This is a genomic window from Bacillus sp. FSL P2-0099, assembly GCF_038007445.1.
Taxonomy (GTDB): domain Bacteria; phylum Bacillota; class Bacilli; order Bacillales; family Bacillaceae_G; genus Bacillus_A; species Bacillus_A mycoides.
In genome coordinates this window covers 483,015-540,685 of sequence record NZ_JBBOXE010000001.1, presented here as the reverse complement: position 1 = coordinate 540,685, position 57,671 = coordinate 483,015, and the positions used below count along the sequence as shown (strand labels likewise).

The following is a 57,671-nucleotide window of genomic DNA, read 5'->3' as shown; positions in this document are numbered from 1 at the left end:
TCCTTTAACTCTTCATATCGATACCCAAAAATTTCATAAGTCGCTGGATTTGCATATGTAATTCTTCCAATAGAATCTACAGATATAATGGAATCATTATTATATTCTAGTAATGACTTAAATAACATTTGTTTTTCTTCTATTTCCACTTTTTTCTTAACCTGTGCTGTAATATCTCTAGTAATACAAATAATAAACTGACATGTTCCATTTACATCGCATACTGGATTAAGTGAAGATTCATAATGTATATCACCAGTTGGCAAACTAATTACATCACAAAATGTAATTGCTCTCGCTTCTCTCATTACTTTTGCATAGTGTCCTTGCAATAACCTTGCCGTATCTTCTGGTAATACTTCTGCAAAAGTTTTCCCATAACATTCTTTCCCTAGCCTGGCGTGATTCATTCCTATTTTATTCACATAAATATATTTAAAAGTTTCATCATCAATAACTTTCACAATAAACACTAAATCTTGAATAGCATGTAACAATCCCTGTCTTACTAAATCCATATCTATCATACTTAAAAAGGTATTTTGATTATTATATTGTTCCTTCATATTTATCTCAACCCGTCTTATCTATTTTTATTCATATATCTCATTCTATATGAATATGTACCTTTTTTAAAATGTATGATTACATATTTTTTTAAAAAATAAAAAAGCCGCCAAATGGCGACTTTTAATACACGATTTCTAAATCTAATCCTGGATAATTTTGTTGACGGAACGCTTCATAAATTAAAATTGCTGCTGTATTAGATAAATTTAATGAACGTACTTTATCCGTCATTGGAATACGTAAACAATGATCGAAGTTTTCTTCAATTACATTAGCTGGTAATCCATTTGTTTCTCTTCCAAATACGAAATAGTAATCCTTCTCACGTTTGCTATAATCAAATGCTGTATGAGCTTTCTCGCCATACTTTGTTAAATAAAAGAATTCACCATCTTTATTTTTCTCATAGAATTCTTCGATTGAATCATAATACGTAACTTTTACGTGCTGCCAATAATCTAATCCTGCACGCTTTAACATTTTGTCATCCGTTGAAAATCCAAGCGGTCTAATCAAATGTAATTCTGTTCCAGTTGCTGCACAAGTACGTGCAATATTTCCTGTATTTGCTGGAATTTCTGGTTGATATAAAACAACATGTACTCCCACGCGATATTCACCTCTATTTTTTATCTACTACGTATTATACCACTTGAACGAAAAATCTCTACCCATTAATAATATGAAAGAATTTATATTTCATTTGTGGTGTATATTTACTAGAATCTTCATAGTTCCAATAACGCCTGCGGCTATTCGCTGAATGTGCATTTACAAGCGGCATACCATCTGCGTCTTTTGCTACTACAATTGTCGTATGATTCCACCTACCATCATCCTCAAAATCATACGCAATTACATCGCCAAGAATAAGGTCTTCTGGCCTTTCTACTGCTTCTGCTCGAAGCCCTGTTGTAGCACCTGACAAATACCAATAAAAAGAGTGCGCTACAGCCCAGCTCCAACTCCACTGGTTTCCCCTTTGCCACCACCCTTTACGAATGTTAGGATGTCCATTCATTGGTACTTCTCCAGTATGCAGACATTGTGAAATGAAATTTGTACAATTATCCGGAAAATTACGGTATGCAGAATTGCGATCATCCCACCAACGCTCTGCATATTTCACTGCCTCTAAACGATTATATTGATATGAACCGTATTTTTCTTTCGTGACTTCCCGTTCTAACGTTTCACCTATTCCTATTTCTTCTGACACTTCGAGAGCATAATCATCTATTATACAACTATTTTTTAAACAAACTCGTCGTTTTAATTGTTCCTCTTCGATATAAAATAATTCTTTATGCTTAATTAAATATTTCAAGTGTATTTGATAATCAATTTCTTGATGCTCATTACTATTTAATTGTCTAACGAAAGAAATATCTGCAGTTGCTTTCACTATATGTGCACTACGCTTTTGAAACAATTGTTTCTTTCTCTGTACCATTTGTAACAAATCTACTGCAATACCATCTACATCTGTTCGTTTCTCTGTTATATATGCTAAAAACTGTTGCACTTGCTTTTCAATATTCGCTTTTACAACCATTTCGTCTCCCTCCCATATTACAATATGAAAAAGGGAGATATTATCTACTCTTTTTTCTGTGCTAACAATTCAAGTCCACGATTCATTTCATGAAGAACCTCTTCATCTTTCTCACGTTCCATCTCTTTTTCAATCGCTTCTCCTACTCCATCTCCACCAATTTTCCCAAGTGCCCATGCTGCTGTTCCTCGAAGTACTGGTCTTGGATCATCTTTCATAACACCGATTAAATCAGGAATTGCTGCTGTTTCTTTAAAATGTGCAAGTGCTAAAATAGCATTTCGTTGCAATGGTTTTTTACCTCTCCATGAACCAGACATAATTCCATACTTCTCTTTAAAATCACGATTACTAATTGTTAAAAGTGGTGTTAATAACGGTTTAACTAACTCAGGGTCAGGCTCCATTTCAGGATGGTTATGAAAATCCATTCCTTTATTTTTCGGACAAACAGTCTGACACGTATCACATCCATATATACGGTTTCCTATTTTATCGCGATATTCTTCAGGCAGAAACCCTTTTGTCTGTGTTAAAAATGCAATACATTTCTTCGAGTCCAACTGCCCGCCTTGTACTAAAGCACCTGTAGGACAAATATCAATACATTTCGTACAACTTCCACATTGATCTTCTATTGGCCGATCAGGGGGGAATGGAACATTCGTAATCATTTCTCCTAAGTATACATACGAACCAAATTCCGGTGTAATAATAGCGCAGTTCTTACCACTCCATCCAATACCGGCACGCTCTGAAACAGCTCGATCACTTAGCTCCCCTGTATCAACCATTGATTTCACTTCTATATCCGGCAGCTTTTCGATTAAATACGCCTCTAACTTTTGCAAACGATCTCGTAGAACAAGGTGATAATCTTGGCCCCAAGAAGCACGGCAAAAAATCCCACGTCGTTCCCCTCGTTTACTTAATGGTGCATTTTTTAATTTTGAAGGGTATGCTAAAGCAATCGCAATAATTGATTTCGCACCAGGTAACAATAGCTGTGGATTCGTTCTCTTCTCTATATCAGGCTCTTCGAATCCAGACTGATAATTCAATTGTTGTTGCTGGATTAGACGCTGCTTTAATTCCTCAAATGGTGAAGCACTGGCAAAACCTATTTTATCTATACCAATCGTTTTACTATACGCAATTACATCTTGCTTTAATTGTTCAAAGTCCATTTTCAATCGCCTCCACCGATGAATCCATCCCTTATGTAACGACTATACTGGTTATCAATTCACTTTTGGATAATATTCTTCACTTCTATTTTCGCATACAATTATGATTTTCAAACATTAAAAAACGCAATGCTTCGTTTATCTTAGAAACGAAACACTGCGTTGATCACAATTTATTAGAAAAACATTAAATAAAATTTGGAGCGGGTGAAGAGAATCGAACTCTCGACCAGAGCTTGGAAGGCTCTTGTTTTACCACTAAACTACACCCGCAAATATGAAAAAAATATAAGATATTGAAATAACTTATGTAAAGTAGTATAGCATGTAAAAAAAATCGAAGCAAGAAATTTATCGAAAAAAGTCGAAAAAGTGATGAGATACCTCATCACTTTTTCAATTCTTTATCAATCGCCTTCTTCATACTATCGAAATCAGGGTTTGCAAGATTCCCATTTATATATACTGAAGGAGCACCTTGAACTTTTAATTTTTGAGCACGATCTGAATCTTTACGTACTTTGTCTTTCATTTCTTTACTGTGTAAATCTTTTTTAAACTGTTCTACATTAATTTTCGGAAGCTTTTCTTTCACAATATTAAGAAGTAATTCTTCTGTAATCCATTCTTCCGTATCTTTCTTTTGATTTTGATAAATCTCATCATAGAAAATCCAGAATGAATCTTGATCTTGTTTATAAATTGCTTCACCGGCAGCTGCACCTAAATCAGAGTCTTTTCCGATAAACGGGAAGTTAATAAAATATAACTGCACTTTACCTTTATCAATATACTCTTCTTTTAATCGTGGTAATACTGTTACATCCCAAGTACGACAAGCTGGACATTTAAAGTCTCCAAATTCAACTACCTTAACTGGAGCATCATCTTTCCCTAAAGATTGTTGCGTAGAATAAGCAAACATCTCATTCCCTTTATCTTTCTTGTCATTTATGATGCTATACACAATCGTCCCGATTACAATCAATACTGCGATAGAAAAAACTATACCAAGAGCCATGAGTTTGTTTGATGATTTCATATACATTCCTCTTTAATTTCATATTCTGTATACATCATTGTACACAATACACATAATATCAATACTTACATAGGTCACGCAATGAACACGCTCACATAAATTACAAAAATACAACGTTTGTGACAATATTGTGTCGCCTTTTGTCACAAATTATTAAAAAAAGAAGCTCCTATGTAGGAACTTCTTTTAACTTACTGCTTTTTCACGGGCATTTTTTAACATGGATTGCTCTGTTTTTATATCATGGCGAATTACTAATTTCTCACTAACTGCTTGCACATATTCATCATGATTTATATACCCTTCTTTCTCCATTAGCCTTAAAACTACATTCCGTCTCTCAACTGCTTTATCATAATTTTGTGCAGGTGAGTAATAAGCCGGTGCTTTTACTATAGCAGCCATCATTGCACTTTCAGCCAGTGTTAATTGATCCACTTTTTTACCGAAGTAAAGGTTTGCTGCTTTTTCAATCCCCCATGCGCCTTCTCCGTAGTAAATATTACTTACATACAATTTTAATATCTCATCCTTTGTGAATGTACGTTCAATCTTTTTCGTATAAAAAATTTCTTTCCACTTACGGGAAAATGTACGTTCATTAGATAAGAAAGCATTTTTAGATAACTGCTGTGTAATCGTGCTTCCTCCTTGCACAACACCACCAGCTTTTATATTCTCAATAGACGCCCTGATAATCGCTATATAGTCTAAACCGTTATGATGATAAAATCTTTTATCTTCCGTCGCAATAAATGCGTGTGTTAATGATTCTGGCACCTCTAAATTAGCAGGTACATGCAATTTACTAATATCACTTCGCTCAATCATTACATTTCCAACGAATAATAATGCAAAACTTAACAATAATAATAATATAATGGCTTTATAAAGAAATTTAGTTAATGGATTTAATGCAACTTTTTGATGATAGTTCACTCTAGATAATACTCGTTCTTTCATCTCGAACACCTCTTTTCCACACAGCATATAACTCTTAATTTAAGAATACCTTGTTATAAAAGAATATCCCATCGATTTCTCTTACACCTACCTTACAACATTGTAAGGTGTAAAAATGTATTGTATCACAGTCCCTTTTTATCTACTATTCATATGAAATATTGAATATACATTTATTTATCACACTATTTATAGGAAGTAGGACTCTCCTTAATTTCACTTTATTCTTTTATTATATCAGTTTATACATTTATACTTTTAAACATCTAGCAATCTAATTATATACGATATATCACCATTATACAGAACGAACGTTCTATAAATCAATACTAGCTTTCGGATTATCTCGCTATTTGTGTGCAGTAAGAATTCTCCCTCAAAACTTGGCTAAAGCTAGGAAATTAGGTGGTAGTCCTGCTTCCTCCACCAATTATTAGCCTACACTTTATTATTGTGACCTTTTTCTGAAACAGTATACATAAAGAAAAGGTTAGCAATTTGAGCTGTCCTCAAATAACTAACCTTTTCTTTACAACCTTCCTATAAGATTATATGGCTGAACTTCCCATGTTTCGTATGGAATAAAATGCATTGCTTTCATCGCATCAAGTGTCCTTGATTTCATATGAGGACGCGTTATATACTCATCAATGTTCTCTTCGTTTAAAGCAACAAATTTAGCCTCTTGTATTTCTTCAGATTGAATTTTTATTTCACCACTAACATATGCTACTTTAAAAACAACAGCTACAACATGCATAGAAGCATTATAATAAATCCCTGTAACTCCGATAGGCTTCACAGTTAATCCTGTTTCCTCCATTATTTCTCTGCAAACAGCTTGATCGAGCGCTTCCCCTTCTTCTACCTGTCCTCCAGGCATTTCCCACGTATCTGCTCGCCAGTGCACTTTCGTTAAAAGCACCTCATTCTTTTCATTTGTTAAATAACCTGCTACGGCAACAATATGCTTTGGTGTTTTATGCTCCACAGAAATACCTCCTAGAAATATGATTATTTAAAATACAAACCTATAACCATATTCCCTAGCAGCTACAAAATACCTTTAATACTTTACCACCTTAATTAACTCCATAAAAAAAGACCCTATCCGTTAAAGGAAAGGGTCTTCTGTCTTATATTATTCCCCTAAGTCTACGTTGTGGTAAACTTGCTGTACATCTTCTAAATCTTCTAATGCATCAACCATTTTTTCAAATTGTACTTGAGCATCTTCAGGAAGTTCCACATCACTTTGTGCAAGCATTGTTAATTCTGCAACTGTAAATTCTTCAACACCAGCACCTTTAAGTGCAGATTGTACTGAATGGAACTGATCAGGTTCAGCATAAACGATAACAGAATCTTCTTCTTCTAGAATGTCACGTGCATCTACATCTGCTTCCATTAAGATTTCAAGAACTTCATCTGATGTTTTACCTTCAAGACCGATAACAGCTGTCGCATCAAACATGTAAGCGACAGAACCGTTTACACCCATGTTACCACTGTTTTTGCTAAATGCAGCTCGTACATCTGCTGCAGTACGGTTTACGTTATTTGTCAGTGTATCTACAATTACCATAGATCCGTTTGGTCCAAAGCCTTCATAACGAAGCTCGTCATAGTTTTCTTCTGAACCGCCTTTTGCCTTTTCAATCGCACGGTCAATAATTGTTCTTGGCACGTTGTATGTTTTCGCACGTTCTAATACAACTCTTAACGTTTGGTTTGATTCTGGATCTGGCTCGCCTTGTTTTGCTGCCACATAAATTTCACGTCCAAATTTCGCGTATATACGGCTTGTATTTGCATCTTTTGATGCTTTTTTTTCTTTAATATTGTTCCATTTACGGCCCATACTTTCCACTCTCTTTCCCATTTTAAATCTACATAAAAATATTAATATGAAATATAATGTGTATTCAACACATTTTTAAAAGAAATATAAAAAGTTCATTTTTGATTCATATTACAGACATAATATAAATCACTATCATTTTGTTCTTTCGACAAGTTATATTATACATGAATTCCTAAGTTTATTACGAATTTTAGAATCACATAGCATAATTTAACAAAAAAAAAACTAACATTTCTGTTAGGGTCTTTTTAGGTGACATTTATATAGAGTGCTACCCTTAAAATCCTTTATTTTAAAGCATTTTAAAAATTTTGAGCTTCTTTAAACATGATAAATTAAAATGAAACGGAGCCAAAATGGAATCATATTAAATAACTGACACCTTTTATTTTCATTTCTCTCCCTTGATTAAATTTATCATATTTCATTTATTACTGTGATGATTTATTTTATTATTTCTCGCTAAACAATAAGAAACAGGGCAAAGCTGCCATTTCCTTTTAAAGATTTGTTATGTAGTATGTTATGAACTATTCATTATCAAACTAAAGCTATTCCTTTTCATTCCTCTATTAATTCCATAATATTACCATAATTACTTTCTATTGCTGTATAATTAAAATAGGAAAAAATTTGAAGAAAAGATAGGGGAGAGTAATTATGACACATTCAAGTGAGAAAAAAGCACATGGTTTTAAAGGAATAGGAGAGAAGTTAAACCCAACTATCTATCAAGTGAGATTCATGAAATTGGATGGTCCAATTCACTTTGATTCGTTCCCTAAATTAAAGGAATTAGGGGACTGGTTGAGTACTTCAACGCAAATATGGTCGTGTCACTCAACTATGTACAAGTACAACAGAGAAGAGTTTGAAAAGAAGTTTTTCGAAATTACGAAATTACCAGCTGATAATGTGGTAATTTCAACTGGTGGTATCGAATTTAACTTCATGTCACCAGGGTGGAGAGATTCTCTCTAGGGTGCTCGAAAAAATTCTTGTATATGTAATATTCTACTGAAATTTTATCCTTTTAATACTTCATAGTTTCTTCCAACTGTATCTAAAGTTCGTCACTTACTCACCGCACACTACCCCAACGCACTATTAGTGCTTATTTTGTAGTGTGAAGAAAACAAAAAAAAACTCTACACAATTAGTGTAGAGCCTTGATGTTACGCCGTTCATGATACCGATGGTCGGGGTCGAACCGACACTCCCGAAGGAACACGATTTTGAGTCGTGCGCGTCTGCCAATTCCGCCACATCGGCATAAAAGAAAGGCGGCAACCGGATTTGAACCGGTGGTAAAGGTTTTGCAGACCTCTGCCTTACCACTTGGCTATGCCGCCATATGAAGTTAAAATGGAGCGGAAGACGGGATTCGAACCCGCGACCCCAACCTTGGCAAGGTTGTATTCTACCACTGAACTACTTCCGCAAAAATGGCTGGGCTAGCTGGATTCGAACCAGCGCATGACGGAGTCAAAGTCCGTTGCCTTACCGCTTGGCTATAGCCCACCGAAGTTTTACTTAATTATATGTAAGTATCCATTAATTTATTTGTAATTTTTTAAAAAATAAAAATGGGGCGACTGATGGGAATTGAACCCACGAATGCCGGAGCCACAATCCGGTGCGTTAACCACTTCGCCACAACCGCCATGTTGTGTTTATATATTTGGCAGGGGCAGTAGGAATTGAACCCACACTGGAGGTTTTGGAGACCTCAGTTCTACCTTTAAACTATGCCCCTATGTAAAATGGTGGAGGGGGGCAGATTCGAACTGCCGAACCCGAAGGAGCGGATTTACAGTCCGCCGCGTTTAGCCACTTCGCTACCCCTCCGAAACTTACATGGTGCCGGCTAGAGGACTTGAACCCCCAACCTACTGATTACAAGTCAGTTGCTCTACCAATTGAGCTAAGCCGGCATATTTTATTAAAATGGTGGCTCGGGACGGAATCGAACCGCCGACACGAGGATTTTCAGTCCTCTGCTCTACCGACTGAGCTACCGAGCCTTATTAAAATGGCGGTCCCGACCGGGGTCGAACCGGCGATCTCCTGCGTGACAGGCAGGCATGTTAACCACTACACCACGGGACCATTTGGTTGCGGGGACAGGATTTGAACCTGCGACCTTCGGGTTATGAGCCCGACGAGCTACCGTACTGCTCCACCCCGCGACAATATTATTTATATAGTTATATGATAAGTGTTAGCAACCACATTACGAGAATGTTTGGTTGCGGGGACAGGATTTGAACCTGCGACCTTCGGGTTATGAGCCCGACGAGCTACCGTACTGCTCCACCCCGCGACAATATTATTCATATAATTTATATGGTGGAGGATGACGGGATCGAACCGCCGACCCCCTGCTTGTAAGGCAGGTGCTCTCCCAGCTGAGCTAATCCTCCAAAAGTGGTGACCCGTACGGGATTCGAACCCGTGTTACCGCCGTGAAAGGGCGGTGTCTTAACCACTTGACCAACGGGCCAAATATTATAAATTCCTTATGGCGGAGAGCAAGGGATTCGAACCCTTGATACGCTTGTGACGTATACACGATTTCCAATCGTGCTCCTTCGGCCAACTCGGACAGCTCTCCAATGGCTCCGCAGGTAGGAATCGAACCTACGACCGATCGGTTAACAGCCGATAGCTCTACCGCTGAGCTACTGCGGAATAATATTGCCTGGCAACGTCCTACTCTCACAGGGACAAGGTCCCAACTACCATCGGCGCTAGAGAGCTTAACTTCCGTGTTCGGTATGGGAACGGGTGTGACCTCTCTGCCATCATTACCAGACATTATTCTTTTGAGACAATCATTATTATAACTTATTCACTCTAAAAGTCAATAAGTTTTTTATATTCTCTCAAAACTAGATAACATTGCTTCATATTATATGGTTAAGTCCTCGATCTATTAGTATTCGTCAGCTCCACATGTCACCATGCTTCCACCTCGAACCTATCAACCTGATCATCTTTCAGGGATCTTACTAGCTTACGCTATGGGAAATCTCATCTTGAGGGGGGCTTCATGCTTAGATGCTTTCAGCACTTATCCCTTCCGCACATAGCTACCCAGCTATGCCCTTGGCAGAACAACTGGTACACCAGCGGTGCGTCCATCCCGGTCCTCTCGTACTAAGGACAGCTCCTCTCAAATTTCCTGCGCCCACGACGGATAGGGACCGAACTGTCTCACGACGTTCTGAACCCAGCTCGCGTACCGCTTTAATGGGCGAACAGCCCAACCCTTGGGACCGACTACAGCCCCAGGATGCGATGAGCCGACATCGAGGTGCCAAACCTCCCCGTCGATGTGGACTCTTGGGGGAGATAAGCCTGTTATCCCCGGGGTAGCTTTTATCCGTTGAGCGATGGCCCTTCCATGCGGAACCACCGGATCACTAAGCCCGACTTTCGTCCCTGCTCGACTTGTAGGTCTCGCAGTCAAGCTCCCTTATGCCTTTGCACTCTACGAATGATTTCCAACCATTCTGAGGGAACCTTTGGGCGCCTCCGTTACACTTTAGGAGGCGACCGCCCCAGTCAAACTGCCCACCTGACACTGTCTCCCGGGTCGATAAGACCCGTAGGTTAGAATTTCAATACAGTCAGGGCGGTATCCCACCAGCGCCTCCACCGAAGCTAGCGCTCCGGTTTCAATGGCTCCCGCCTATCCTGTACAAACTGTACCAAAATTCAATATCAGGCTACAGTAAAGCTCCACGGGGTCTTTCCGTCCTGTCGCGGGTAACCTGCATCTTCACAGGTACTATAATTTCACCGAGTCTCTGGTTGAGACAGTGCCCAAATCGTTACACCTTTCGTGCGGGTCGGAACTTACCCGACAAGGAATTTCGCTACCTTAGGACCGTTATAGTTACGGCCGCCGTTTACTGGGGCTTCAGTTCAGAGCTTCGCTTACGCTAACCCCTCTCCTTAACCTTCCAGCACCGGGCAGGTGTCAGCCCCTATACTTCGCCTTACGGCTTCGCAGAGACCTGTGTTTTTGCTAAACAGTCGCTTGGGCCTATTCACTGCGGCTTTCCGTTAAGAAAGCACCCCTTCTCCCGAAGTTACGGGGTCATTTTGCCGAGTTCCTTAACCAGAGTTCTCTCGCACACCTTAGGATTCTCTCCTCGCCTACCTGTGTCGGTTTGCGGTACAGGCACCTTTTATCTCGCTAGAAGCTTTTCTTGGCAGCGGGGAATCAAAGACTTCGCTCCATAAGGAGCTTCCCCATCACAGCTCAGCCTTCACGATAAGCGGATTTGCCTACTTATCAGCCTAACTGCTTGGACGTGCACAACCAATCGCACGCTTCTTCTATCCTTCTGCGTCCCTCCATTGCTCAAACGATAAAGAGGTGGTACAGGAATATCAACCTGTTGTCCATCGCCTACGCCTGTCGGCCTCGGCTTAGGTCCTGACTAACCCTGAGCGGACGAGCCTTCCTCAGGAAACCTTAGGCATTCGGTGGACGGGATTCTCACCCGTCTTTCGCTACTCATACCGGCATTCTCACTTCTAAGCGCTCCACCAGTCCTTCCGGTCTGACTTCACTGCACTTAGAACGCTCCCCTACCACTGATACCATTGGTATCAATTCGCAGCTTCGGTGGTGTATTTAGCCCCGGTACATTTTCGGCGCAGAGTCACTCGACTAGTGAGCTATTACGCACTCTTTAAATGGTGGCTGCTTCTGAGCCAACATCCTAGTTGTCTAAGCAACTCCACATCCTTTTCCACTTAATACACACTTTGGGACCTTAGCTGGCGATCTGGGCTGTTTCCCTCTTGACTACGGATCTTATCACTCGCAGTCTGACTCCTAAGGATAAGTCATTGGCATTCGGAGTTTGACTGAATTCGGTAATCCGATGAGGACCCCTAGTTCAATCAGTGCTCTACCTCCAAGACTCTTACACTTAAGGCTAGCCCTAAAGCTATTTCGGGGAGAACCAGCTATCTCCAGGTTCGATTGGAATTTCTCCGCTACCCACACCTCATCCCCGCACTTTTCAACGTGCGTGGGTTCGGGCCTCCATTCAGTGTTACCTGAACTTCACCCTGGACATGGGTAGATCACCTGGTTTCGGGTCTACGACCACGTACTAAACGCCCTATTCAGACTCGCTTTCGCTGCGGCTCCGCCTCTTCAGCTTAACCTCGCACGGGATCGTAACTCGCCGGTTCATTCTACAAAAGGCACGCCATCACCCATTAACGGGCTCTGACTATTTGTAGGCACACGGTTTCAGGATCTCTTTCACTCCCCTTCCGGGGTGCTTTTCACCTTTCCCTCACGGTACTGGTTCACTATCGATCACTAGGGAGTATTTAGCCTTGGGAGATGGTCCTCCCAGATTCCGACGGAATTTCACGTGTTCCGCCGTACTCAGGATACATTCAAGAGAGAACGAAGTTTCGACTACGGGGTTATTACCCTCTGTGACGGACCTTTCCAGGTCGCTTCGTCTACCTCGTTCCTTTGTAACTCCGTATAGAATGTCCTACAACCCCAAGAGGCAAGCCTCTTGGTTTGGGCTAGATTCCGTTTCGCTCGCCGCTACTCAGGAAATCGCATTTGCTTTCTCTTCCTCCAGGTACTTAGATGTTTCAGTTCCCTGGGTCTGTCTTCCATACCCTATGTATTCAGGTAAGGATACCATACCATTACGTATAGTGGGTTTCCCCATTCGGAAATCTTCGGATCAAAGCTTACTTACAGCTCCCCGAAGCATATCGGCGTTAGTCCCGTCCTTCATCGACTCCTAGTGTCAAGGCATCCACCGTGCGCCCTTTCTAACTTAACCAAACTAAAATTAAAAAAATATGAGCTACACTGTTATCTAGTTTTCAAAGAACATACATTTAAACTTGAGAGATAGTTCTCTCAAAACTGAACGAAACAAAACAAGTCAACGTTTATTGATGAACTGCGTTCATCAATTCTCCATAGAAAGGAGGTGATCCAGCCGCACCTTCCGATACGGCTACCTTGTTACGACTTCACCCCAATCATCTGTCCCACCTTAGGCGGCTGGCTCCATAAAGGTTACCCCACCGACTTCGGGTGTTACAAACTCTCGTGGTGTGACGGGCGGTGTGTACAAGGCCCGGGAACGTATTCACCGCGGCATGCTGATCCGCGATTACTAGCGATTCCAGCTTCATGTAGGCGAGTTGCAGCCTACAATCCGAACTGAGAACGGTTTTATGAGATTAGCTCCACCTCGCGGTCTTGCAGCTCTTTGTACCGTCCATTGTAGCACGTGTGTAGCCCAGGTCATAAGGGGCATGATGATTTGACGTCATCCCCACCTTCCTCCGGTTTGTCACCGGCAGTCACCTTAGAGTGCCCAACTTAATGATGGCAACTAAGATCAAGGGTTGCGCTCGTTGCGGGACTTAACCCAACATCTCACGACACGAGCTGACGACAACCATGCACCACCTGTCACTCTGCTCCCGAAGGAGAAGCTCTATCTCTAGAGTTTTCAGAGGATGTCAAGACCTGGTAAGGTTCTTCGCGTTGCTTCGAATTAAACCACATGCTCCACCGCTTGTGCGGGCCCCCGTCAATTCCTTTGAGTTTCAGCCTTGCGGCCGTACTCCCCAGGCGGAGTGCTTAATGCGTTAACTTCAGCACTAAAGGGCGGAAACCCTCTAACACTTAGCACTCATCGTTTACGGCGTGGACTACCAGGGTATCTAATCCTGTTTGCTCCCCACGCTTTCGCGCCTCAGTGTCAGTTACAGACCAGAAAGTCGCCTTCGCCACTGGTGTTCCTCCATATCTCTACGCATTTCACCGCTACACATGGAATTCCACTTTCCTCTTCTGCACTCAAGTCTCCCAGTTTCCAATGACCCTCCACGGTTGAGCCGTGGGCTTTCACATCAGACTTAAGAAACCACCTGCGCGCGCTTTACGCCCAATAATTCCGGATAACGCTTGCCACCTACGTATTACCGCGGCTGCTGGCACGTAGTTAGCCGTGGCTTTCTGGTTAGGTACCGTCAAGGTGCCAGCTTATTCAACTAGCACTTGTTCTTCCCTAACAACAGAGTTTTACGACCCGAAAGCCTTCATCACTCACGCGGCGTTGCTCCGTCAGACTTTCGTCCATTGCGGAAGATTCCCTACTGCTGCCTCCCGTAGGAGTCTGGGCCGTGTCTCAGTCCCAGTGTGGCCGATCACCCTCTCAGGTCGGCTACGCATCGTCGCCTTGGTGAGCCGTTACCTCACCAACTAGCTAATGCGACGCGGGTCCATCCATAAGTGACAGCCGAAGCCGCCTTTCAATTTCGAACTATGCAGTTCAAAATATTATCCGGTATTAGCCCCGGTTTCCCGGAGTTATCCCAGTCTTATGGGTAGGTTACCCACGTGTTACTCACCCGTCCGCCGCTAACTTCATAAGAGCAAGCTCTTAATCCATTCGCTCGACTTGCATGTATTAGGCACGCCGCCAGCGTTCATCCTGAGCCAGGATCAAACTCTCCAATAAAGTTAGTTTGTCTAGCATCTAAAAATAAAAATTGACGTTCACGTTGTTTGTTTCGTTCAGTTTTCAAAGAACTACTTCGCCGCTCAATTGCGACTTCCTTATGTTAACATCTTCGTTTTTCGATGTCAACTAAGTTTTTCAAATTTCTTTCTTGTCGTTTACTGCGTTTCCGCATCAGCGACGTTTATTAATATATCACGCAGTATATATAGGGTCAATACTTTTTCTGAAAAAATTTCACATCCCGTTAAAAAACTAAATTAACTATAGAAAAAAATTACTACTCCTCTTTTATAGACATGCTCCTTCAACCTAATCTCTTTCTGTATTGCATCTTAAAAGAAAACACTACTGTTCTTTAATAAGTGATAAATTTAATCATCACCTTCGTTTTCGTAAAATATTCTAAATTGTGTGTTATATTATTCCTATAGGAGTGTGGTTGGAATGGGTATTAAATATTCGAACAAAATTAATAAAATCCGAACCTTTGCATTGAGTTTAGTATTTATCGGCCTCTTCATTGCATACTTAGGTGTCTTTTTTCGCGAAAACATCATTATTATGACAACCTTTATGATGGTTGGTTTTTTAGCTGTCATCGCTAGCACTGTTGTTTACTTTTGGATTGGTATGTTATCTACAAAAACGATACAAATTATTTGTCCAAGCTGCGATAAACCAACAAAAATGCTCGGTCGTGTCGACGCATGTATGCATTGCAATCAACCTTTAACACTTGATCGAAATCTAGAAGGAAAAGAATTTGATGAGAAATATAATAAGAAGAGTTATAAATCATAGGTATATGGAGCTTACAAAACTAAAGAAGTTTCATCTCATTAAAAAGGTGATTTCTTAACTAAGAAATCACCTCTTGTATTTGTTCTTATTAAATTTGATTCTTCACTTAACATTTTAAATCCTCATGAGTCTAACACGATTCCCATATATAATAAAGAAAGAGGTCGACGTATAGCCGTCAGCCTCTTTCTTTTTATTATATATTACGCCTTATGACACTCTGGACAAACGCCATAAATTTCTAAGCGATGACTATTAATAACGAAGCCTGTCGTTTTTGCAGCTTCCTCTTCAAGCTGTTCCAATCCTCCATAAGGAAAATCAACAATCTTACCACATTTTTCGCAAATCACATGATAATGTTGACTTGTAACATAATCAAATCTACTTGAAGCATCCCCATAAGTTAATTCCTTTACAAGTCCAACTTCTTTAAACACACGTAAGTTATTATAGACAGTTGCAACACTCATATTTGGAAACTTACCTTCTAATGCTTTATAAATGTCATCCGCTGTTGGGTGCGTCATAGATTCCACAAGGTACTCTAAAATAGCATGACGCTGTGGAGTAATGCGTACACCCGTATTTTTCAGCATTTCTAGCGCTTCTTTTAATTCTTCTTTGACCACCGTCATGCACCCCGATTCTATACGGATTATTATTTTATAATTCTTATAAAGAGTGTACTCTTTTTCTTATAAATCGTCAATATTTCTACTATAAGTATGTGGTTTATTTTCGTATATAGCCTTATTCTTATGTATCTTCCCCCATTCCCTATACATTTACATAGAAAAAAGTGCGACATAATCGCACTTGGAATACTATCATCTGAGGAGGTATGCCCTACACTTTCACTTTATGTATCGCAAGAAAATATGTATAGACGCATGCCTTACATATGTATTTTTTCTCCTCATTAATATAGATTTATTTTATATAAGAAAGAACATCCTCAATATGCCCTTTCACTTTCACTTTACGCCACTCATTTACAAGCTCACCGTCTTTATTAATAAGGAATGTAGAACGCTCAATTCCCATGTACTCTTTTCCGAAGTTCTTTTTCAGCTTCCAAACATCGTACAATTCTGCTACTTTATGATCTTCGTCTACTAAAAGTACAAATGGAAGCTCATGCTTCTCAATGAATTTCATATGTCTATTTGCTGAATCTGGACTTACACCAAGTATAACCGTATCCTTCTCTTGAAATAATCCATATGCATCACGAAAATCACATGCTTCAGTTGTACATCCCGGAGTCATATCTTTCGGATAAAAATATAGGACTACATTTTTACCGCGAAAGTCAGCTAAGCGAATTTGTTCTCCGTTACTTCCTTCTAATGTAAATTCTGGTGCCATTTCTCCTACTGTAATCATTGTTATCACTCCTTCTCTTTTCTTTTACTATATCAAATGCGACCTTATTTTTCATTGTCTATTACAGATCTCATCACAAAGGCAAACGGTAATGTATATCCAATTAGCGCTTCTCCAATTGCAATCCATCTTCCGATTCCAATCGGAGCTATATCACCATATCCAACGGACAATAAAGTAACCGCGCTAAAATATAAACATATTTCAACAAGCTGAAAGGAATGAGCACTTAACCTATCCCCATCTTCTTTCAAAACTGCAAAACCCATTTCCTCTAGCACAACATAACTTAATCCAAACGCAATCAGTACCGTTGTATAAATCAAAAACAACGTAGCTAAATTGTACAGCGAAAAGAAACGATTGGAATTTGAATATGAACTCCATAATAATTGGACACTTCTCAAAATAGCGATTGCTGCAATTAATAGAATAAATCCCCATAACATGTCCTCCACCTCGTTTTATATGTATGAGGACTGTAGCTGATTTATCCCTTAGAAACGAACAAGCTTCTATAATTAATTTCCTGCACCACGATATCTTTTAACCCCTTGATTCCAGAGGGTAATTGCAATAGTAAAACAGATAACACCAACAATTGGAGTTGCGAAAGCATAGCTATTCCACTCTGTTTTTCTTAAAAAGTATGCTGCTGGATATACCCCAACAAATGCAAACGGTAAAACAAACGTTAAAACAAAGCGAATAACACGGTTATAAATATCAACAGGGTAGCGTCCATAATTCCCTATGTTATACATAAGCGGCATAATGGAACTTTTCGCATCCGACCAAAAGCCAAAACTTGCAAGCGTAACAAATATCCCGCCGTACACAAGTGCCCCTCCCCCTACCATGAGTAGGAATAAGAAGAAATCATACCAGTAAAAAGATAATTGCAGCTCCATTGCTGCATAACCCATCACAATAATCCCCGTAATAGCTCCAATTAAAGATTCAAGTTCCATTCTTTCTAATATAATTTGAAATAAACTATGAATCGGTCTCGTTAATATACGGTCCATTTCTCCTTTAATAATGTAACGATCATTAAAGTCCCATATATTAAAGAAAGCTGAAAAAATGGCAAACGGTACTAAAAAGAACCCATAAATAAAGATCACTTCTTCTCGGCTCCACCCTTTTAGTGCTTGGGTATGCCCAAACACAACGAGAATGAAGATTAAATTAACAGCTTGTAGTGATAAATCTGAAAGTAATCCGACGATAAAATCGCCACGATACTCCAATTTTGTTTTTATATATTGACTTGCATATTGCAAAAATAATTTTATATATATCATCTCGTCATCCCCCTTGTACGATTAGACGTTTTCTCGCCGTTTTCCACATCAGTACAATTGGAATAATAAGTATAATTGCCCAAATCACTTGAAATAATAAAGCTTCATATAACTTATTTCCTTGTATACCTTCAGAGAAAATCATACTCGGAATATAACTAATTGCTTGAAACGGTAAAAAAACCATTGCTTTTTGGGCCCATAACGGATAAAAACTAATCGGTAATAATAAACCAGAAAATAAATCGATAACAACACGTTTCGCATACATAATTCCACTATTATTAAATAAGAAGAATGTAAGCATTCCTGTCATTAAATTTATTTGTGTATTAATGATAAAACTAAATATTAAAGATAAGAAGAAATATAACCACGTTTGAAAATTTGTTGTAATTTGTAATGAAAATAATAACGTAACAATAACCATACCCGGAATTGAAAAGAAAGCAAAACGAAATATCCCTTCTCCAAGCCCTTGCATAACTTTCATACCTAAATAGTTATATGGACGAATTAGCTCTACCGCCACACGTCCTTCTTGAATTTCCATCGCAATTTCTCTATCTATATTATTGAAATAAAAAGCGCGTGCCATCCATGCGATCGCAATATACGTAGTCATTTGCGAAATAGATAAACTTTCAATATTCTCTTTCCCGCTATAAATTGCTTGCCATAAAAAATAATACGCACCAATGTTAATCGTATAAATTAAAATCCCGCTGTAATAATTTGTACGATAAGCAAGCATCATTAAAAAGCGAATCCGAATCATTTCAATATACTTACCCATGCATAATACCTTCTTCATAAATGTTACGAATAATTTCCTCTGTAGACACTTCGTTAATTTTCAAATCTTTAATTTGAAAGGCTTGTACTACTTTAGAAATCAACATAGAAATGATAACTTCTTCATTCGGTATTTTTGCAACCCATGCGTTTTCTTCTTTCGTTTTTGACCAAACAACATGACTATCCGGCATAACCATTGATAACTCCTGGTATGAAACTGGGGCAACAAACTGAAAATGTATTTCCTTCTCTACTCCCCACTGCGTACGAAGATTATCTAAAGATCCGTCATACATAATATTCCCTTCATCAAGCATGATGACGCGTTCACATAAAGCTTCGATATCAGTAATATCATGTGTCGTTAATAAAATTGTTGTTTTATAACGTTCATTCATCTCTTTTAAGAATTCTCGTATTTTCAATTTCACAAGAACATCTAGTCCAATTGTTGGCTCATCTAAAAATAATAACGGCGGATTATGAATTAACGCCGCTGCCAATTCACAACGCATTCTTTGACCAAGAGATAATTTCCGTACCGGTTTATCTAATAAAGGACCGATATCTAACGTTTCAATAACATGTTCCATATGTTCCTTATACTGAGCGTCTGATACACCGTACACTTTCTTCAATAAACGAAATGATTCTTGTACAGCAATATCCCACCAAAGCTGGGAACGCTGACCAAACACAACGCCGATTGTTCTTACAAATTCTTCTCTCTGTTTGTGTGGATTCATTCCATTCACTGTAATTTGTCCTGATGTCGGAGTCAAAATCCCTGTAAGCATTTTAATCGTCGTTGATTTACCAGCACCATTCTCACCAATATAACCAACCATTTCACCTTGCTTTACAGTAAAAGAAACATCATTTACTGCTGGTACTATTTTATAATTACGATTTAATAAATCGCGAAATGCACCCTTTAATCCCGGACGACTTGAATAAGCTGTAAACTCTTTACGTAACCCTTGTACCTCAATTACCGATTTCATAATCGGACCCCCTTCCTAAATGTCACAACGAATAGTTTACCCAACTGCTCCTTCTATCACAAACAATACGTCTTTTCAAAAAACATGTTAGAATAATACATAGATTTTTGTAAGGAGATGAATTGTAGTGAATTTCACAAAATCAGAAGCGTTACATAAAGAAGCTTTAGAACATATCGTTGGTGGTGTTAATAGTCCTTCCCGTTCTTTTAAAGCAGTTGGAGGCGGTTCTCCTGTTGCAATGGAACGCGGAAAAGGTGCTTATTTCTGGGATGTAGATGGAAATAAATATATCGACTATTTAGCAGCGTATGGCCCTATTATTACTGGACATGCTCACCCACACGTGACAGAAGCAATTAAAACAGCGGCTGAAAACGGCGTACTATACGGTACTCCAACAGCATTAGAAGTAAAATTCGCAAAAATGTTAAAAGAAGCAATGCCCGCTTTAGATAAAGTTCGCTTCGTGAACTCTGGTACAGAATCCGTTATGACAACCATTCGTGTTGCTCGTGCTTACACTGGCCGCACAAAAATTATGAAATTCGCTGGTTGTTACCACGGTCATTCCGATTTAGTACTTGTAGCAGCTGGCTCTGGTCCTTCTACTCTTGGAATTCCTGATTCAGCGGGTGTGCCACAAAGTATCGCTCAAGAAGTTATTACTGTTCCGTTTAATAATGTAGAAACTTTAAAAGAAGCGTTAGATAAATGGGGACATGAAGTAGCAGCTATCCTTGTAGAGCCAATCGTTGGAAACTTCGGTATTGTTGAGCCAAAACCTGGCTTCCTTGAAAAAGTTAACGAACTTGTTCACGAAGCTGGTGCACTAGTAATTTATGATGAAGTTATTACTGCTTTCCGCTTTATGTATGGCGGCGCTCAAGACTTACTTGGCGTAACCCCAGATTTAACAGCACTTGGTAAAGTTATCGGCGGTGGACTTCCAATTGGTGCTTACGGTGGTAAGAAAGAAATTATGGAACAAGTTGCACCGCTCGGTCCTGCATACCAAGCTGGTACAATGGCTGGGAACCCTGCTTCTATGGCATCAGGGATTGCCTGCCTAGAAGTACTTCAACAAGAAGGCGTATACGAGAAATTAGATGCACTTGGCGCAATGCTTGAAAAAGGAATTTTAGATCAAGCTACAAAACATAACATCGATATTACAGTAAACCGTCTAAAGGGTGCATTAACTGTATACTTCACAACAAATACAATTGAAGATTACGATGCAGCCAAAAATACAGATGGTGAAATGTTCGGTAGATTCTTCAAGCTGATGCTTCAAGAAGGTATTAATTTAGCACCTTCTAAATATGAAGCATGGTTCTTAACGACAGAACATACAAAAGAAGATATTGAATATACAATTGAAGCTGTTGGCAGAGCATTTTCTACCCTAGCGAACAATAAATAATCTCTTCATTACAAAAGGAAAAAAGAAAGCCCATCTTTCTTTTTTCCTTTTTTCTATTTCATAAATCCCTCATTAATAGTATAATTATTCATAATTATCTGTTTTATATTCTTTTATATCCTTACTATCCATGTATACAAGGCAGTTCACGCCTTAAATAGTAAGATTATTCAAAATTCATTTTCCAGAGGGGGGATTGACGGATGCTCAACAAAAAAAATAAATGGACACCGTCTTTATTTCGGAATTATAAAAATGCAGAACACGATGCGTGTGGAATCGTTTCCGTTATGGAAAAACGAAGAATTCCTACAAAAGAAAACATCGATCTTTGTATACAATCGCTAGTCAAAATGAATCATAGAGCTGGTTTCATTAATGGCGAAGGAGATGGTATCGGAATTCATATCGACATGCCAAAAGCACTTTGGAATGAAAAACTGAAAAGTAGCGGATATAATCCAACGATTGTGGATCATCCCCACTTTATCGTTGGACATTTTTTTCTAAACAAAAAAGAAAACATTGCTGAGTTAAAAGATTACATTCGTACGCAACTAAACAATGAAAGCTTTACAATTGTTCTCGAAAATGATGATGTAATAAACTCAGATGCACTTGGTCCTCTTGGTAAACAAGAAGAACCTTTATTTTGGCAAATTGCCCTTATCGCCGAAAGTGAAGTTAAAAATATTGAACAAACATTATTTTCTGTAACAATAAAAATCGAAGAAAATGAAGCAATTCATGTTGCCTCATTAAGTCATGAACATGTTGTATATAAAGTTCTCGGTGCTGGCGATACACTCGTTGCTTATTACAATGATTTACAACACCCACTTATCGCTTCAACTATGACACTAGGACATAATCGCTATTCTACTAATACGTTATCTAATTTTTTTCGTGTACAACCATTTAGCATTCTCGGACATAATGGCGAAATTAACACGATTGCAAAATTACGCGATCAAGCTGAAATGATTAATGTACCACTTACTGCCGGGGGCAGTGATTCCCAAGATTTAAACCGCACCTTAGAAACCCTTCTCGTTCAGTATAACTACAGTTTATTTGAAGCAATGGATATATTATTTCCACCAATTATTAATGAAATAAAACTTTACGAAACAAACTTACAAAACTTATACACTTATATACGTGAGGCTTGGGGGCATTTCGCACAAGGTCCAGCTGGTATTATTTCACGTTATAAAGATGAAGCTGTTTTCAGTGTCGATTCCCTTGGATTACGCCCAGTTTGGAAAGTAGAGACAGAGAGCTCCTATATTTTCTCTTCTGAACCTGGCGTTGTATCACCAACTGAATATGTAGCAGAGCCGAAACCACTCGCTCCTGGAGAAAAAGTTGGCTTAAAATGGAATCAACAAGATGAGCTGGTTCTCTATGAATACGACAATTATCAAATTGAAGTATATAACCGTTTTAAGAAACGAATCGATGTTACCAATTATCATGTAAACTTATCTATCCCTGAAACGAAAGAAACTGAGGGATTATGTGATTCGGTTCAAGTTGAAACGAATCAATACGTCGCTTTCGGCTGGGATCGAGAACATATTCAGCTCCTTGAACAAATGGCGACAAAAGGCGTCGAACCAATTCGGTCACTTGGGCATGACTCACCACTTGCCGCACTTGATACAGATAGACGAAATATTGCTGATTTCATTAAGGAAAGTGTAGCCGTTGTTACAAATCCAGCAATCGATCGCGATCGCGAAGTTGAACACTTCTCCACACGTACTGTACTCGGAGAGCGTCCGGGTTTATTAGATAACTCTAAACAACCATTTGTAATCGAGATGCTTTCACCCATTATTTTAGAAGGGAATTTAGCTCAATCTATCGCGGCAGACTTACACACGATTACGTACGAACAACTTATACAGCTATTCATTACTCATAGCTCTGTCTCTACAATTTCTATTACATTTAGTCCATCAGAAACTCTACAAATCGCATTAAATCGAATTAGTTCCGAAGCGATAGCAGCCGTTAAAAATGGTGCTTCCCTACTATTATTAGATGACGCTAAATCTCATCAAAATGAACTGTTATGGATTGACCCACATTTAGTTACTGCTAAAGTACATCAAGCATTAACTGAAAATAAATTACGCCGGAAATGCTCTCTCGTTATACGTTCCGGTGCCCTTCGCTCCTTACACGATATCGTCACGCTATACGGATTAGGGGCAGATGGTATTAATCCATATTTATTGTTCGCAACGGTAAATGATGAAACAAAAGTACCAATTACTAATTTGTATACCGCACTTAATAAAGGACTAGAGAAAGTAATTTCAACCATTGGAATTCATGAATTACGCGGTTACGGTCGCCTCTTCTCCTCTATTGGATTACATGAGGAAATCGCAAATATATTACAAATTACAAACTTCTGCGGTTCAAATAATTTAGCTTTTTCACTTGAATCACTTGCTGAAGATGCAAAAATTCGAGCTGAGGATTTTAACAATCCAAAAGTTAGAATGCGAAAATCATTTCATATATTCCCACGGATTTGGAAAGCAATTGGTGATGTTGCAAAAGGAAACTCTTATGATGATTACCGCGACAAGTTAAGTGAATTAGAAGAAAACACTCCCATCGCAATCAGGCACCTTGTTCAAACAAAACAAGCACAGCATGTAGTTCCGACTGAAGAAGTGTCCATCGGCATTCACAATCATGATTTACCATTTATTATTAGTTCCATGTCATTTGGTTCTCAAAATGAAATTGCCTTTCGCGCGTATGCAGAGGCTGCCGATCAGCTAAATATGATTAGTTTGAACGGTGAAGGCGGCGAAATTAAAGATATGATTGGTAAGTACCCACATACACGCGGACAACAAGTTGCATCTGGCCGATTTGGAGTAAACGCTGAACTACTAAATTCATCAAATTTAATTGAAATTAAAATAGGTCAAGGAGCAAAGCCTGGTGAAGGTGGACATTTGCCTGGTTCAAAAGTGACTGCCAAAATTGCGGAAGCACGTAATGCTACAATTGGATCAGATTTAATTTCGCCTTCTAACAACCATGATATTTATTCGATTGAAGATTTAGCTCAAATGATTACAGAAATTAAAACGGCTAATCAACTTGCAAAAGTAGCCGTAAAAGTCCCTGTCGTTCCTAACATCGGAACAATTGCTGTCGGTATCGCAAAAGCTGGCGCTGATTTTATTAACATTAGCGGATTTGACGGCGGAACAGGTGCTGCACGTATTCATGCATTACAACATGTAGGTCTTCCAGTAGAAATCGGTGTTAAAGCTGCTCACAACGCTCTACTAGAATCAGGTATGAGACATAAAGTAGAGATTTGGGCCGATGGTGGTATTCGAAGTGTAAATGACGCCTTAAAAATCATGCTTCTTGGAGCAAACCGTATTGGGTTTGGCACATTATCAATGATTGCAATCGGCTGTACAACTTGCCGTGGTTGTCATCTAGATACTTGCCATGTTGGAATTGCAACACAAATTGAATCTGAAGCACAAGCGAAAGAACATGGATTACGCCGCTTCGTCCCGCGCGAATTAGAAAGCGCAGTTGCTGGCCTATTAAATTTATTCACCACTTTCGGTGTAGAATTGAAACGGTTAACAGGGCAACTCGGTTATACAAATTTACAAGAAATTGTCGGGCGTTCCGATTTATTAGAACAAGTTCGAGGTCAAGATTTGTTAGAGTTATGTAATTTACTGCAAACAATAGAAAATCCAACTGTTACAACAACAGTATCTGTAAAAGAAAAACAATTTGAAACAGTGCATTCTCCTCACTCAAAAGAATTAGTAGGAGTTGGCGTAGAACAACGAGTTATGGGCGGTTTAGAATCTTGTTATCGCGTTCGCAGTAAATTATATGAAGATACAAAGCTTGAACCACTTACATTAAAGTATACAAATGGCTCTGTTCCTGGAAATGGATTAGGTGCTTACAATAGCGAAAACTTATTTATACACGTAAATGGCGGTGCGCAAGATGGTATCGGTAAAACTTCATTTGGCGGTGGCATTTATATAACGAAAGCAAAAGGTAAAAATGGAACATATTATAACGGATCTGTCGGAAAAGGATTTGGATACGGCGCTCAAAAAGGTGCATTATACGTGCAAGGTAACGCTGATGCTCGTGCTGGCATTCGCCTTTCTGGAGCAGATATGATAATTGGAGGCAGAATTACAAAACCACTCCGCGAAAAAGAACAAGGAAATATCGGAGTATATTCTAATATAAAAGGATTTGCTTTTGAATATATGACAAATGGTCGCGCTCTTGTTTTAGGAGATCCTGGTCCATGGATTTGTGCCGGCATGACTGGTGGTGTTGTTTATTTACATCATGAGCCAAACTTAGGTTTAACAGAACACGCTTTAAAAAGAAGAATTGCTAAAGGTGCAAATGTAACATTGCAGCCAATTAGTAAAAATGGTTTGCAAGATGTGAATGAATTATTATTAGACTACATTCGTGTATTAAATGAGCACGAACAATATGAAGAAGTCGCTTTGTTAACGCCATTATTAGATGATATCCAGCTTCACTTCTATGAAATTATCCCGAAAAAAGAACAGGCGGATCCATCTATTTCAACTGAATGACATGTACAATATTTATTTTCATAAAAAAATTGACGAAGCGAACATCGCATAGTAATCTAGAATAACAATTTGAAACCTGCTGAAATTCAGCAGGTTTTTTTATTAAAGAATAGATGTTTAAAGAGAATTTGGAGAAATTATAAATTGATTGTAATTTATTTATTAAACTTTTTAACGTCACTAAAATATCACTTGCTAACATATTGTAATGAATGTATAGTATCATGTTGTACATTCATTATGACAAGAGAAAGGATATCAATAAGGGTATGAAACTTGGTGCTCGCATTTTAAAAACGGGTATTGCCATTACATTAGCTTTATTTGCTTGTATTTTACTTCAATTACCGAGTCCTGTATTTGCGGGAATCTCAGCTATCTTTGCTGTTCAACCGTCTGTATACCGCTCGTATTTAACTGCTCTTGAGCAAATTCAAGCAAACGTAATTGGTGCTGTATTCGCTATCGTATTTGCTACTGCTTTTGGACATAATCCTTTTATTATTGGATTAACGTGTATATTAGTAATTGCTCTTACTTTACAATTACGCTTAGAAAAAACAATATCACTCGCTTTAGTAACAGTTATCGCCATTATGGAGTATCAAGGCGAAGATTTCTTTAATTTTGCCTTACTTCGATTCGCGACGATTATGATTGGAATTATTGCGGCTTCGCTTGTAAATTTAGTATTTATGCCGCCAAAATATGAAACAAAACTTTACCATCGCATCGTTGATAATACAGAGGAAATTGTTAAATGGATTCGTATGAACAGTAGGCAAGCTTCTGATTTTACAACGCTAAAAACCGATATTGATCGCATGAAAGAAAAAATGATTAAACTAAATCATTACTATTTGCTGTATAAAGAAGAAAGAAGCTATACGAAAAAAATACAATTCGCGAAAATTCGCAAGCTCGTTTTATTCAGACAAATGTTAGCGACAACAAGCCGCGCTTTAAGCACGTTAAAATCATTACATCGCACCGAAAATGAACTGCGCTATATGCCAGAAGAGTTTCAGGAATCTATTCAAAACGAACTTGATTCATTAACGCATTATCACGAACAAGTGTTATTAAAATTTATTGGTAAAGCAAAGAAACAACAATCCGTTGAGATGCTTGATGAAGTTGAAACCGGTAAACAAGAATTGATTGATATCTTTATGGATTATCAAAATAAAGACGATGAGGAAGCATATAAAATATGGTTACACCTCTTCCCTCTTATTTCTTCAATTATTAACTACAGTGAGGAAGTAGAGCATTTAGATTTACTTGTGGATAGCTTCTACACATACCATAAACCAGAAAGCGAACTCCAAATCGAAGATAAAAAAGAAGACGAATAAAAAAACAGCTCCTTTTACGCTAAAGGAGCTGTTTCTGTTATATGCTGAAGTTGATATAGATTGTAATAAAACCCCCTCTTTTTCATTAACTCTTCATGAGAACCCTTTTCTTTTATTTCACCATCTTCAACATAAATAATTGTATCAACATGCGTAATCGTCGCTAATCGATGTGCAATAATAATTGTTGTCCGATCTGCAGCTAACGTTTGCAGTGCCTCTTGAATATATCGTTCATTTTCTAAATCTAAAGCGGAAGTTGCTTCATCTAATATAAGTAAAGACGGATTCTTTAGAAAAACCCGTGCGATTGCTACACGCTGTCTTTGTCCACCAGATAATTTCACACCACGTTCCCCAACGACAGTATCATAGCCCTCTGGCAACTCTGTAATAAAATTATGAATTTGTGCAGCTTTGGCAGCTGAAATCACTTCCGCCTCTGTAGCTTTCGGATTGCCATATAAAATATTAGCCCCGATTGTATCGCTAAATAATAAATTATCTTGTAGCACAATTCCAATATGACTACGTAAATTTCTCATATTATACTTTCTTACATCTATCCCGTCTATATAAACTGCACCTTCAGAAACATCGTAAAAACGCGGAATTAAACTAGCAAGAGATGACTTTCCTCCTCCACTTGCCCCTACAAGCGCAACCTTCTCTCCCGGGCGCATAGTTAATGACAGATTATGCAATATTTCTTTTTCATCCGCATTATAACGAAAAGAAACATTATCAAATATAACTTCCCCATCTAGCCTTTTCGCTTGCACCGCATTTGGCACATTAACAATATCGTATTTTTCATCCAACAATTCAAACACTCGATCCATCGAAGCGAAAGACTGTGTTAATGTTGTAGATGAATTAACAAGGCGACGAAGCGGACTATATAAACTATCCATATATCCAACAAAAGCAACCATCGTACCCAGTGTTAACGACCCTTGAATTACCTCATATGCCGCAAAACCAATAACAAGTAACGGCCCTAAATCCGTTAACGTATTCACTACCGAAAACGTTCTCGCCGTCCAACTCGTATGAGTTAGTGCTTTCGTTAAAAATTCATTGTTTCTCTTTTCAAACTGTCCTCTTTCATACTCTTCTAATGCAAAACTACGTGTCACTTGCATCCCTTGAATACGTTCATGTAAATACCCTTGCATAGTTGCTAACGCTTGCGAGCGCTCTTTCGTCAATTTTCGAAGGCGCCCGAAAAAATATTTCACTGCAACTACATAAATAGGTAAGATTAATAAAGCAACAAAGGTTAATTTTATATTCATAGAAAACATAACGATAATGGCAATAACAATTGTTGCAGTATCTAACCAGACATTCATAAGACCAGTAATTACAAAGTCCTTCGTTTGTTCTACATCATGGATTACACGTGAAATAAGCTCCCCTGTTTTTGTGTTCGAATAATAACGTAAGCTCAATTTTTGCAAGTGCCCAAAAATGTATTTTCGTAAATCGTATAGTATTGTATTGGCAATGCGCTGCGCGAAATATTGACGATAATATTCTATCGGCGGTCTTACTACTGCAAAAATAAAAAAAGCAATCCCAATTGCGGTTATTAATTGAGACGTTTTTTCTTGAAGCGATCCCGTGCCTTGAATAACATCATCAATAATATACTTTAATAACCATGGCATAATAAGCGGGATACCGAACTTCACAAGACCAATAATAATTGTAATAGCAATAAGCCATCGATATGGTTTAACAAATTGTAAATATCTTTTTATACCTTGCACATAATCCCCCCTCTAATAGGACAAACCTGCCGGGAAATTCCCTGCAGGTTTGTTTTAATTTCTGTACATTAAATATCTTTCGTACCACATATCTACGAAATCCGGTGCGAATGGACCTTTTCTTTGATGAATCCACTGTGTTAAATGTGCTACATTTCGTTTTAAAATTGTATCAATAACAGGTGGATACTGCATGATTTGACTATGCTTTTCATACTCATCTTCATCCAAAAGTGTATATGTCATATCTGGATACACTTTAATGTCTAAGTCGTAATCAATATACTTTAATGCTTCAGAGTCATATGCAAAAGGAGAACTTAAATTACAATAATAATATACTCCTTCTTCTCTCAGCATTCCAATTACATTAAACCAATAATTAGCATGGAAGTAACAAATCGCAGGCTCGCGAGTAACCCATGTTCGACCATCTGATTCCGTAACTACTGTACGATCATTTGCTCCGATCACAAGGCTCTGCGTCCCTTTTAAAATTGTTGTCTCTTCCCACATTCTATGAATGGAGCCATTATGTTTATAACTATGTATTTGTACCTTTTCTCCTTCTTTGGGAAATCCCATATATGCTCCCTTCTTTCAACCGCAAATGCTTTTCTTAAGTTATTTTAACTACCCCTTGAACTGCATTCACTTTTTTTCTATTATAACTTTTTTGTCAAAATTTTAAAACTAAAGCGATAGGACACTTGTTTTCATGAGGAATATAATGAAGTTTGTATTATTGAATACCACATCACTAACCCTTTTAACGAAGGAACATTTCCTATGAATTAGCAATACGTATTTTAGAAGATTAAACGAAGATATAACAAAAAGAAAAGCCCCCTCACCTCTGTTTGAAGTGAACCCGAATAGTGGTACATGAAAAAAACACCTCCTGAATTCGCATACTAAGTATGCAAATTCAATGGAGGTGTTTTTCGTTTGAAGACAAGAGTTCATTACCCAGAAGAAATAAAGTGGAAAGTGATTGAGATGAAAAAGGATGGTTATTCAAATCGTACCATTATGGAGACACTCGGCATTAAAAATGTTTCCCAAATTAAGACATGGATGAAATGGTATCGTACAGATCAAACATATCGTTTTCAACAACCTGTAGGAAAACAATATTCTTATGGAAAAGGGTCAAAAGAGCTAAGTGAATTGGAACAGCTACGATTAGAAAATAAACATTTAAAAACAAAATTACTTGTATGGGGAAAGTATCTGGAAATCGAAAGGAGCTGAAACCACATACCGTTATTACCCTATGGAATGAATTAAAAACAAAAATAACCGTACAAGAACTGTGTAAAGTATTAGAGTTACCACGTTCCTCATTTTATCGTTGGTTACAGATAGCCGAACGCCCTAAAGACGAGATAGAAGAGAAAGTAAAGAAAATCTGCCTTAGGCATAAATTGCGGTATGGATATCGAAGAGTGACCGCCACTCTTCGAAAAATGGGACTGTGTGTGAATCATAAAAAAGTATTACGGATTATGAGACAATATCATATACTCTCAAAAGTGCGTCGAAAGAAAAAGAAATATATGAATGGTGCGGAACCAGTGGTAGCTCCTCATCGATTGGAGCGTCAATTTGAAGCATCAGCCCCAAATGAAAAGTGGTTCACAGATGTGACTTACTTATTATTTGGAGAGCGTACCTTGTATTTATCGACGATTATGGATGCCTTTAATCGTGAAATTATTAGTTATGTCATCAGTGAGTCACAAACACTAACATTAGCGATGAAGACATTAAAACAAGCAATGCGAGGAAGAAAAATAAAAGATGTGATCCTTCACTCAGATCAAGGGAGTATTTATACAGCGAAGGAATTTCAAGCATGTGCCAAAGAAAACGGCATTATCACCAGCATGTCCCGGAGAGGAAATTGCCATGATAATGCCGTCATGGAAAGCTTCTTTGGTCATTTAAAAAGTGAAGCTTTCTACTCACAAAAGATAACAAAAGTATCCAACACAACTGTGCGAAAGATTGTGCTAGAATACATTCATTACTACAATTGTGTGCGAATTCAAGAAAAATTAAACCACCTATCCCCTAAAGAATTTAGGGAACAGATGGTTTAGGTGTTTTGATAGGTGTCCCGTTTTCGGGGTTCACTTCAGTTTAAGAAAGGACTTTTCACCTAAAATCAACAACATATCTCACCCTTAATTTGAAATTATTTTTTCGATTTCAAAAGATTGAATCACATTATTCGTTTGCTGTTCAAATTTTTCATGTAAAAGTTTTAATGCTATTTCTGTTCTATATATTTCTTGACGGATAAAATGCAATTCTTTTTTATCGCACGCATCCCTTTCACTCATTTCAATTTGCTGATAATTCTCTAAATGCGATTGTAACTTTAAAAGCTCATCCATCGTTTCCAACTGCTCTCCTACCAACTTATCAAAGTCGTTCATCACTTACCCCCTTTTTTGATTCATTCGCCATTTATAATTCCTATTACATATTTCTAATCGTGAACTTCTTTCTCCTTTGACTACATTTGTTGACTTATTAGAAGTTATGTCGTTCCCTTTATTTTCATTACAGTGACACGCACACAAAGAAAACACTTCTCTCGAATTGGAGAAGTGTTTTTCTTTCATTACTCGTTTGAACTAGAAGATTGTGATTGTTTTGCAGCCGATTGTGCATTTTGCTTTTTCACTGCATGCACATCTGTTTCAGTTGCAAACTCTGTACCATAACTAGCATTTGCACTTTGAGCAGCAGAAGCTTGTGCTTTCTGTGCCTCTGATTGTGCGTTCGCTTGTTTTACTGCTTGTACATTCGTTTCAGTTGCAAACTCTGTACCATAGCTAGCATTTGTACTTTGAATGCTAGCACCAGAAGTTGCCTTATTATAACCTTGTTGTTTTTTACTCATCTTTCTCACCTCCACAATCAATAATGTAACCAATTCACTTAGAAGTTATCCCTAATTTTCTTTTTGAAAATTCACGTATATATCTCTTATCACTCATTCAAACTACATATGATGGAGGTGGGAATATGTATACTGGACGTGATATGACTGAGCTAACTATGATTTCCAAAAATGAATGGAAAGAGGATGAATTAGCTTATTTTCATCATTCATTTCAGCAAATTATGCCTTATCTAAATGTAGAGGGACAAACGATTTATAAAGAAGTTGTGAAAGAAATCGAGTCACGGGGCGGATTATAAACGCGTGGATTTTCAACCTCAAAATACAAATTTATTTTCAATATAAAAAAACGTGTTCCAAAGTTCTGGAACACGTTTTTTATTATTTATCCCGCTATTTGCCGGGCAGTAAGACCCCACCTCAAAATGCAGCGAAAGCAAAGAAGTTAGGTTGGGGCCTTGCTGCCCATAAAAGCCCGATTGGTGAGGGCTAATAATCAGTGGGGGGATGAAGAAAACCCCACTGATTAAAGTTTCACTTTACTGCATTGTAATTTTCTCAACACACTTTTCGTAAATTGTACGATGTGATTTCGAGAAAGGTAACTGTTCAAACGCTTCTTTCGATACAAACTTTAATGTATCCGTTTCGACAATATTACCTGTTACTTTTCCGTAAAATATGAAGATATCCCAAGTACGATGTGTAAAAGTATGTTGTACATTCATCGCGTATTCATCAATAGAAACAGAGAGATCAAAGCTCTCCTTCATATAATCCGTAAGCTGTTGTTTTTGATTACGAATACCTTCACTTAGTTCAATATTCGGAAACTCCCACATATTAGCCAGTAATCCCGTACTTGGGCGTTTATTAATTACGTAACGGCCATCTTCAATTTGAAGTACTCCCGCAACGAGCGGTACCATTGTAGGTGCTTTCGCTTTACTCTTCACTGGTAGTTCTTTTTGAACACCTTCAGCATACCCTCTGCAATGTTCACGTACAGGACAAAGTAAACAAGATGGATTTTTCGGTATACAAATTAATGCCCCTAATTCCATCAAACCTTGGTTAAAATAAGATGGATTTTCTATAGAAATAATTTCACGCACAATCTCTTCAAAAACTTTTCTCGTTTTCGGTTTTGCAATATCATCCCACACTGATAAAATACGAGATAATACGCGCATAACATTTCCATCAACCGCTGGCTCTGGTATGCCATATGCAATACTTAAAATGGCACCTTTTGTATATGGTCCCACTCCTTTTAATTTTTCAATTTTCTTTACATCGCTCGGTACTGTCCCGCCGTATACTTCTTTTACCTCTTTTACTGCAGCATGTAAATTTCGTGCTCTAGAATAATAACCTAAGCCTTCCCATGCTTTTAATACTTCTTCATCATCGGCAGTTGCTAGCGCTTCAAGCGTAGGAAACTTCCCCATAAAATTTGCGTAATATGGTTTTACAGCCTCTACCCTTGTTTGCTGTAACATAATTTCTGAAACCCAAACACGGTATGGATCTTTATTTTTTCGCCACGGTAAATCACGTTGTTCTTTTTCAAACCAACCAATTAAATCATTTTGAAACTGTTCTATGTTAAACTCATTTAATATTTCAAGTGTCAAACTTGATCCCCCTCATTTTTTTGCATATACGTACTATTATAAAGATTTTAGGAAAAAATTTAAGTAAGATGACATAGGAAATAGAAGGCAAAGGACTTGAGGTATCGAATAAAAAGAGTTACATTAATAAAAAACGGAGGTGGATTTCTATGGACACAGCCACTCACCTTGTTATGGGCGTTACTCTAGGCAGTTTGGCAACATTAGATCCAGCTATAGCACAAAGTGATATTGGGCCACAAGCAGTGATGCTTGCAACAATTGCCGGTTCCAATATTCCTGACATCGATACAGTTTTAAAATTGCGTAATAACGCTAAATATATAAGAAATCATCGCGGGATTACTCATTCCATCCCTGCAGTGATCCTTTGGTCACTCCTTATAAGTGGCATCTCTTTCGCCTTCTTTTCAGACGCTCCCTATCTGCATCTACTACTTTGGTCATTTATTGCCGTCTTTCTTCATGTCTTTGTGGATATTTTCAATGCCTATGGTACACAGGCATTAAGGCCCTTCACAAAAAAATGGGTAGCGCTCGGCATAATTAATACGTTTGATACTGTCATTTTCTTTATCCATATACTAGCTATCGCCTGTATGCTTGTCGGAGCACATAAAGGCTATACTGCTTTAGCAGCGTATATATTAATGTTTGTTTACTACATTGGCCGCATTATGATGCATCGAAATATCAAAAGTGTAGTATACAAACGTTTCAAAAATGTAGAGAAAGTAATTATTTCTCCTTCTTACAAATTTTATCATTATCATTTAGCCGTCGTTACAACTGAACATTACTACGTCGCAAGATGGCACCGCGGTAACATCCTTATATACGACAAATTCGATCGCGTACCGTTCCCGAATACCGCCATTATGCAAGCCGCTGTGCGAGATGAAAATATATCTGCTTTCTTATCTTTCTCGCCTGTATATCGCTGGGATATTTTCGATTATGATAACTATTATGAAGTTCGATTTATTGATTTGCGGTATCGAAGTAAAGATTATTATCCATTCGTCGCAATCGTTCAGCTCGATCAAAATTTAAATATTATTAGTTCATATACAGGATGGATTTTCAGCGAAGAGAAACTTCGAAAGAAACTGGAATTGCTTCCACATTAAAAAAAGCGACCTACGTCGCTTTTTTTAATGTTTCAAATGATCTTCTTGATTGATTAAATGGCTATACTTCGGATTATTTGTACGCATTTCATGAAGGCGCCCTCCATGATTATTAACCCATGTTCGTACCACTTGTTCAGTCATTTCCTCACCTTGGTAACGACCTGATTTAGCATAAGTTGTTCGGAAGTCTTCCCACAGTAATTCAACCCATGCACGAGCTTGTGCGTAAGAAAGGTTGTCATTTTTATCTAATAATTCTTTCGTTAATGTTTCATAAATATCATTCATGTTCTATTCTCCTTTTACCTATTTATTCCCTTAATTTCTAAAGGATAGTTTCTTCTATTTTGCACATTCTATAAGTGATACTTCTTAAAGAGGTATCAACTGATAATGAGGGGGCGTTCTTAATGGGTAGACAAGCCGAATTTTGGTCTGAGTCAAAAAACAACAGCAAAATCGACAGTCAACCGAAAGCGAAATCACGCTTCGCTTCGAAACGACCTAACGGCACAATTAACACGCACCCACAAGAGCGTATGCGTGCTGCAAATCAGCAGGAAGAGTAGTACAAATTAAATTCCTACACGAGGTGATAAAGATGAGCTACCGTGACCATTTAGATCGTCGTTCTGAATTATTTAACCATACGTGGACTCGTCCAAAACATGCGAAGGCGCAAGTTAACGGACAGACGCAACAAACCCAGTCTCTCATTATACTGGCAAACGAATGTAAAAAACGCCAATTTTAGAATCTCCTATCTCCTTTAACGCCTACCAAAGATGAAAACCAGAGAGATTCGCTCTCTGGTTTTTATTTTTCTTGTAGCAAGGAAATTGGTATTCCAATCTCTTCATTATCATGTTGCTTATATCCCCAAGCAAATACCCCATTGAAATACGTAATTTTAAATACCACACCAGGTTCTTCTACTAATTCATATGTCTCACCAATATGGAATTTATTTATATCTATCATATAAGCACGAGCCATAGCCATTTTTCTCATTAATACATCGAATTCATTTACAATTCCAAGTTGCTCAGCCTTTACTGCTTGCTCCTTCAAAACCCCAATTTCTTCCCTTAGCTCATGTGGTGTCATTTCACTGTAGCGTTTTGGCGTACCCATCTTATTTCCTCATCCCTCTTCACGTTTCATTTGTAAAAATATATCTATCTCATCAATAGAGAATCCTTTTCGATATAACGCTTGCTTCACCTTATTTTCGAATGTCCAACCATCATACTTCTTATATTTCTCATAATATTTATTCCCATGATAGTGTAACGCTTCTTCTTGCTGTTCGTCATCTTTTTCGTCTTTCAATTCTTCCAAGCAAATTTGAATCACATCTCTAGAATATCCTTTACGAACAAGCATTTCATCTAACTTTAGCTTCATTTGTAAAAATGAATGCTTTTGATAAGATTTTTTCTTCTTTTCTATAAGAAACAAAGCATTCTCCATTTGCTTCTCCTTTGGATACTCTTGTAAACTATGTGTAATGATTAAATCCTGAACACCTTTACTTAATAGCCCTCTCCTAATAACAGTTGGACCTTTTTGATTCACATTACTTTGCGTTCGCACGTATGAAATAGCGTACTCTTTATCATTAATATATCGATCATGTAATAATTTCGAAACGACTTCAGAGATGATGGCCTGTCCCACTTCTTTTTTTCGTAAGAAATCTTCTATTTCTTGTTTTGTTCTCATTTGATAGGATAAATAGGAAATCGCTTGTAAATATGCTTTTTGTACCTCTTCATTGTACAAAATATTCCCTAACGCTACTTCATCAATTTCTAAGCCTTTTTGTAACCCATGTTTCATTAAGATTGATTGATTCACACTAAACCCGTACTCTTCGCCTTGACCTTTATCAATATAAATATTAAATCGTTCTTTCGATCGTTTTTGCACTTCTATTTTTGTAATGACAGTCATACTCTCACCTCTCTATTATTTTAACATAGTCAAGGAACGTTTTTTCTTTTCAAGAATATATATAATGAGGAGGAAATGATTGTGAAAATCGCAATTTCTGGTGGCTCTGGCTTTATAGGCAAATCCCTTTCTAGTTTTTTTATTCAAAAGGGATTTACTGTTTACATTCTTACTCGAAAAAAAATTGCTGAAACTTCACACACTAACCTTCAATACGTACAGTGGACACCGGATTTACAGACCTTCCCTCTCTCCTCTATCGATGTAGTTATTAATCTAGCCGGAGAATCTATTAATAGTAGATGGACAAAAAAACAAAAAGAATCAATTTTAAACAGTAGAATTCAAACAACAAAAGGACTCATTAAACAATTACAAACACTTGAAACAAAGCCACACACATTTATTAATGCAAGTGCCATTGGATACTATGGGACATCTGAAACCGAATCTTTTACAGAACAGCAAGAGACTCCAGGAGATGACTTTTTAGCAAACACAGTATATTTGTGGGAGCAAGAAGCATCTAAAGCCCGCTCCATTGGAATAAGAACTGTCTACACAAGATTTGGAGTCGTATTAGGCGCAGATGGAGGAGCTCTTCCAAAAATGCTACTTCCCTATCAATTATATATCGGCGGTACACTTGGATCTGGAAACCAATGGTTATCATGGATTCATATAGACGATGTCGTTCGCATGATTGATTTCATCATTCACAAAAAAGAAATTGACGGACCTTTTAATATTACAGCGCCAACGCCAATACGGATGAAAGAGTTCGGTGAAATTATTGCCACTATAACTAGGCGACCTCATTGGCTACCTGTTCCTTCATTTGTACTTCGCGCTTTACTCGGTGAGATGAGTATACTTGTATTAGAAGGGCAACATGTATTACCCAATAAAGCTATTAAACATGGATATCAATACACATTTCCAACAGTTAACCATGCATTACAAAATATCCTCTTGCATACAATGTAGTACTTTTAAAATACAGTTTTACGGGTAGTCTATCTCCTCCAAGACTTCTTACTTTTTAAACACCGGAGCATTACTACACGAAAAACCTTTCAGTTACTTTGTCTAAACCTATTCTACACATTACAAGGTGACGGAAATGAGGTCTCTATGAAAATATTGCTCAAACAAGCCATTGTATATCCTATTACATCCCAAAAGTTTCAAGGAGATGTACTCGTTATAGGAGAACGCATTGCCGCGGTCAAACCTCATATCGATACTACTCAGGATATGACCGTTATAGATGCACGAGCTCTTCATCTCTTGCCTGGATTTATTGATGTTCATACTCACCTTGGCCTCTACGATGAAGGTACTGGTTGGGCTGGTAATGATGCAAATGAAACATCCGAAGTTTCAACACCACATATCCGTTCTTTAGACGGGATTCATCCTTTTGATATTGCATTTCAAGACGCTGTACAAAATGGTGTTACGACTGTTCACGTGATGCCCGGAAGCCAAAACATTATCGGCGGTACTACTTGCGTAATAAAAACTGCTGGAACTTGTATAGATCATATGATTATTCAGGAACCTGCTGGTTTAAAAATTGCCTTTGGAGAAAACCCTAAAAAGTTCCATAGTAACGGTACAAAAGAATCAATAACACGTATGGGAATTATGGGGTTACTTCGTGAATCATTCTATGACGCACAACACTACGGGCATGAAGCTGATTTTCGAATGCTACCTATTTTAAAAGCACTCCGCCGAGAAATACCGGTACGTATCCACGCTCACCGCGCAGATGATATCACTTCAGCTTTACGCTTTGCGACAGAATTCAATCTTGATTTACGTATTGAACATTGTACAGAAGGACACTTTATTGTTGAAGAGCTTTCGAAACACAATTTAAAAGTTTCAGTTGGACCTACTCTTACGCGACGTTCGAAAATCGAACTTAAAAACAAAACGTGGGATACTTATCATATTTTATCGAAAAATGGAGTAGAAGTTTCTATTACAACCGACCACCCTTATACACCAATTCAATATTTAAATGTTTGCGCTGCCATTGCAGTAAGAGAAGGATTAGATGAGAAAACAGCGTTGGAAGGAATCACTATTTTCCCAGCTCGAAATTTACGTTTGGAGGATAGAATTGGAAGCATTGATGTTGGAAAAGATGCTGACCTCGTGTTATGGACACATCATCCTTTCCATTATTTAGCCAAGCCTGTACTCACTATGATTGACGGAAAAATAATTTACAAAAAAAATAAAAAAAACTAGTTTATTTTTTTGACTAGATACAGTATTATACGATTATAAACTGAATGAAACCATAATCAATTTGTGTCGTGATTATCATTTTCAAATTGATGAATGGGGAAGGCAAATGGTGCGCCACCAGCGTTAGAAACTGGTTCTAGTGGGTTCGATTCCCACCCCGAAATTTTTTAAAGATTGATATAAAAATTTCGAGGGTGGGTGCTTTTTCGTCATGCTACCCTCGTGTGAGGAGGAGTTAGTGTGTTGAAAAAACGCGACTTACACGACAGCCACGTTCTATACGAATTAATGGTGGATCCTGCTGTCTTCCCTTTTGTGCGTCAAAAGGCCTATTCTTATGAAGAATATTTATTTTTAACGAAACAAACAATCGAAGCCGAAGAGCGTGGAGAATTAATCTCACGCACAATTTTAGATGAATGGGGTAACCCCATCGGCACAATTACTTTATTTGATGTGCAAGAAAAAGCTGGATTCCTCGGAACTTGGCTTGGCAAACCATATCATGGTAAAGGATATAATAAATTGGCGAAAGATTCATTTTTTAGCGAACTTTTCTATGAATTAGATATTGAAACGATTTTTATGCGTATTCGTAAAATAAATATTCGGTCTATTAAAGCTGCCGAAAAACTACAATATGTAAATCTAGCAAACGAAACAAGAAAAGCCGTTTATGATGAAATTAACGCGCATGAAGAAGTATATAATTTATATGAAATTCCAAAAGATCAGTATACACTTGCAACAATGCGAGATACAACCTTCCAAGAAGCACACCAATTAAAAGAAGCGTAATCTAAAAATTCAGAAATGATAATTAATCATTACTAGTTTGACATATATGTATATCACCCCATGTCTTTGGAAACGATAGATAGTGACTTTAGGACACGAGGTGATTTGTAATGGATAAAAGGAAACGTGATAAAGCAAAAAACACATTATCTAGTACACAAGAAGTTCTCTATCAGCGAGAATTTCGAAAAGCAGATCGTGCAGCGGGCTATCGCTCAAAAAGTATTTAAAGTGAAACTGAATAATTAGAAGGTTTCCCCCCTAATTATTCAGTTTCATTACATAAGATTTTCCAATGAATTAGTAAAAAAGGTTCCTTATTTATAAGGAACCTTTTTTGTGGACAACCTTATCCACAAAAAACGTAGAATTGTGCATAAATTACAAAAGTATGTTACGAATTCATTTATTTAAATGAATTCGTAACGTGAGAATTGTGGATAATTTTCTAAAAATTGTGGATTATGTGGATATAGCTGTTAATATTCCGATTTTACTGTCTAATGAAGGCGTAATCCCTTGTGGATAAAGTGAAACTTTAATCAGTCGGATTTTTGTTTATCCCCACTGATTATTAGCCCTCACCAATCGGGCTTTTGCGGGATAAGTTAATAATTCACGTTTATTTTTTTACAACAATTAAAAAAACCCTCTTTAAATGCTTAAAAGAGGGTTTCATATTAAGTAAAAGATTCGGCAAGAACTGGTGATTTAATAGGTATATGATTCGGCTCTGCATGATTTTCTGCCAAAATTGTATCCACAATATGACCAGCTGGCTCCGGACGATAAATACTTTTCATTGCTTCTTTCATCTGAAGAAGCTTCATATCATCTTGTAATAACGCCTCTGTTTTTGCAAAAACTTCACTATCATCACGAATTACAACTGCAGCCCCTTTTTTTTCAAAATACAACGCATTTTCATTCTCTTGTCCTGGGACAGGTTTATATAAAATGACGGGTACTTGTAATGCTGCTGCTTCGCTTAATGTAATACCACCTGGCTTCGTAATCATACAAGAAGTAACACGGAACAATTCATCAATGTTTTCAACATAACCAAATACTTTTAAAGCATCAAAACTTTGTTCCTGTAGTTCCATTAAATCCTGCTTTAAAGCTTCGTTTTTCCCACAAACGACAACTACTTGTAAGTTTGGTACTGACATAAATGACTGGCATAGCTCTTTTACACTCCCTAGCACACCATGAGCACCTGCTACAATTAGTAACATCTTTTTATCCTTACATAACTGATATTTATTATATATAATTGCTGGATTTATCTTTAGCTCAAAACTGCTACGAATCGGAATCCCTGTTTCAACAATTTGTTCTGCAGGTACACCGATATCAACCATCACTTTTTTCACATGATCGGTTGCTACAAAATAACGATCTACTTCTCGATGGATCCATATTTTATGCACGCAAAAATCCGTTAATACGTTATAAACAGGAATAGAAATACCTATTTGCTTTTTCAATTCTGGTACAGCGATGATTGGAAAGGTATTAATAACAATATCCGGTTTCTCCACCTGTAATAGCGTCTTCAAACGCTTTCTCCCAAAATTCGCATACCAAGATGCTATTTTTTTATCATAAATTTTCTCTACACCATAATAAAACAAACGATATAATTCTTTTCCTACCGTATAGCTTTTTAAATATAAATATTTTGTAATATCGGTTATAACTGGATGTGATTCTCCAAACAAGTCGCATACAATTACATCTTCGATTCCTTTTTGGCGAAATGTTTGTTCTAATGTTTTTGCCACTTGCACATGACCGTTACCGTAATGTGCAGTTAATATTAAAACCTTGGGGTTTTTTATCAAACAAATCCACTCCTAGCTTTTTGTTTCTCCATATTGCATATACGACAATAGGAAAAACATTTTCCTTAAAAACTACATACTCGGATTCTAATACTTTCCTGTTAGCTATGTATCTGTCGTGGATATGCAAAGCATATAAGATTGACCCCTTAATCCTATCTGTGCTCATATCTTTACATTATACTTTCCTATAAGAGCTTTCGCAATAACTTACAAATGTTCTATATTCCATAATACTCACTCTTTTACTTCTTAATTCTTTTTACTATTTTGATTTCCCTTTACAATTATGTAAATTTCTCCGCTTATTCTTTACAAAAATATGGATATTCCCTTTTCAGTATACTCTTTTCTAAATATATACTCTAGATTTTATTATGAAGAAACAAAAAGCCTAACCAAATGTTTAGGTTAGACTGCTTGTAAAATATGTTTTGCATGTTCAACATTTTCTTCTGTCGGTGGATTCACATCCGCAAGTGGATACTTATGTCCAAGTGCCTCCCATTTATAAACACCGAGCTTATGATATGGCAGCACTTCCACTTTCTTAACATTAGATAGACTTTGAATAAAGTTTGATAATTTTTGCAAATCCTCTTCACCATCGGTAACACCGGGAACCAATACATGTCTTACCCAAATTGGTTTCTTTATATCCGATAAATAACGAGCAAATTGTAAAATGTGTTCATTTGGTTTCCCTGTTAATTTACGATGTTTCTTTGAATCAATATGCTTCAAATCCAATAAAACTAAATCTGTATACTCCATTAAAATATCTAGCTTATTTTGGAATTCTGGTTCTTCAGAATAACAACCGCCAGAAGAATCGATTGTTGTATGGATACCAGCTTCTTTGCACTTTTTAAACAACTGGGTTAAGAAGTCTAGCTGTAATAGTGGCTCTCCACCGCTAACTGTTATACCGCCTCCAGAAGCTTCAATAAATGGAAGGTAACATGTCACATCCTGCATCACTTCTTCAACTGTTATTTCTTTACCTTTACCGATTTCCCATGTATCAGCATTATGACAATATTGACAACGTAATAAACACCCTTGTGTAAATATGACATAACGAATCCCTGGGCCATCAACAGTACCACAAGACTCTACAGAATGTATTCTTCCTTTTACCATGTTACTTCCTCCTTTATTGAAACAGCCTCCCTCCGCTATATATTAAAAGCAGAGGGACACTTTTTTCACTTACATGCTTTCATGCATTGTACGGTTTATTACATCAATTTGTTGTTCACGAGTTAATTTAATAAAGTTAACAGCGTAACCAGATACACGAATTGTTAATTGTGGATATTTTTCAGGATGCTCCATTGCATCCATTAATGTTTCACGGTTAAATACGTTAATATTTAAGTGGTGTCCTTCTTTTATTGCATATCCATCAAGCATAGATACTAAGTTGCGTACTTGTACATCATCTTCTTTACCAAGTGCTTTTGGAATAATAGAGAATGTATTTGAAATACCATCTTGTGCATCTTCATATGGTAATTTAGCTACAGATAATAATGATGCTAATGCACCTTTTGTATCACGGCCATGCATTGGGTTTGCCCCCGGTGCAAATGGTTCTCCAGTACGACGTCCATCTGGAGTGTTACCAGTTTTCTTACCGTATACAACGTTAGATGTGATTGTTAAGATTGACATTGTATGAACAGAATTACGGTATGTTTTATGTTTGCGAATCTTGTTCATAAATGTTTTCACAAGATTTACTGCGATTTCATCTACACGATCATCATTGTTACCGTATTTAGGGAAATCCCCCTCAATTTCGAAATCAACTGCAATACCATTTTCATCACGAATTGGTTTTACTTGTGCATATTTAATTGCACTTAAAGAGTCTGCTACTACAGATAATCCAGCGATACCTGTTGCCATTGTACGAAGAACATTTGTATCGTGAAGTGCCATTTCAATACGTTCATAGCTATATTTATCGTGCATATAGTGAATTACATTTAATGTATTTAAGTATAGACCAGCTAACCATTCCATTGTCATATCGAATTTACGCATAACTTCTTCATAATCTAATACTTCAGAAGTAATTGGTGCGTATTCAGGACCAACTTGTGCTTTTGACTTTTCATCTTTACCACCGTTAACCGCATATAGTAATGCTTTCGCTAAGTTTGCACGTGCTCCGAAGAACTGCATTTGTTTACCAATTCTCATTGCTGATACACAACAAGCAATACCGTAGTCATCACCGTAGTCAGCACGCATAATGTCATCATTTTCGTATTGAATTGCTGATGTTTTAATAGACATTTTTGCACAGTAGTTTTTAAAGTTCTCTGGTAATTGTTTAGACCAAAGAACTGTTAAGTTTGGTTCTGGTGCTGGTCCTAAATTATCTAATGTATGCAAGAAACGGAATGAGTTTTTTGTTACTAACGGACGGCCGTCTAACGCCATACCACCGATAGATTCAGTTACCCAAGTTGGATCTCCAGAGAATAGTTCATTATAATCAGGTGTTCTTGCAAATTTCACAAGACGTAATTTCATAATGAAATGGTCAACAATTTCTTGTGCTTTTTCTTCTGTTAAAGTACCATTTGCTAAATCTCTTTCAATGTAAACATCTAAGAATGTAGAGGTACGTCCAAGGCTCATTGCTGCCCCGTTTTGCTCTTTAATTGCTGCAAGATAAGCAAAGTATAACCATTGGAAGGCCTCTTGTGCATTTGTAGCTGGCTTAGAAATATCGAATCCATGAGAAGCAGCCATCTGTTTTAACTCTTGAAGTGCACGCATTTGCTCAGATAATTCTTCACGTAAACGCATTGTATCTTCGCTCATTACACCGCCAGTTAAATTATAATCAGCTTTTTTCGCTTCAATTAAATGATCTATACCATATAGCGCTACGCGGCGATAGTCACCGATAATACGTCCACGTCCATACGCATCTGGAAGACCAGTAATAACACCTGATTTACGAGCCGCTTTCATTTCTGGTGTGTATGCATCAAATACACCTTGATTATGAGTTTTACGCCAGTCTCTGAAAATCTTGCTAAGTTCTTTATCCATTTCATATCCATACGCTTCACAAGCTTGTTCTGCCATACGAATACCACCATATGGTTGTAAAGAACGTTTAAATGGTTTATCAGTTTGGAAACCGACCACTTTTTCAATATCTTTATTTAAATATCCTGGTTCATGTGATGTAATAGAAGAAACAATTTTTGTATCCATATCAAGAACGCCACCGTTTTCACGTTCCTTTGTTGTTAAATCCATTACTTGATCCCAAAGTTGTTTCGTTGCTTCAGTTGCTTCCGCTAAGAAAGAGTCTTCTCCCTCGTAAGCGTTTACATTATTTAAAATGAAATCGCGAACATCAATCTCTGCTTTCCATTTTTCACCTTTAAAGTTTTCCCACGCGCTTTTTACATTTTCTAATACTTGAGTCATCCTAATCTCCTCCATTTTTGATTAGTACAGGACTACGTTCTTTTATATAACAGCTTACACACTTAGAATACTACTTTTTTTCGGAAGTGGACGAAATAGTTGTGACATGTTTGTGAAATGTTGAGCAAACTACTACATACATAGTGTTAACCTCACATAAAACTCTTTAGAATTAACCCTTTCTTTAATTGTATTTTTTTGGTATTCTTATATACGAGTCCTATTTTGTAATATAAGAACGATACCCATTGTAGAGCTGTAATACTCTTATCTCCTAATCTGTTATAGTTTTTATAACAGAGCAAAAAAAGTGTACATACGTTGTACACTTTTTTTGTTACCACTATAAAACATCTCTTTTTCTATTTCCATCGTAAAATCCACCACGACTGTTTGTTAATGCAATTAATTGCTCTAATCCTTCTATATGATCACCAATAATTCGAAGGACAGCTGGAGGATGACCTATTTTTGCGAAATGTTCACTGGGACGAATACGGTTCATCTTATCAACATCGACACGACTTACACAAGCGATTTCAAAACCTGAAAGTACAGCTTTAACTTGTGCTACACAAGGTGACAATAATGATTTATACCCTATTTCCTTCAAACAAGTACGACTAAACGCATTAGGTACAGCAATAAGAGAGCCTACTCCTAAATCTTTTCTATTACAAGCTAAATTTAATGCATATTTAAATGCTGTTACAAGATGAAGTGGTACTCTCAAATCTAAATAATGATTTAAATCATTTAATGCGACATCCGTTCCATCTGCAATAGCTTTTGCAAAGGGATATAGCTCACTAGCTGGAATAACAAAATCACCATCTATAAATAAAACAATTTCTCCTTTTGCAAAATAAGTTCCAAGCGAACGCCCCACATCGTTTCCAAGTGCTTCTTTATACACAATTGTTGTTGCTCCCTTGTCTTTTGCAATTGTTGCCGTTTTATCGGACGAACCATTTACAACAACGATGATTTCAAAAGGTTCAATTTTGCGAAGCTCTTCTATAACGTTTCCAATTGTTTTCTCTTCATTTTGCACAGGAATAATTACCGATAATTGCTCTCCTTTATACAAATTAGATGTAACGCCCCATCCTTGATAAAAATCTTCAAAATTTAGAGTATGATAGACACTCTCTCTTTTCCTATTTCCATCATAATATCCTCCGCGCCCATCGCTGCCTAATATCCGCTCTGCTACAGCTTCTATATGATCACCTATCATTCGTTTTTCAGATTGAGAAAGATCCGTGCCATATGCAGCATGCTCGAATGGACGAAATTTATTTGGCGTAATAACGTCAATTGCACAATGACGACTAATTCTCCATTTACTTTGTGCTAGGCGTAGATGAGCCACAATAGGATTAACAAAACATTCGTCTCCAATACTTTGCACAACTTCCTTCGTCAGCGCATGAGGTACAGATAATAAAGAATCAATTTTTAATTCTTCACGCTCTAACATTGCATTTAATATTTGGCGCCATACTGTCACGGAGTGCGGTTTTTGTTTCTTTAAAAATAATGCGTCCAAATTATTTAAAACGATGTCCGCCTGATCATGTAAAATCGGATTAAGGAATAATTGTAATTTTGAAGTTTGAATAGCAAAATCTCCATCTACAAACAGTAATACATCACCTATCGCATGTTTTGCACCAACTGCGCGTCCAACGTCGTTACCAAGTGACTCTTTATGCTGGATTACTGTACACCCTAAGCTCTCAGCAATCGCTTCTGTACCATCATTACAACCATTTGCTACTACAATAATCTCTACTGGATTCAATGGTTTTACCGATTGAACCACATCTGAAATCGTATCCACTTCATTACATACGGGAATAATAACTGATAACGACTTAGCCATTGTTTTCTTCACGAAACCATTTAATAGTTTCTTTCAATCCTTGTTCCCACGTTACTTTCGCTTGAAACTGAACGAGTTCTCTTAATTTCGTTACGTCTGGTCTTCTATTTGGAATCTCTTCAAATCCATGTGGATATACTTCCTCAAATGGAACGTGCACAATTTTGGAAATAGACTTCGTTAATTTTTTTATATCTTCCGCTACTACCCTTATATTTTTTTCATTCTCAGAACCTATATTAATAATTTCACCATTTACCTTCTCATCCATTGCACGAATTGTTGCCTCGACCGCATCACTTACATACGTAAAGCAGCGTGTCTGCTTTCCATCTCCATACACGAGAATATCGTCACCTTGCAAAGCCGCACGAATAAATCGTGGAATTACTCCTGCGTACGGACCATCTTTCGCTCTTGGACCATAAATATTAAAATAACGAACAATCGTTACAGGTAAACCTTCTAATGCGTACCCTAAACATAATGTTTCCTCTAACGTTTTACAAATTGCATAACTCCAACGTATTTTGGAAGTTGCACCGTATAAACGATCTCCTTCTTCAGAGAATGGCGGCTCTCCCTTTCCATATACTTCAGAAGTAGATGCAAATACTACTTTCTTCTTCCCTTTTAACGCTGCTTGTAAAATATTTCTCGTTCCATCGAAATTTGTTTCAATAAGCTCTACACTTTTTTCCATTGTAGTTTTGACTCCCAAAATTGCAGCTAAATGAAACACCACATCATGTTGATTCACTAATTCATAAATTGAATTTTTATCTAAAACGCTTATTGGAATAACCCGGAGCTCTTTCATTAACTCATTATGATATTTATTTTTTCCTTTATAGAAGTTATCCACAATAGTAACTTCATAACCTCTTTTCACCAACTCTTCAGCTAAATGCGAACCAATAAATCCTGCTCCACCTGTAATTAAACATTTTTCACTCATGCACTCACCTTCTTTACGATTCCACGTGTATCTATTAATCGCTCAATCCCTTTAAAAAGATTCCAATCGATGCTAGAGTGATCCGTTACAATTAAAATACAATTTGCTTGTTTAATTCTTTGTTCATCTAATGGAACAGATTGATATAGTGTATCTCCAATTTTCGCTGTAGAAATATACGGATCATGATATTCTATCTTGTATCCTTCTTTTATTAATAATTGAATAATTGGCAACGCCGGTGATTCTCTCAAATCATTTACATCTTTCTTATATGCAATCCCTACTATTAAAACCGTTGCGGGTGATTGCACCACACCTTTTACTTTCCCGATTATTTTCGCTGGCATTTCTTCATTAATTACATGTGCTGCCTCAATTAATTGACTAATTGCTCCAGCCTTTCTTATTCTCCATTGAAAATATAAAGGATCTACCGGAATACAGTGTCCTCCTATTCCTGGTCCTGGCCAATACGGAGTAAATCCAAACGGTTTTGTAGATGCCGCTTCAAGCACCTCATAAAAATTAATATTCAAACTTTCACAAAGTATATTTAACTCATTTACTAATGAAATATTAACTAAGCGCTGAATATTTTCAAATAGCTTACACATCTCGGCCACTTTCGGAGAGCTAACTGGAACGACTACATCAAATATAGTGCTATACAAATCCTGTACTTTTTGTTTACACTGCTCGGTTTGTCCACTAATAACTTTTGGAATTGTTTCAACTGAATACTGGCTATTCGCTGGATCAATTCGCTCTGGAGAATACCCAATATAATAATCTTCTCCTACCTTTTTACCTGTTTGAGAAATAATAGGAATGATAACTTCCTCCAGTGTACCTGGATATGTGGAGCTTTCAAAAATGAAGGTTTGTCCTTCTTGAAGGTGTTGTTGTATATAATGGGAGGCTGAAACGAGTGCACTTAAATCGGGTTCTTTATTCTCATTAATTGGCGTTGGCACAGTCACAATAACATACTCACTATTTTGGAACTCCGCAACACCTTTATCTGGTGTATTTACTATTAATTTTCTCTCGTTCAATAGATTTTGTAATACGTTAGAAGAAACATCAGGAATATAACTTTCTCCTTTAATTATTGATTCTATCTTCCTAGTATCTTTATCTAATCCAAGTACAGCATGTCCTCTTTCTGCAAAAAGGACCGCTAAAGGAAGGCCAACATATCCTAATCCAATAATGGTTACTTTACTACTAGCATTCATCTATATTCTCTTCTTCCCTTCTCAATTGTAGTATTATATCTCTATCCCTTTCTCCGTCTGTAAAACTCCCGCGCCCATTCGTATGTTGTAATAAATAAGCAATCGCCTCAAGCTGATCACCGAAAATACGATCGAATGCAGGAATTCTTCCATTTACAAACCCATGTTGCTCTGGACGTACTCGATTTGTTTTTATAACATCTACAAATTCCACTGCTGTAATAGAGCATTCTTCTAAAATAGCTTTCATTTGAGCTAATGGTGGAATGATAAGGGAATCATATCCAATTTTCTCTATTACCTTTTTATGCATAGCATGTGGCACTGCCGTTAATGAGTTATTCCATAAATCTGGTCGTTTCGCTACCAAATTCACGAAATATTTCCCCATACTAATTGGATCTGCCGGGTGAAACATATCTAACAAACATTGCAAATCATTTAACGCCACATCGTTTCCTTCTTCAATAGCATGCAAAAATGGAATTAGCTTTTTTGCCGGAATAGCAAAATCACCATCAACAAATAAACAAATATCTGCCGTAGCATGCATAGCCCCTATCGCTCGTGCTACATTATGTCCAAGTGCCTTCGCGAATTCAACTACAATAACATTCTCTAGCTTTACTTGTTTAATTGTCTCGGCATCTGCTCCATTCGTAACAACTATAATTTCATCTACACCTGCCTTTTTCACTTCCTGTATGACAGATCTTATAGTCATTTTTTCTTCTGATACGGGTATAATAGCACTGTATTTCGCTTTTTCCTTTTGTAATAAAACTGGTTTATACTTCCCTATAAACTCTCTATCCCTGTTTCCCTCCGAAAAACCGCCACGTTTACCATATGTTTCGATTACGTATTGCAAAGCACACAAATGATCACCCATAATACGACTAGTCGCCTTCGGATAAGGAGAACCAGGTGATGTACCCGTATGCACAGGACGAACCTTATTCGTGTGAATTACATCGACCGAAGCCATATCGGCAATATCTACTCCTCTAGACATCGCCATCGCTTGAAATAGTGCTGGATCTGCTAAATTCCACCACCCAAGATTCTCAATAAGATCCCGATTCATCGCATGTGGAATTGCGATTAAAGAACCAACAACAAGCTCTTTTTTATTCAAATAACGATTCAACATGAATTTTCCAACTGTCGTATAGTGTGGTCTCATCTTTAAATAAACAGACCATGTTAAATTATTCACAACAATTTGATGCCCTTGCTGAACTCCTTTCACGAAACGTTGTAGCTCTTTACTCTCAATAACGATGTCACCATCTAAAAACAATACAATTTCACCTTTTGCTTCTCTAGCTCCAATTGCCCTTCCTACATCATTACCAAGAGAATGTTTATAATAAATTACATGGCAACTATGCTGTAATGCGACTTCATTCGTTCCATCTGTCGATCCATTATCTACTACAATAATTTCATACGGCTTCAGCTTCTCCACTTCTACTAAAACTTGTGATAAAGTACTTGCTTCATTATGCGCTGGAATAACAACTGATATTCTCATACTTGTATCACTCTTACCCTTCCAAGCGAACATAAGCAATAATAGGAATACGCACAAGTACATCTTCAGGTGGTCCATAAGAAGGAGCTGTACGAACACTTACTGCCCCGTCCGTAACAGATAAAAGAATACCTGCAACAATTTCGGCCGCTGTCACAACTTGCACTAATTCACCAACATGGTTACGCAATTCATCAGTAAATAACATATATAAGTCTCCTTTCTTACACTTCTTTCATTGATATAATACTTGTAAATGGTAATAAAACTTCAGTTCCTATTCCTTCTTGCAGCGTTAAGAAATCGTCACCAACTGCTACAATAACACCTATTAACTGTCCAACTGTCACAGTAATTTCTACGTTTTTACCTAAATATTGCTTTGCAATTTCCTTAAAAGGTGATGTATTGCATTCTTTTAAAATGTTACAAATAATAGATTGAAATTGACTTGATTCTATAAACTCTTCCGTAGCTTGCTTAGAATTTCTTTGAATAAATCTCGCAAAGTTTTGTGAAAATAAAAGTCGTTCCACAGCAGGCAGTAACTTGTCATCTAAAAAATAGCCTAATTGTCTATTAAACAGTCTGGATAATTTATGCCAATATTTTCTGAACAGACACATATGCTTCTCCTCCTATTATTTTTAAAGTATAAAAATTTATATCCATACATCTTAATTTATACAAATTAGACTTTTTTTGTGATAGGTAAGGCATACATTTTCTAAAAGAAATAATTGTTTCAGGGCATAAAAAAAGATAGATGGTTTCCCATCTATCTCTTTGCTAATCTTTAATTTTTAATTGTCACAATGGCAGCTACGCCGTAATATACCGCTCTTGATAATTCTGCTTGTCCGGATATAGAAGCTGTAACAAGGGATCCACCACTTGCCGAAAAATATTTTGCAGCTTCTAACGGAATACCATCTTCTTTCACATCAATATGTGTTCCATCTTGCCAGTCTATTTTCTGCATTGTTGCTGAAAAGTCCCCAGTCACTTTACCAATTTCCTTACCATTCATCTCTAAAAATATCCATTCCCATTTTGTTAAACTTAGTACTTGTTTCAACTCTCCAATTTTCTTTCCATTTACACTATAAAATATATAGAAGTTACGCACGCCCATCTTCTTTTGAACACGCAGCAATCTTTCTCCCGATTGATTATATAAATAAAATTGTTGCTTATGTAGTCCCTTAAAAAGAAAAGAAAGTGCGCCTTTCCATATACTTTGAATAACGGAATTATACTCTTCTTTTAAAAACCCTACTGCACTGCCATCTAATCCAAAGTACGTTATTACTTGAAATACCCCTACCTCTCTACGAACAACGAACTTTTGTTGTTCAAATAATCTAGAGCTCCCTATATTACAATTATCCTGTCTAAGCATTTTTGCTCTTCGTTTTTCTATAAAACTATATATTAGTAATCCAAACGCTGGTAGCAAAATACCTATTAATTTCAGAATTTCTTTATCTGAAGTGAATATTGTTCCTTTTTTATATTCCATAACTAATCCAATTACAACGATAATCCATACAATGATAGCTATAAACAAAGTTCGTTTCGCATTGCGTGCATGATGCTTATGTATACTCATAAACCTCCCCCTTTTCCATTTATTTCATTATCGCACCGCACATATATTTCCTCAATGCAAAAAAGACTATCCAAAAGGACAGTCTTTTACACTTCTATATTTCGTAACATCGTATAAATGTCGTTATTCACTTTACCAAATGATTTAATGTTATTTTGAATGTTAGATAATAAAACCACATATACACTACCATTTTTACTAAAACCATTTAAGCAATTCCAACCTGGCATTACACCGTGATTTGAATAGCTTCCTGGATCTACATACCAGCCAAATCCATAATCCTTTTTCACGGCTGTAAACATTTGATTATAACTCTCTTTTGAAATTAATTTTCCAGAAAAGAGTGCTTCATTAAATAAATATAAATCATGCGCGCTCGTATATATATCACCACAACCATATAGTTGTGACATGCTCGGAATATTAGGTGTTGTCATATTGTTATTCACTATTTTATAACCCGTTGATGGGAATCTTGTTTGTTCCAACGCTGTACCGAAACCAGAATGTTTCATACCCGCAGTCGCAAAAATATGTTGTTTTATATATTCTTCGAGCGACTGTCCACTTACCTTCTCAGCAATGTAAGCAAGTATAGAGTAGTTCGAATCGGAATACTTCCATTTCTCTCCTGGACTCCCGATACGCTTTTGATTTCCTATCCGCTTTATCAGTTCTTCATGAGAAATATCCTCTTTTCCCTGCTCATATTCCGGAATGCCTGATGTATGTGTTAATAGATGTTTTAACTGAATGCTATTACCTTGAGGAAAGTCTGGAATATACTTTGCAACTGTATCCTCTACTTGTAACTTATTTTGATCTTTGAGTTGCATAATAGCAGTCGCCACAAATGCTTTTGAAATAGAACCAATATAAAAGGTCGTCTCTGAATTATTCGGCACTTGCTTCTCTTTATTAGCCATGCCGTATCCTTTATTCACAAGAACTTTCCCATTCTTCACAATAACAGCTGTCCCACTAAATCCCATGCTCTGTAAATATTGATCCAATTGAGCGTTTTCATTAATTTCTTGAGGCGGTCCCTCAGCAGGTTTCTCTATAACTTGCGCCTGTTTTATCTGTTCTTCCTGTTCTTTTTGTTTTCTTTGTTTTTCAGCTTCTTGCCTTTTCACTTCTTCTATCTTTTTTATCTCTTCTTGCTTCTTCATTTCTGCTGCTGCTTTTAAAGTTTCCTCTTTTTTATTATGCGCAACAATTTTTGTATACATGAAATATACAAGTGATAATAGTAAGACGAGAATGATTGTTCTTTTTATGTATACAATCGGCCGACGTGCTTTCCCATTAACAGTATTTTTTTCCTGATCCATGATTACCTTTTTCCCCTTATTTACCGATAATTTAATTCATCTACACAAGACTTTCTCCAAATCATTTCAGTAGATTATAGACACTCCATTCTATGTCATCCCTACTTTATCACGCGCTGAACATATTACCAACCTATATGTATAAAAAAGAAAAAGAAAATTTACAAAAGTAAGATTCTCTTTAAAATTTCAACATAATAAAAGAGGATATCCTGTAAAAGATTGTTGTTATCAATCTTTTTGGATATCCTCTTATCTAACTATTTATACGTGTTTTTTCATATCATCGGCAACAGATTCAACATTTGTACCTACGATAACTTGTACACTTGTTTCACTTAATTTCATAACACCTTTTGCACCCGCACGTTTTAATGCTGGTTCATTTACTAAACCTGCATCTTTCACTTGTAAGCGTAAACGCGTTGCACAGTTATCAATCACTGTTAAGTTGTCTTTTCCGCCTAAAGCTGCTACGTAAGTTTCACCAATTGAACCTGCAACTGGTGCCTCACCATCTTCAACTAACTCATCGTCATCTTCACGACCTGGAGTTTTCAAGTTGAACTTCTTAATTAAGAAGTAGAATACTGCAAAGTAAATTGCTGCATAAATTAAACCGATACCTGCTAATAATACAGGTTTTGTTGCAATACCAAAGTTGATAACATAATCAATAGCACCAGCACTAAATGTGAAACCATCATGAATGCCAAGTGATGTTGTTATGAATAAAGAAAATCCTGTTAATACTGCATGCACACCATATAATACTGGTGATAAGAACATGAATGAGAATTCAATTGGCTCTGTAATACCAGTTAAGAATGAAGTTAATGCTAGACCACCTAACATACCTGTAACCATTTTACGTTTTTCTGGTTTAGCAGCCGCAATCATTGCGAAACATGCTGCTGGTAAACCGAACATCATAACTGGGAAGAAACCAGTCATAAACATACCTGCTGATGGGTCTTTTGCAAAGAAGCGTGCAATATCACCATGAACGATATCACCAGCTGCGTTTGTAAAGTCACCAAGTACGAACCAGAAGTATGTGTTCATTACGTGGTGTAAACCGATTGGAATTAATAAACGGTTTAATAATCCGAATAACCCTGCACCGATTGAACCTAAGTTTACGATACCGTGTGATACTGCATCAATACCAGTTTGGATTGTTGGCCAAATTTGACCGAATACTAATCCTAACAGAAGCATTACAATAGAAGTAATGATTGGTACGAAACGTTTTCCAGCAAAGAATCCTAACCATTCTGGTAGTTTAATCTTATGGAATTTATTGTATAGTAATCCAGCAACAACCCCAGCAATAATACCACCGAGTATGGCCATATTTATTTTTGGCGTTAACGCCGCTGCTTTTGAAATTTTATTCATTGTATCCGCTAATTTAGTTGGATCTACTGAACCGACTAAATCTTGAACACTTTTTAATTTATCGTTTAGTTCTGCTGTTGAGTAAGTAACACTTAAAGCATTAGTTGTATTCTTCATAACTAAATAACCAATTGCACCTGCAAGACCAGCTGCACCACTACCGTCAACAGATAAACCGATTGCAACACCGATTGCAAAAATAAGTGCTAAATTATCAAAAATTGCTGCACCGGCCTGTGCCATAACAGGAATGTTTAATACGTCTTCTTGTCCTAGACGAAGCAATAATCCTGCTGCTGGTAGCACTGCGATTGGAAGCATTAACGCTTTACCAATACGTTGTAAAAACTGCAACATTTTAATTCCCCCTATCAAATTTATGAAATCGTTATCATTATAAGTACGCCTTAGAAAACGCTTTCTATTTACATAACCATAATAACATATAGTTGTATAGATGTGTAGTTTTTATTTCCGAACTTTTTATGGATAAATCTCCTATTTCCAAACTGTTATATAAAAGGAAAATTTTCCTTTTATAACACGGAATAATCGAAACTGAAGACTCACTATAGAACATTCAACTTTCGTTTTATCATTCCACTTTTTCATGTTATTATTTATTTCCGAGCATATCGGGAAAAGTAAACTTAGTTAATTCGAAATAGGAGCGTTGGTACTATGCAGTGCATTGAAACAAACAACTTACAGCAGTTGTTAGAACAAGTAAAACCATATACGAAAAAAGGAAAACTTGCTACTTATATCCCCGAACTAGGAAATGCAAATCCAAATGATCTAGGGATTGCTATTTTCCATAAAGAAACAGAATATATCCATGCTGGTAACTCACAAACACTATTTACTCTTCAAAGTATTTCTAAAGTAATTACACTTGCTCTTGCCCTTTTAGACCGTGGTGAAGAATATGTATTTTCTAAAGTTGGAATGGAACCAACTGGTGACCCATTTAATTCTATTATTAAGCTTGAAACAACAAGTTCTTCCAAGCCTCTTAATCCAATGATTAATGCGGGTGCATTAGCTATTACAAGTATGCTAGCTGGTAATGATAACGAGGAGAAGATGGAACGCATTCTTCAATTTGTGCGTGATATAACAGACAATCCTACTATTAGTTATTCTTCTAAAGTTGCCACTTCTGAATTAGAAACAGCTTACTTAAACCGTTCACTTTGTTACTATATGAAACAAAATGGCATCATCGATAACGATATTGAAGAACTTATGGATTTATATACGCGTCAATGTGCAATTGAGGTTAACTGTATCGACCTAGCACGTATTGGTTTAATCTTTGCAATGGATGGATATGATCCTTATAAAAAGAAACAGATCATCCCTAAACATATTACGAAAATTTGTAAAACATTTATGGTTACTTGCGGGATGTATAATGAATCTGGTGAATTTGCAATTCGTGTTGGAATCCCTGCAAAAAGTGGTGTAGCGGGCGGCATTTTCGGCTGCGTAAAAGGCGAAATGGGAATCGGTATTTTTGGACCAGCTTTAGATGCAAACGGAAATAGTATCGCTGGTTTTAAAATTCTTGAATTACTTTCTGCTCAAGAAGCTTGGAGTATGTTTTAATTTAGAAGTTATCCTGCTATATTGGCAGGTTTTTTTATTTCACAAAAAATCCGTTCTACTAGGCATCAACACAATTCAAAAAAACAGTAATAAAAGTTCTCTTTATTATGCATATTTGCTCCCCCCTCCTGAATAATATAGTACAACCTAGCGCTGTATGTGGAGGTGTAAAAGATGAAACTCATATTTCAAATGGAGAAACAACCTGTTCTCGAAAAAACAATTCTTCTTTTCATATTGAGTATTGTAGAAAGTTTGAAACTAAAAGTTGTTTCACTCGATGAAGCTCACCGATACATATTCAATTTAGAAGTGCTTGAACTATTAATGGATCGGAACATCGATGATCAAGTACTAGAACTTATTCATTTTGGAATGGGACTTGAAGACATTTACCATGTACTTCCCGAAGAACTTGAGCATAGTATTGAAGAACTGAAATGGCTTTGTATTCAAGTTTTAAGTGAGTACAGTATGCATGATGATGAATGTGCACAACTAATTGAAGATATACGCTAAAAAGCACCTATGCAGGTGCTTTTACTTTTTTAAACCTTTTTACACACAAAGATTTGTATAATACTTACAATCTTTCATTACCGTGAAAAGATTTCACGTCGATATATGCAATTTTTTAGTGTATTTCCAAGGAAATACTCGAATACTGTTTTCCCTATCCTTCTTACAACAATTGATCAATTCCAATAAGAATTAATAACACACCTGCAATTACAGTTGCCCATTTCCCTAAGTATTCAGCTAAAAATCTTTTACCAACATACGTAAAACCACTAATACAAATAAAACTAAAAACTCCAGAAATACATGCCGTAAGCCAAAGATTTAAATTTGTT

51 protein-coding genes, 17 tRNA genes, 3 rRNA genes and 1 pseudogene (2 of these 72 cut by a window edge) are annotated in these 57,671 nt (G+C 37.1%); 16 read left to right on the top strand and 56 right to left on the bottom strand.

The genetic code is table 11. From position 1 onward, the window contains the following. The 9 genes from MKY90_RS02830 to MKY90_RS02790 all read right to left on the bottom strand — a co-directional run. Nucleotides 1-566: the start of a sensor domain-containing protein gene (locus tag MKY90_RS02830; RefSeq protein ID WP_078185196.1), read on the bottom strand. It extends 1,504 nt beyond the left edge of the window; only the first 566 of its 2,070 coding nucleotides appear in the window; it begins with the start codon at nt 564-566; its stop codon lies beyond the left edge, outside the window. A gap of 124 nt (nt 567-690) precedes the next feature. Next, nucleotides 691-1,179: a tRNA (uridine(34)/cytosine(34)/5-carboxymethylaminomethyluridine(34)-2'-O)-methyltransferase TrmL gene (gene trmL, locus MKY90_RS02825; RefSeq protein WP_000538149.1), complete on the bottom strand. Its 489-nt coding sequence runs from the start codon at nt 1,177-1,179 to the stop codon at nt 691-693. Nucleotides 1,180-1,237: 58 nt separating this feature from the next. Then, nucleotides 1,238-2,125 carry an amidase domain-containing protein gene (locus tag MKY90_RS02820; RefSeq protein WP_002029655.1) on the bottom strand — a complete coding sequence of 296 codons (888 nt, stop codon included), beginning with the start codon at nt 2,123-2,125 and terminating at the stop codon, nt 1,238-1,240. A gap of 44 nt (nt 2,126-2,169) precedes the next feature. Further along, on the bottom strand, nt 2,170-3,312 hold the full coding sequence (gene queG / locus MKY90_RS02815; protein ID WP_098167696.1) for a tRNA epoxyqueuosine(34) reductase QueG: 1,143 nt from the start codon (nt 3,310-3,312) through the stop codon (nt 2,170-2,172). 199 nt (nt 3,313-3,511) lie between these two features. After that, nucleotides 3,512-3,585 (bottom strand) — tRNA-Gly (locus tag MKY90_RS02810). Between the two features lie 115 nt (nt 3,586-3,700). Continuing rightward, complete coding sequence (locus MKY90_RS02805; protein ID WP_002091101.1) at nt 3,701-4,354, bottom strand: DsbA family protein; 654 nt, start codon at nt 4,352-4,354, stop codon at nt 3,701-3,703. Nucleotides 4,355-4,540: 186 nt separating this feature from the next. Then, a complete protein-coding gene (locus tag MKY90_RS02800) occupies nt 4,541-5,317 on the bottom strand; it encodes a transglycosylase domain-containing protein (RefSeq protein WP_002029649.1) in 777 nt (258 codons plus the stop codon). A 529-nt stretch (nt 5,318-5,846) separates the two neighbouring features. After that, a complete protein-coding gene (locus tag MKY90_RS02795; RefSeq protein WP_341090271.1) occupies nt 5,847-6,308 on the bottom strand; it encodes an NUDIX hydrolase in 462 nt (153 codons plus the stop codon). A 150-nt stretch (nt 6,309-6,458) separates the two neighbouring features. Then, complete coding sequence (locus MKY90_RS02790) at nt 6,459-7,178, bottom strand: YebC/PmpR family DNA-binding transcriptional regulator (protein WP_002113875.1); 720 nt, start codon at nt 7,176-7,178, stop codon at nt 6,459-6,461. A gap of 663 nt (nt 7,179-7,841) precedes the next feature. On the opposite strand from MKY90_RS02790, the gene MKY90_RS02785 reads away from it, so the two are divergent. Further along, nucleotides 7,842-8,162: a DUF3884 family protein gene (locus MKY90_RS02785; RefSeq protein ID WP_098167697.1), complete on the top strand. Its 321-nt coding sequence runs from the start codon at nt 7,842-7,844 to the stop codon at nt 8,160-8,162. 209 nt (nt 8,163-8,371) lie between these two features. Here the strand turns inward: MKY90_RS02785 and MKY90_RS02780 are convergent. The 19 genes from MKY90_RS02780 to MKY90_RS02690 form a co-directional block, all read right to left on the bottom strand. Continuing rightward, a tRNA-Leu gene (locus MKY90_RS02780) sits at nt 8,372-8,453 on the bottom strand. A gap of 9 nt (nt 8,454-8,462) precedes the next feature. Continuing rightward, a tRNA-Cys gene (locus MKY90_RS02775) sits at nt 8,463-8,533 on the bottom strand. A 14-nt stretch (nt 8,534-8,547) separates the two neighbouring features. Continuing rightward, a tRNA-Gly gene (locus MKY90_RS02770) sits at nt 8,548-8,622 on the bottom strand. Nucleotides 8,623-8,627: 5 nt separating this feature from the next. Next, nucleotides 8,628-8,702 (bottom strand) — tRNA-Gln (locus tag MKY90_RS02765). A 66-nt stretch (nt 8,703-8,768) separates the two neighbouring features. Further along, nucleotides 8,769-8,844 (bottom strand) — tRNA-His (locus tag MKY90_RS02760). A gap of 19 nt (nt 8,845-8,863) precedes the next feature. Beyond that, nucleotides 8,864-8,937 (bottom strand) — tRNA-Trp (locus tag MKY90_RS02755). An 8-nt stretch (nt 8,938-8,945) separates the two neighbouring features. Beyond that, a tRNA-Tyr gene (locus tag MKY90_RS02750) sits at nt 8,946-9,029 on the bottom strand. A 10-nt stretch (nt 9,030-9,039) separates the two neighbouring features. Beyond that, nucleotides 9,040-9,115, bottom strand: a tRNA-Thr gene (locus tag MKY90_RS02745). Between the two features lie 14 nt (nt 9,116-9,129). Then, a tRNA-Phe gene (locus MKY90_RS02740) sits at nt 9,130-9,205 on the bottom strand. Nucleotides 9,206-9,214: 9 nt separating this feature from the next. Next, nucleotides 9,215-9,290: transfer RNA gene (locus MKY90_RS02735), tRNA-Asp, on the bottom strand. A gap of 3 nt (nt 9,291-9,293) precedes the next feature. Continuing rightward, a tRNA-Met gene (locus MKY90_RS02730) sits at nt 9,294-9,370 on the bottom strand. A gap of 57 nt (nt 9,371-9,427) precedes the next feature. Next, nucleotides 9,428-9,504: transfer RNA gene (locus MKY90_RS02725), tRNA-Met, on the bottom strand. A 24-nt stretch (nt 9,505-9,528) separates the two neighbouring features. Further along, nucleotides 9,529-9,604: transfer RNA gene (locus MKY90_RS02720), tRNA-Val, on the bottom strand. A 5-nt stretch (nt 9,605-9,609) separates the two neighbouring features. Then, a tRNA-Glu gene (locus tag MKY90_RS02715) sits at nt 9,610-9,684 on the bottom strand. A gap of 19 nt (nt 9,685-9,703) precedes the next feature. Then, nucleotides 9,704-9,795: transfer RNA gene (locus MKY90_RS02710), tRNA-Ser, on the bottom strand. Nucleotides 9,796-9,797: 2 nt separating this feature from the next. Beyond that, nucleotides 9,798-9,872: transfer RNA gene (locus MKY90_RS02705), tRNA-Asn, on the bottom strand. Between the two features lie 8 nt (nt 9,873-9,880). Beyond that, nucleotides 9,881-9,996 (bottom strand): 5S ribosomal RNA (rrf, locus tag MKY90_RS02700). A 100-nt stretch (nt 9,997-10,096) separates the two neighbouring features. Continuing rightward, a 23S ribosomal RNA gene (locus MKY90_RS02695) occupies nt 10,097-13,018 on the bottom strand. Nucleotides 13,019-13,164: 146 nt separating this feature from the next. Next, a 16S ribosomal RNA gene (locus MKY90_RS02690) occupies nt 13,165-14,716 on the bottom strand. The 16S, 23S and 5S rRNA genes sit together here with 16 tRNA genes alongside, the layout of an rRNA operon. 447 nt (nt 14,717-15,163) lie before the next feature. Here MKY90_RS02690 and MKY90_RS02685 point away from each other — a divergent pair. Further along, nucleotides 15,164-15,520 (top strand): YgzB family protein, encoded by a 357-nt coding sequence (locus MKY90_RS02685; RefSeq protein WP_002125074.1) that lies wholly within the window; start codon nt 15,164-15,166, stop codon nt 15,518-15,520. A 203-nt stretch (nt 15,521-15,723) separates the two neighbouring features. On the opposite strand, the gene perR is transcribed toward MKY90_RS02685, so the two are convergent. From perR to MKY90_RS02655, 6 genes are all read right to left on the bottom strand, one after another. Continuing rightward, entirely contained in the window at nt 15,724-16,152 is a 429-nt protein-coding gene (perR, locus tag MKY90_RS02680; protein ID WP_000237831.1) for a peroxide-responsive transcriptional repressor PerR, read from the bottom strand. Between the two features lie 301 nt (nt 16,153-16,453). Then, a complete protein-coding gene (gene bcp, locus MKY90_RS02675; protein ID WP_002029647.1) occupies nt 16,454-16,909 on the bottom strand; it encodes a thioredoxin-dependent thiol peroxidase in 456 nt (151 codons plus the stop codon). A 44-nt stretch (nt 16,910-16,953) separates the two neighbouring features. After that, the gene (locus MKY90_RS02670) at nt 16,954-17,358 is read right to left on the bottom strand and encodes a potassium channel family protein (protein WP_002125072.1); all 405 of its coding nucleotides are present in this window, start codon (nt 17,356-17,358) and stop codon (nt 16,954-16,956) included. Nucleotides 17,359-17,430: 72 nt separating this feature from the next. After that, nucleotides 17,431-18,216 carry an ABC transporter permease gene (locus tag MKY90_RS02665; protein ID WP_002125070.1) on the bottom strand — a complete coding sequence of 262 codons (786 nt, stop codon included), beginning with the start codon at nt 18,214-18,216 and terminating at the stop codon, nt 17,431-17,433. A 4-nt stretch (nt 18,217-18,220) separates the two neighbouring features. Further along, nucleotides 18,221-19,012 carry an ABC transporter permease gene (locus tag MKY90_RS02660; RefSeq protein ID WP_002140292.1) on the bottom strand — a complete coding sequence of 264 codons (792 nt, stop codon included), beginning with the start codon at nt 19,010-19,012 and terminating at the stop codon, nt 18,221-18,223. Beyond that, nucleotides 19,005-20,018 carry an ABC transporter ATP-binding protein gene (locus MKY90_RS02655; RefSeq protein ID WP_002029644.1) on the bottom strand — a complete coding sequence of 338 codons (1,014 nt, stop codon included), beginning with the start codon at nt 20,016-20,018 and terminating at the stop codon, nt 19,005-19,007. The genes MKY90_RS02660 and MKY90_RS02655 overlap by 8 nt, the downstream gene beginning before the upstream one ends. A 127-nt stretch (nt 20,019-20,145) precedes the next feature. Between MKY90_RS02655 and hemL the strand changes: the two genes are divergently transcribed. From hemL to MKY90_RS02640, 3 genes are all read left to right on the top strand, one after another. Then, a complete protein-coding gene (gene hemL, locus MKY90_RS02650; RefSeq protein WP_002010346.1) occupies nt 20,146-21,444 on the top strand; it encodes a glutamate-1-semialdehyde-2,1-aminomutase in 1,299 nt (432 codons plus the stop codon). A gap of 203 nt (nt 21,445-21,647) precedes the next feature. Further along, nucleotides 21,648-26,084, top strand: a complete 4,437-nt coding sequence (locus MKY90_RS02645) for a glutamate synthase-related protein (RefSeq protein WP_098167580.1) — start codon at nt 21,648-21,650, stop codon at nt 26,082-26,084. A 269-nt stretch (nt 26,085-26,353) separates the two neighbouring features. Next, nucleotides 26,354-27,442 (top strand): aromatic acid exporter family protein, encoded by a 1,089-nt coding sequence (locus tag MKY90_RS02640; protein ID WP_002063696.1) that lies wholly within the window; start codon nt 26,354-26,356, stop codon nt 27,440-27,442. 14 nt (nt 27,443-27,456) lie between these two features. Here the strand turns inward: MKY90_RS02640 and MKY90_RS02635 are convergent, their stop codons facing one another. Together MKY90_RS02635 and ntdP are read right to left on the bottom strand one after the other, a co-directional pair. After that, on the bottom strand, nt 27,457-29,217 hold the full coding sequence (locus MKY90_RS02635; protein ID WP_002169212.1) for an ABC transporter ATP-binding protein: 1,761 nt from the start codon (nt 29,215-29,217) through the stop codon (nt 27,457-27,459). A gap of 54 nt (nt 29,218-29,271) precedes the next feature. Then, nucleotides 29,272-29,802 (bottom strand): nucleoside tri-diphosphate phosphatase, encoded by a 531-nt coding sequence (gene ntdP, locus MKY90_RS02630; RefSeq protein ID WP_000506630.1) that lies wholly within the window; start codon nt 29,800-29,802, stop codon nt 29,272-29,274. A 363-nt stretch (nt 29,803-30,165) separates the two neighbouring features. On the opposite strand from ntdP, the gene MKY90_RS02625 reads away from it, so the two are divergent. Then, nucleotides 30,166-31,322, top strand: a protein-coding gene (locus MKY90_RS02625; RefSeq protein WP_215598873.1) for an IS3 family transposase whose coding sequence is annotated in 2 segments (ribosomal slippage) — nt 30,166-30,418 and nt 30,418-31,322 — 1,158 coding nt in all. Because the reading frame shifts where the segments join, the coding sequence is not laid out codon by codon here. 84 nt (nt 31,323-31,406) lie between these two features. Here MKY90_RS02625 and MKY90_RS02620 read toward each other — a convergent pair. Both MKY90_RS02620 and MKY90_RS02615 read right to left on the bottom strand, forming a co-directional pair. Continuing rightward, nucleotides 31,407-31,661: a YgaB family protein gene (locus MKY90_RS02620; protein ID WP_063219463.1), complete on the bottom strand. Its 255-nt coding sequence runs from the start codon at nt 31,659-31,661 to the stop codon at nt 31,407-31,409. A gap of 188 nt (nt 31,662-31,849) precedes the next feature. Beyond that, nucleotides 31,850-32,131, bottom strand: a complete 282-nt coding sequence (locus tag MKY90_RS02615; RefSeq protein ID WP_002125062.1) for a gamma-type small acid-soluble spore protein — start codon at nt 32,129-32,131, stop codon at nt 31,850-31,852. Between the two features lie 125 nt (nt 32,132-32,256). Here MKY90_RS02615 and MKY90_RS02610 point away from each other — a divergent pair, with 125 nt between their 5' ends. After that, nucleotides 32,257-32,433, top strand: a complete 177-nt coding sequence (locus MKY90_RS02610) for a hypothetical protein (protein ID WP_002091123.1) — start codon at nt 32,257-32,259, stop codon at nt 32,431-32,433. A 240-nt stretch (nt 32,434-32,673) separates the two neighbouring features. Here MKY90_RS02610 and mutY read toward each other — a convergent pair whose 3' ends face one another. After that, on the bottom strand, nt 32,674-33,771 hold the full coding sequence (mutY, locus tag MKY90_RS02605; RefSeq protein ID WP_341090258.1) for an A/G-specific adenine glycosylase: 1,098 nt from the start codon (nt 33,769-33,771) through the stop codon (nt 32,674-32,676). A gap of 149 nt (nt 33,772-33,920) precedes the next feature. Here mutY and MKY90_RS02600 point away from each other — a divergent pair, with 149 nt between their 5' ends. Further along, the gene (locus MKY90_RS02600) at nt 33,921-34,901 is read left to right on the top strand and encodes a metal-dependent hydrolase (protein WP_098167582.1); all 981 of its coding nucleotides are present in this window, start codon (nt 33,921-33,923) and stop codon (nt 34,899-34,901) included. 24 nt (nt 34,902-34,925) lie between these two features. On the opposite strand, the gene MKY90_RS02595 is transcribed toward MKY90_RS02600, so the two are convergent. Next, the gene (locus tag MKY90_RS02595; RefSeq protein WP_002010328.1) at nt 34,926-35,192 is read right to left on the bottom strand and encodes a YfhJ family protein; all 267 of its coding nucleotides are present in this window, start codon (nt 35,190-35,192) and stop codon (nt 34,926-34,928) included. 122 nt (nt 35,193-35,314) lie between these two features. Here MKY90_RS02595 and MKY90_RS02590 point away from each other — a divergent pair, with 122 nt between their 5' ends. Together MKY90_RS02590 and MKY90_RS02585 are read left to right on the top strand one after the other, a co-directional pair. Beyond that, nucleotides 35,315-35,473: a small, acid-soluble spore protein K gene (locus tag MKY90_RS02590; RefSeq protein WP_002125059.1), complete on the top strand. Its 159-nt coding sequence runs from the start codon at nt 35,315-35,317 to the stop codon at nt 35,471-35,473. 32 nt (nt 35,474-35,505) lie between these two features. After that, nucleotides 35,506-35,658, top strand: a complete 153-nt coding sequence (locus tag MKY90_RS02585; protein ID WP_002010325.1) for a YpzG family protein — start codon at nt 35,506-35,508, stop codon at nt 35,656-35,658. A gap of 62 nt (nt 35,659-35,720) precedes the next feature. On the opposite strand, the gene MKY90_RS02580 is transcribed toward MKY90_RS02585, so the two are convergent. Continuing rightward, nucleotides 35,721-36,038, bottom strand: coding sequence for a YfhH family protein (locus MKY90_RS02580; RefSeq protein ID WP_002010323.1), 318 nt, complete (start codon nt 36,036-36,038; stop codon nt 35,721-35,723). 9 nt (nt 36,039-36,047) lie between these two features. Continuing rightward, complete coding sequence (gene recX, locus MKY90_RS02575) at nt 36,048-36,860, bottom strand: recombination regulator RecX (protein WP_002125056.1); 813 nt, start codon at nt 36,858-36,860, stop codon at nt 36,048-36,050. Between the two features lie 81 nt (nt 36,861-36,941). Between recX and MKY90_RS02570 the strand changes: the two genes are divergently transcribed. The 4 genes from MKY90_RS02570 to MKY90_RS02555 all read left to right on the top strand — a co-directional run bounded on the left by MKY90_RS02570 (nt 36,942) and on the right by MKY90_RS02555 (nt 40,153). Continuing rightward, nucleotides 36,942-37,847 (top strand): TIGR01777 family oxidoreductase, encoded by a 906-nt coding sequence (locus tag MKY90_RS02570; protein WP_002140287.1) that lies wholly within the window; start codon nt 36,942-36,944, stop codon nt 37,845-37,847. Between the two features lie 147 nt (nt 37,848-37,994). Continuing rightward, entirely contained in the window at nt 37,995-39,125 is a 1,131-nt protein-coding gene (locus MKY90_RS02565; RefSeq protein ID WP_002010318.1) for an amidohydrolase, read from the top strand. Nucleotides 39,126-39,365: 240 nt separating this feature from the next. Then, nucleotides 39,366-39,923: a GNAT family N-acetyltransferase gene (locus tag MKY90_RS02560; RefSeq protein WP_002091129.1), complete on the top strand. Its 558-nt coding sequence runs from the start codon at nt 39,366-39,368 to the stop codon at nt 39,921-39,923. 110 nt (nt 39,924-40,033) lie between these two features. Then, nucleotides 40,034-40,153, top strand: coding sequence for a YfhE family protein (locus MKY90_RS02555; protein WP_002029627.1), 120 nt, complete (start codon nt 40,034-40,036; stop codon nt 40,151-40,153). 450 nt (nt 40,154-40,603) lie between these two features. Here MKY90_RS02555 and MKY90_RS02550 read toward each other — a convergent pair whose 3' ends face one another. The 13 genes and pseudogenes from MKY90_RS02550 to nagE form a co-directional block, all read right to left on the bottom strand. Further along, a complete protein-coding gene (locus MKY90_RS02550) occupies nt 40,604-41,770 on the bottom strand; it encodes a diglucosyl diacylglycerol synthase (protein WP_341090253.1) in 1,167 nt (388 codons plus the stop codon). A 411-nt stretch (nt 41,771-42,181) separates the two neighbouring features. After that, nucleotides 42,182-42,913 (bottom strand): pyruvate formate-lyase-activating protein, encoded by a 732-nt coding sequence (pflA, locus tag MKY90_RS02545; protein ID WP_002029624.1) that lies wholly within the window; start codon nt 42,911-42,913, stop codon nt 42,182-42,184. A gap of 69 nt (nt 42,914-42,982) precedes the next feature. After that, nucleotides 42,983-45,232 (bottom strand): formate C-acetyltransferase, encoded by a 2,250-nt coding sequence (gene pflB, locus MKY90_RS02540; RefSeq protein ID WP_341090252.1) that lies wholly within the window; start codon nt 45,230-45,232, stop codon nt 42,983-42,985. Nucleotides 45,233-45,384: 152 nt separating this feature from the next. Next, nucleotides 45,385-45,604, bottom strand: a pseudogene (locus MKY90_RS02535) (hypothetical protein). After that, nucleotides 45,576-47,120: a glycosyltransferase family 2 protein gene (locus tag MKY90_RS02530; protein WP_002169214.1), complete on the bottom strand. Its 1,545-nt coding sequence runs from the start codon at nt 47,118-47,120 to the stop codon at nt 45,576-45,578. Before MKY90_RS02530 ends, MKY90_RS02535 begins: the two are co-directional and overlap by 29 nt. Continuing rightward, nucleotides 47,113-48,078 carry an NAD-dependent epimerase/dehydratase family protein gene (locus MKY90_RS02525; RefSeq protein WP_002140285.1) on the bottom strand — a complete coding sequence of 322 codons (966 nt, stop codon included), beginning with the start codon at nt 48,076-48,078 and terminating at the stop codon, nt 47,113-47,115. Before MKY90_RS02525 ends, MKY90_RS02530 begins: the two co-directional genes overlap by 8 nt. Continuing rightward, complete coding sequence (locus MKY90_RS02520) at nt 48,075-49,319, bottom strand: nucleotide sugar dehydrogenase (protein ID WP_098167583.1); 1,245 nt, start codon at nt 49,317-49,319, stop codon at nt 48,075-48,077. The genes MKY90_RS02525 and MKY90_RS02520 overlap by 4 nt, the downstream gene beginning before the upstream one ends. Next, nucleotides 49,309-50,856, bottom strand: a complete 1,548-nt coding sequence (locus MKY90_RS02515; protein WP_341090245.1) for a glycosyltransferase family 2 protein — start codon at nt 50,854-50,856, stop codon at nt 49,309-49,311. The genes MKY90_RS02520 and MKY90_RS02515 overlap by 11 nt, the downstream gene beginning before the upstream one ends. Nucleotides 50,857-50,869: 13 nt before the next feature. Then, nucleotides 50,870-51,064, bottom strand: coding sequence for a hypothetical protein (locus MKY90_RS02510; RefSeq protein ID WP_002169217.1), 195 nt, complete (start codon nt 51,062-51,064; stop codon nt 50,870-50,872). Between the two features lie 16 nt (nt 51,065-51,080). Further along, nucleotides 51,081-51,482 (bottom strand): hypothetical protein, encoded by a 402-nt coding sequence (locus tag MKY90_RS02505; protein ID WP_002125041.1) that lies wholly within the window; start codon nt 51,480-51,482, stop codon nt 51,081-51,083. Nucleotides 51,483-51,652: 170 nt separating this feature from the next. Then, a complete protein-coding gene (locus MKY90_RS02500) occupies nt 51,653-52,468 on the bottom strand; it encodes a hypothetical protein (RefSeq protein ID WP_002029609.1) in 816 nt (271 codons plus the stop codon). A gap of 86 nt (nt 52,469-52,554) precedes the next feature. Beyond that, entirely contained in the window at nt 52,555-53,805 is a 1,251-nt protein-coding gene (locus MKY90_RS02495; RefSeq protein ID WP_002169218.1) for a serine hydrolase domain-containing protein, read from the bottom strand. A gap of 264 nt (nt 53,806-54,069) precedes the next feature. Continuing rightward, a complete protein-coding gene (nagE, locus tag MKY90_RS02490) occupies nt 54,070-55,563 on the bottom strand; it encodes an N-acetylglucosamine-specific PTS transporter subunit IIBC (RefSeq protein WP_002169219.1) in 1,494 nt (497 codons plus the stop codon). A gap of 324 nt (nt 55,564-55,887) precedes the next feature. Here nagE and glsA point away from each other — a divergent pair, with 324 nt between their 5' ends. Continuing rightward, nucleotides 55,888-56,817 (top strand): glutaminase A, encoded by a 930-nt coding sequence (gene glsA, locus MKY90_RS02480; protein WP_098167584.1) that lies wholly within the window; start codon nt 55,888-55,890, stop codon nt 56,815-56,817. 174 nt (nt 56,818-56,991) lie between these two features. Then, entirely contained in the window at nt 56,992-57,336 is a 345-nt protein-coding gene (locus tag MKY90_RS02475; protein WP_002091149.1) for a DUF3969 family protein, read from the top strand. A 163-nt stretch (nt 57,337-57,499) separates the two neighbouring features. Here the strand turns inward: MKY90_RS02475 and ytaF are convergent, their stop codons facing one another. Beyond that, nucleotides 57,500-57,671: the 3' end of a sporulation membrane protein YtaF gene (ytaF, locus tag MKY90_RS02470; RefSeq protein ID WP_341090236.1), read on the bottom strand. 440 nt of this gene lie beyond the right edge of the window; the window shows 172 of its 612 coding nt (coding positions 441-612); its start codon lies off the right edge, out of view; the stop codon is at nt 57,500-57,502.

Bases quoted from the DNA above. Each gene is read 5' to 3' on its own strand.
- MKY90_RS02515 (WP_341090245.1), bottom strand. From the start codon at position 50,856: ATGAGAATATCAGTTGTTATTCCAGCGCATAATGAAGCAAGTACTTTA.
- MKY90_RS02475 (WP_002091149.1), top strand. From the start codon at position 56,992: ATGAAACTCATATTTCAAATGGAGAAACAACCTGTTCTCGAAAAAACA.
- MKY90_RS02580 (WP_002010323.1), bottom strand. From the start codon at position 36,038: ATGGGTACGCCAAAACGCTACAGTGAAATGACACCACATGAGCTAAGG.
- MKY90_RS02820 (WP_002029655.1), bottom strand. From the start codon at position 2,125: ATGGTTGTAAAAGCGAATATTGAAAAGCAAGTGCAACAGTTTTTAGCA.
- MKY90_RS02495 (WP_002169218.1), bottom strand. From the start codon at position 53,805: ATGGATCAGGAAAAAAATACTGTTAATGGGAAAGCACGTCGGCCGATT.
- pflB (WP_341090252.1), bottom strand. From the start codon at position 45,232: ATGACTCAAGTATTAGAAAATGTAAAAAGCGCGTGGGAAAACTTTAAA.
- MKY90_RS02555 (WP_002029627.1), top strand. From the start codon at position 40,034: ATGGATAAAAGGAAACGTGATAAAGCAAAAAACACATTATCTAGTACA.
- MKY90_RS02525 (WP_002140285.1), bottom strand. From the start codon at position 48,078: ATGAGTGAAAAATGTTTAATTACAGGTGGAGCAGGATTTATTGGTTCG.
- MKY90_RS02800 (WP_002029649.1), bottom strand. From the start codon at position 5,317: ATGAAAGAACGAGTATTATCTAGAGTGAACTATCATCAAAAAGTTGCA.
- bcp (WP_002029647.1), bottom strand. From the start codon at position 16,909: ATGATTACAGTAGGAGAAATGGCACCAGAATTTACATTAGAAGGAAGT.
- MKY90_RS02500 (WP_002029609.1), bottom strand. From the start codon at position 52,468: ATGAGTATACATAAGCATCATGCACGCAATGCGAAACGAACTTTGTTT.
- MKY90_RS02530 (WP_002169214.1), bottom strand. From the start codon at position 47,120: ATGGCTAAGTCGTTATCAGTTATTATTCCCGTATGTAATGAAGTGGAT.
- MKY90_RS02620 (WP_063219463.1), bottom strand. From the start codon at position 31,661: ATGAACGACTTTGATAAGTTGGTAGGAGAGCAGTTGGAAACGATGGAT.
- MKY90_RS02595 (WP_002010328.1), bottom strand. From the start codon at position 35,192: ATGAATGATATTTATGAAACATTAACGAAAGAATTATTAGATAAAAAT.
- pflA (WP_002029624.1), bottom strand. From the start codon at position 42,913: ATGGTAAAAGGAAGAATACATTCTGTAGAGTCTTGTGGTACTGTTGAT.
- MKY90_RS02615 (WP_002125062.1), bottom strand. From the start codon at position 32,131: ATGAGTAAAAAACAACAAGGTTATAATAAGGCAACTTCTGGTGCTAGC.
- MKY90_RS02805 (WP_002091101.1), bottom strand. From the start codon at position 4,354: ATGAAATCATCAAACAAACTCATGGCTCTTGGTATAGTTTTTTCTATC.
- MKY90_RS02600 (WP_098167582.1), top strand. From the start codon at position 33,921: ATGGACACAGCCACTCACCTTGTTATGGGCGTTACTCTAGGCAGTTTG.
- queG (WP_098167696.1), bottom strand. From the start codon at position 3,312: ATGGACTTTGAACAATTAAAGCAAGATGTAATTGCGTATAGTAAAACG.
- MKY90_RS02655 (WP_002029644.1), bottom strand. From the start codon at position 20,018: ATGAAATCGGTAATTGAGGTACAAGGGTTACGTAAAGAGTTTACAGCT.
- MKY90_RS02505 (WP_002125041.1), bottom strand. From the start codon at position 51,482: ATGTGTCTGTTCAGAAAATATTGGCATAAATTATCCAGACTGTTTAAT.
- nagE (WP_002169219.1), bottom strand. From the start codon at position 55,563: ATGTTGCAGTTTTTACAACGTATTGGTAAAGCGTTAATGCTTCCAATC.
- MKY90_RS02565 (WP_002010318.1), top strand. From the start codon at position 37,995: ATGAAAATATTGCTCAAACAAGCCATTGTATATCCTATTACATCCCAA.
- MKY90_RS02610 (WP_002091123.1), top strand. From the start codon at position 32,257: ATGTATACTGGACGTGATATGACTGAGCTAACTATGATTTCCAAAAAT.
- MKY90_RS02790 (WP_002113875.1), bottom strand. From the start codon at position 7,178: ATGGGCCGTAAATGGAACAATATTAAAGAAAAAAAAGCATCAAAAGAT.
- MKY90_RS02590 (WP_002125059.1), top strand. From the start codon at position 35,315: ATGGGTAGACAAGCCGAATTTTGGTCTGAGTCAAAAAACAACAGCAAA.
- MKY90_RS02785 (WP_098167697.1), top strand. From the start codon at position 7,842: ATGACACATTCAAGTGAGAAAAAAGCACATGGTTTTAAAGGAATAGGA.
- MKY90_RS02665 (WP_002125070.1), bottom strand. From the start codon at position 18,216: ATGATATATATAAAATTATTTTTGCAATATGCAAGTCAATATATAAAA.
- recX (WP_002125056.1), bottom strand. From the start codon at position 36,860: ATGACTGTCATTACAAAAATAGAAGTGCAAAAACGATCGAAAGAACGA.
- MKY90_RS02640 (WP_002063696.1), top strand. From the start codon at position 26,354: ATGAAACTTGGTGCTCGCATTTTAAAAACGGGTATTGCCATTACATTA.
- ntdP (WP_000506630.1), bottom strand. From the start codon at position 29,802: ATGGGATTTCCCAAAGAAGGAGAAAAGGTACAAATACATAGTTATAAA.
- MKY90_RS02645 (WP_098167580.1), top strand. From the start codon at position 21,648: ATGCTCAACAAAAAAAATAAATGGACACCGTCTTTATTTCGGAATTAT.
- MKY90_RS02510 (WP_002169217.1), bottom strand. From the start codon at position 51,064: ATGTTATTTACTGATGAATTGCGTAACCATGTTGGTGAATTAGTGCAA.
- glsA (WP_098167584.1), top strand. From the start codon at position 55,888: ATGCAGTGCATTGAAACAAACAACTTACAGCAGTTGTTAGAACAAGTA.
- MKY90_RS02685 (WP_002125074.1), top strand. From the start codon at position 15,164: ATGGGTATTAAATATTCGAACAAAATTAATAAAATCCGAACCTTTGCA.
- MKY90_RS02520 (WP_098167583.1), bottom strand. From the start codon at position 49,319: ATGAATGCTAGTAGTAAAGTAACCATTATTGGATTAGGATATGTTGGC.
- MKY90_RS02660 (WP_002140292.1), bottom strand. From the start codon at position 19,012: ATGGGTAAGTATATTGAAATGATTCGGATTCGCTTTTTAATGATGCTT.
- MKY90_RS02585 (WP_002010325.1), top strand. From the start codon at position 35,506: ATGAGCTACCGTGACCATTTAGATCGTCGTTCTGAATTATTTAACCAT.
- MKY90_RS02670 (WP_002125072.1), bottom strand. From the start codon at position 17,358: ATGTTATGGGGATTTATTCTATTAATTGCAGCAATCGCTATTTTGAGA.